This window comes from Nostoc piscinale CENA21 (assembly GCF_001298445.1).
Classification (GTDB): domain Bacteria; phylum Cyanobacteriota; class Cyanobacteriia; order Cyanobacteriales; family Nostocaceae; genus Nostoc_B; species Nostoc_B piscinale_A.
Genome location: NZ_CP012036.1, coordinates 4,953,886 through 5,011,556, shown reverse-complemented (window position 1 = coordinate 5,011,556; position 57,671 = coordinate 4,953,886). Strand labels below are relative to the sequence as shown.

The following is a 57,671-nucleotide window of genomic DNA, read 5'->3' as shown; positions in this document are numbered from 1 at the left end:
ATTCCATGTTTTATTAAAGCTATTCGGCTGCTGATGAAGCAAGATCCAATAATTGCTGAACGGATAAAATTTTGTGTAGGGTTAATTTGCGGACATTTAAAAAGTATTCATTTTGCACAAATGTTTGCTTGGCAAGGTGGAATCAAACCAGGTGATCTTTTAGAGTTTGACTTCCGATATAAGCTTGCTGATAGAGGCGCTAATCAATATGGGATGAAAGCTGTTGGGTTAAAAGATGGTGAAGTGATTGAATGTATTAGTCCGGTGCGTGATTTATACGGTTGGGACTGGGGACATGGTTTTTTTAAATATAAAGCCTGTGAGTATTGTGATGATGTAATTGCGGAAGCAGCAGATATAGTTGTTGGTGATGCTTGGCTACCTGAATATGTTAATGATAGTCAAGGCACAAATGTAGTTGTTGTTCGTAATATAGTAATCCAAAAATTAATTGAACAAGGAATAACAGCAGGTAATCTACATCTTAATGCCATCACAGCAGATAAAGTCGCAAAATCGCAAGCTTCGGGATTAAACCATCGCAGGGAAGGTTTAGCCTATCGTTTATATTTGGCGGACAAACGTGGTGAATGGCGACCAAATAAGCGGGTTAAAGCGCAAATCAGCCATTTAAGTAGACAACTGCAAAAACGACAAGAACTGAGGATGAAATTAGGCGAAGAGAGCCACATTGCTTTTCAAAAAGCCATAAAAGCTGGACAGTTTTCTGTGTTCCCAAAAAGTATGAATTTTTTAGTGTTGCAATATCAACTGACTTACCCATCTACTGTTTTATGGAAGCAATTTATCCAAAAGTGTAAAAAAATTTATTAAAAGCTTATTGTTTAAGTAAAAAACATTACTAAAGATGGAGTTAAAAATCAAGTGAAAGCAGTTATTACGGGAATTACTGGATTACGTAACCGAGGTGTTGAAGCAATGGTTATTACCACCATTGAGCAGCTACGCCAACGTCAGCCAAAGCTGGCTATGAGTATCCTCACGGAAACGCTTGATTATGATGAAGTCAGGTTGCAACAGTACAACGTGGATTTGATTAGCGATGGTTCCTTAAGACCACTTCATAAACTTCATCGCTGGCGGAACAATTTATCTCAGTTTTACAAGCCTATAGCACCTGCGTACAAAGATATGTTGCGGTTGCTGGATGGGGCCTCGGTGGCGATCGCATCTGGTGGCGATATATTTAGCTCTGATTACGGTGTCAACTTTCTCAAAAGACAACTCCAACCCTTAGAATATGCTTTAGACGCTGGTGTGCCTGTAGTATTCCTGGCGCAATCTATTGGGCCTTTTAAAACTCAAACAGAAGCAGAAATTTGGCTTAATGTTGCTCGTCGCTCCAAGTTAGTGACTGTCAGAGAAGGATTTTCTTATAAGTATGTAACTAAAGATTTAGGTCTGTCTTCAGATATCGTTAAACACACATCTGATCCAGCATTTTTGCTCCCGCCAGCATCACCAGAAATTGTTGCTAACTTGCGGAAATTGTACAATATCAATCCAGACCGTCCCGTAGTTGCCCTCGGAATTAGTCAAGGTATTTGTCGCTATACTCGCACTGACTACGAGCAACACATCAAAGTTTGGTCTCAAGTAATTAAGATGATTCTTGATGAATTTGGGGCGCAAGTAATACTAATTCCCCATGTACATGATTATCGTCCTCACAATGATGATCGCATTCTCGCCGGACAATTGCAGAGATTATTCAACTTCGATCCTCGTGTGCAGTTAGCTGGTGCTGAACATACAGCCTCAGAATTTAAAGGTTTGATCAGTACTTGCGATTTAGTTGTGTCTGAGAGAATGCACGCTGCGATCGCTGGATTATCCAGTGGTGTTTGTACCTTACCCATAGGTTACTCTGTCAAAGCCGAAGGTATCATGACTGATTTACTTGGTGCAGAAATGGTTCACCAAGGATTACTGATATCTGCTCAACAGTTTCTCGATATTGATACAGCTTGCAACACAATTCGTAGTGCTTGGCAACAACGCCAGCAAGTATCTGCTCACTTAAATTCAGTTTTACCGGAAATCAAACAAAGAACAGCAACTAATTTTGACTTAATTGCACAGATATTAGCTTAATTATGCAGTAAACCTTCATCATTGCAGGAACATCAAGATGAAAGAATTGGAGCCAAACCAAGTTCCGCTTGTGGGTGTGATCATACCTTTGTACAACAAAGGTAAGTATATCGCTAGAGCGATCGACTCTGTCCTAGGGCAAACATATCAAAACTTTGAAATCATCGTTGTGAATGATGGCTCTACAGATAATGGCCCAGATATTGTTAGCAATTATCACGATTCCCGCATTCACATCATTCACCAAATGAATAGCGGCCCTGGTGCAGCGCGTAACAGAGGTATCACCGAAAGCAAGGCTCCCTTTCTCTCATTTCTTGATGCTGATGATGAGTGGCTACCAGAATTCTTAGAGAAGTCCATAGAAAATCTTCAAAAACACCCTGAGTGTTTGCTGAGTGTCAGTGGACATTTTCGGGGTGAAGAACGTACAAGCTGGCAAGAACATCTTCCCCATTTTCTGGCAACAGAAGGTGTATGGCGACTGCCTACTAATATGAAACCGCAATCAGTGAAATCTGCGATCGACTTCTTCCACTCTGGAGCAGTATTATGCTCACGGCAGATCGTCGAACAATTTGGTGGATTCTATAGTAAAGACCGCTGCACTTATGGCGAAGATTCTTATTTATGGATACAAGCAGCATTAAATTACCAAATTTATTTAGACCCCACCCCACTCATGTGGCATCACACAGAAGCGTCTGAACTTGGGCAAGGACGCAAAGAAGTACGACCACCTTGGCCCAAACTTACAGATCCAGAACCCATCAGAAATCACTGTCCCCCAGAATATCGTTCTCTTCTGGAGCATTGTTTAGCATATTACGCATTACTAGCAGCTTATCGCCATGTTTATGTCGGCGATACTCAAACTGTCAAGGCTCTTTTAGAGAGTTTTCCCATGAGCAAAACTTTCTATCCAAGTTACATTAAATTAAAAATTCGTTTAACCATCGTAGAATTATTCAACAAATTTTGGAAACTCAGGAATTGGTTAAATCAGACAAAAATAGCATCTTAAAAATCGCTAACAAGTAGAAAATTTTTGGATCAGATTTATCTTGATAATCCACATAAAAATAAATTTAAAAAATATTTATCCTATTAATTAAACATGAAATCAATATTTTTACCTCGAACCAATGATGATAATCCATACCAAAAAGAGCTGATTAATCACCTCAATAAATTAGACATTCAAGCAGATTTCCCTCATCCTTCCTCTTCAACAACTTTCTTTTTACCAGCATTATTGTTTCCCCAGAAAGCAGATATAGTACACTTACATTGGCTCCATCCATTTTTTGCAGGTTCCAATGTTTTAGAAAAAATCCTAAAGTTATCATTTTTCATTTTAGAATTGATTATCTTAAAACTTCTAAGAATAAAAATTATTTGGACTGTACACAATTTGAAAAACCATGAAAATCAAAACTTACTTTTAGATAATTTATGTAGTTATTTAGTGGCTAAATTCGCTGATGCGATTATTGCTCATTGTGAATCAGCTAAAGAAGAAGTTATTAAAAGTCTTTCCCTTAAAGATAATCAAGCTAAAGTGTTCGTAGTCCCACATGGTAACTATATCAATTGTTACGATAACAATATTGAAAAAACTCTAGCCCGCAAAAGCTTGAATTTAGATGATTCTGCGTTGGTTTTCCTGTTTCTGGGGATGATTAGACCCTATAAAGGAGTCTTGGAACTAATAGATACATTTAAACAGCTGCATAACGATGCCAGTCAACTAGTGATTGCAGGTAAAGTATATCAAAATAGTCCAGAAATGACAGATATGCTTTTACAGAAGATTGATGACGATCCAAAAATCAAATTTATACCAGGATTCATCCCTTCTGAGAAACTTCAAATTTATCTGAATGCTTGTGATGTAGTTGTGTTTCCCTATCGAGATATTCTAACGTCAGGTGCGGTAATGTTAGCTATGTCTTTTGGTAGAGCCTGTATTGCGCCCCGTAAAGGATGTATTGCAGAAGTGTTAGATAATTCTGGAGCATTTTTATATGACATTGATGATGAATATGGTTTGATTCAAGCTATGCAGTTGGCCTTAGAAAAACAAAATAAATTATCAAATATGGGTCAATACAATCGCAAAATAGCAGAAAAATATGACTGGCTAAATATAGCAAAAATAACAGGGAATGTATATCAATCTTGTCTGTGAAAAATCTAATGAAAATGCAAAGCTAATTAAATAATTCTAGAAGCTGAAAATTATGAATTCATCTCTACAAGGAAAACCAATTGTTAGTGTAATAGTTCCAACATTTAATAGAGCTAATTTACTACCACGAGCAATTTCCAGTATTCTTCAACAGACTTTATCGAATTTTGAACTGATTATTGTTGATGACGGCTCCACAGATAATACGGCTGAAGTAGTTAAAGAATTTACAGATCCACGAATTAAATTTTTACCTTTAGGTAAGAACTATGGTGGTAGCTATGCACGTAATCAAGGCATTAAAGCAGCAAGTACAGAATTAATTGCATTTTTAGATAGTGATGATGAATGGTTAGCTGAGAAGTTAGAGTTACAAGTAAAACGTTTACAAGAGAGTGATGATCCTCTGGCAACTGTTGTTTATTGCCTAGGTTATGAGTGTGTAGAGGGACAACGGAAAATACCCAGTTTACATCTTCATGAAGGAGATGTTTTTGATAATTTATTGAGAGGTTGGCTACCTCCTACTACTTCACTATTTATGGTGAAACGCTCTGCCTTACTAGAAGTTAATGGCTTTGATGAAAGTTTACCAAGTTTTCAAGACTATGATTTATGGTTGAGTCTAGCCGCAGCTAATAACCATTTTTTAGCAGTTGATCAACCACTAATTATTAGATATTTTCATGACCAACAGATTAGGGGAAACTTGGCAGCTAAATCAACAGGCTTGGAAATATTTAAAAATAAGTGGAGTTTAGCCATAAAACAGCGTGTTGGCTACATAGAATATTGGAAACTTATTTCATTAAAAATGTCAATAATTCAGTTAATTAAAGTAGGAAAATCTGTTGAAGAAGGTAAAAGACTGATGGCATTTCGTTACACTGTAGGTTTATTACAACATTTACCTTGGTCAATTAATATGATTATTAGAGGGATAGTATTATCAACTTTAGGAAATAATGGATATCGTTCAGTTTTTATGATGAAATCTAAAGTTATGCAATTAATTAATGGTTTTGATAAATTTCAATATTAACTATTTTTACACAACTATGAAATATAAAATTAAATACACAAATTAAGGCGATCGCAAGTAACAATCAAGTTATATTATGCCGTTTCATCATATTCTTAACTAATCCAAAAGTTCATGCTAGAGAAAAATCAGGATATCTCCAATCCGACTGTTGTGATATTCAGTAGCCTATTACTTCCTGCTTCTCAAACATTTGTTCGAGATTTATTAGGAGAACAACTAGAAAATTTTACTGCTTATTACGTAGGCTCGCGTTTTGTCCGAGGATTAACTTTACCTTCAGAACGTACAACAGTAGTCAATCAAGGAAACTTCCCCGGTAAATTAGTAGAGGCTGCATTTAAATTTTCAGGCTTTGCTCCAAATCTCTATCAAAAACTAAAGCAAATCAATCCTGTTTTAATCAATGCTCAATTTGGTCTGAGCGGGGTATTAGCACTTCCATTAGCCCGCAAACTTAAAATTCCTTTATTAGTACACTTTCGAGGTGCTGATGCCACAGTTAAAGAAGAATATGCTCGTTATGCTTCCGTAAATCATTGGATTTATTATCATCGTCGAGAAGTTTTAAAGCGAGAAGCCAAGATGTTTCTTGCTGTATCTAACTTTATCAAAATAAAGCTCATAGAGCAGGGATTTCCAGAAGAAAAAATTATTACACATTATGATGGAATAAACATTAAAAAAATTTCAGCCGGATGTTTCCGTAACGAGAGAACCTATAGTTCTGTTTGTGGGGCGCTTAACAGAAAAGAAAGGTTGTGAATACTTAATTAAGTCAATGGCAAGAGTACAATCTATTTTACCTAACACGAAGTTAATAATTATTGGAGATGGTACCCTAAGATCAGAGCTAGAAGCACTAGCAGCAAAATTATTGACCAACTATCAGTTTTTGGGAGTACAACCTTCAGATATAGTTAAAAGTTGGATGAATCGCGCTCAAGTGCTAGCAGCTCCAAGCGTTACTGCTGCTCAAGGAGATTCTGAAGGATTACCTACAGTTGTGGTTGAGGCACAAGCTATGGCACTCCCTGTTGTGAGTACATTTCATGCTGGCATCCCAGAAGCTATCATTAACGGACAAACTGGTTTTTTGGCAGCAGAACGAGATGTTGATGGACTAACTGAGTATATTTTGACTCTATTAAAAGATAATGAAAAATGGCAATCCTTTAGTATCAAGGCAAGAGAGCATATAAAAAGAAATTTCGATAATTCCAAGCAAATTAAAGCTTTAGAAAGTATTTATGGTAGTTGCTTATAAACAAACATATAAACTTACTTGTCTATTTTTATATAAGGCAATAATCAATGATTTTTTTCGTAAAAATGCTATGTGCTTTTGGATACATATCAAACTTTTTTAAACAAGTATCTATCTAATTGACATTAATAACCTCTTGATAATATTAAGTATGACTAACAAATCACAATTAACAATTTTAGTAAATAGCACAGATAGTTTTGAAGATTGCTGGCAGCCTTTTTTCAAGCTTTTTTCTATTTATTGGCCAAATTGTCCATACCCTATTGTTCTCAACACAGAAACAAAAACCTTCTCTTACTCAGGTCTCAATATTCAATGCTCTCAAGTTGGACTAGATGAATTAAGTACTAAATTAAGTTGGAGTGACTGCTTGATTCGCTGTTTAGATAAAATTAACACAAAATATGTACTGTACTTACAGGAAGACTATTTTATCAATGATTATGTCAATACGGCTCTGATTGATGAATTCCTTCAAATTATGGAAAATGAAGAGTGCGCTCATATTAGGTTAATGGAAATTGTCGGTAATAAAAACGAACCATACAAAAAATTGTCTAAGTATCCTTTACTTTGGGAATTACGACAAAAATGTAACTACCGCATAAGTTTACAGGCGGGTATTTGGGACAAAGACAGACTGAAGTTTTATTTAAAGCCAAATGAATCAGGATGGGAATTTGAACGCTGGGGTTCAATCAGAGCAAGTAAGGAACCAGATAAATTTTATTGCCAAAGTCTGGACTACTTTAATCGCCAAAGTAAATATATCATTCCTTATAGTTTAACTGGAATTGTCAAAGGTAAGTGGTTAGAAGAGGCTGTAGTTGAGTTGTTTCAAAAACACGATATTGATGTTGATTACTCAGTCCGTGGTTTTTACCGTTTAAATCAAAAACAACAATTGATCCAAGCAATGAGAAAAGCTGGACGTAAATTATTTGTGGAAATATTTTCTTAATAAAAAAAAGTCTAAAAACAAGAAAGTATTTGTTTTTCTCTAAAAAAATTAAAAACCAATCAGCCGCAATTTTTAACCTGGAGTAACTGATTCATGAAAGTTCTTGTATCTGCCTACGCATGTAGACCAAACATGGGTTCCGATCCTGGTATAGGCTGGAATACAATTAACGAATTAGCAAAAAAACATCAAGTTTGGGTTTTAACCCGTAAAGATAATTATCCTTTTATTGAAGCAGAAATTAAGCCAAAATCAATACCTGGATTAGAGTTTATCTATTTTGACTTACCCGGTGCTGAATACTGGAAAAAGGGTGTTGGATTAATATACTTACATTATTATCTGTGGCAGATACAAGCATATTTTGTGGGACGGAAGTTACATAATAATATTGGTTTTAATATAGTTCATCATGTATCTTATGTTACTTATAACTATCCCAGCTTTTTATCTTTCTTACCTGTGCCTTTTATTTGGGGACCAGTTGGGGGTGGAGAATCTGCACCCAGGACTTTTTGGCAAGACTTTCATTTGCGGGGAAAAATTTACGAAGTAATCAGAAACTTGATACGTTGGACTAGAGAAAAAGACCCATTTGTAAGTTTTACAGCCAAGAAAAGTTTTTTAGCTTGGGGTATGACTCAAGATACAGCAGAAAAGTTAAAAAAGCTAGGTGCAGCAAATGTAAAAGTTTTTTCTCCTGTAGGTTTATCCCAGCAAGAAATAGATTGTCTTGCTCAGTCTTCATTAACCAAAACTGCCCCAGTAATTTTCCTTAGTATTGGTAGATTATTACACTGGAAAGGTTTTTATTTAGGTTTAAAAGCTTTTGCACAAGCAAATCTTACTGATGCTGAATATTGGATTATTGGAGATGGGCCAGACCTGAAATATCTGCAAGCTCTGACAGAAAAGTTAGGTATTACACAGCAAGTAAAATTCTGGGGTAAACTGCCAAGAGAGAAAATTTTTCAATTATTAGGAGAATCTCATGTACTAGTTCATCCAAGTTTGCATGAATCAGGCGGATTTGTCTGTATGGAAGCAATGGCAGCAGGTAGACCAGTAATTTGCCTTGATTTAGGTGGCCCTGCTTTGCAGGTTGTGGAAGAAACAGGCTTTAAGATTTCTGCTCATACTCCTGAACAAACTGTGCGTGACTTAGCAACAGCGATGACTTGTTTGGCTCAAAACAATGAATTACGTTTGCGTATGGGAAGCGTAGCTCGAAAGCTTGCTAGGGAAAACTTTTCTTGGGAGGTAAAAAGCCAGGTTTTAGCTCAAACTTACGCAGAGATTTTGACTTCTCCAGAAAGTTTGACATCTTCAAGTGCCATTCAGCTTTGAATTCTTAAACTATGCACATTCTAAGCATTCATAACAATTATCAAATTCGTGGCGGTGAAGATGAATCTCGTGAGGCTGAAGAAAAACTCTTACGGGAAATGGGTCATGAAGTTGATGTTTATCAAGAGCATAATGACCGAGTGGGATCTATTGGTGCGGTACCGATGGCGTTGCGCTCTATCTGGTCTCAAGAATCTTACAACATAGTCAAACAAAAACTTCAGAGTTCAAAATGTGATATTGTCCATATTCAGAATTTTTTCCCCTTAATTTCTCCTTCTGTTCACTATGCGGCTAAGTCAGAAGGAGTACCTGTTGTGCAAACTTTGCGTAATTATCGCCTACTGTGTCCCAACGGCTTATTTTTTCGGGATGGCATCGTCTGCGAAGATTGTATGGGGAAGTTTATTCCCTATCCTGGCGTTTGGTATGGTTGCTATCGGGACAACCGCCCAGCAACGATCGCTGTAGCAACTATGTTAACAGCTCATCGCGCTATGGGTACTTGGCTGGAAATGGTAGATGTTTATATTTCCTTAACTGAGTTTGCCCGACAAAAATTTATTGCTGGAGGTTTCCCAGCCGAAAAAATTGTCGTCAAGCCTAACTTTGTGCATCCTGATCCTGGTGTGGGAAATGGTTCTGGCGGCTATGCTCTTTTTGTTGGCAGATTATCTTCCGAGAAAGGATTAGATACCTTACTAGCGGCTTGGAACTATTTAGAAGGGAAAGTTCCTTTAAAGATTATAGGGGAAGGGCCTCTAGCAGAGAAAGTGGTGGAATTAGTTAAACGAATGCCCAACGTAGAATGGCTAGGACGTAGACCAATATCTGAAGTACATAAATTGATGGGAGAAGCTATGTTTTTAGTGTTTCCTTCCAAGTGGTATGAAACTTTTGGTCGAGTTGCGGTTGAGGCTTTTGCGAAAGGTACCCCCGTAATTGCTGCTAATATTGGGGCGATCGCAGAATTGGTAGACTCCGGTCGTACTGGATTGCTGTTTTCACCTGGAAACTCCGAAGATTTAGCAACGAAAGTGCAGTGGGCGGTTGCAAATCAAGCAAGACTAGCTCAAATGCGTCAAGAAGCTAGGTATGAATTTGAATCTAAGTACACAGCACAACAGAACTATAACCGAATGATGGCAATTTATGAATTAGCTACTCATCGCAGCTTACTAAAAATTTAATTAATTTAAATTATAAAATATCACTATTATTTCAATTCCATATAGAAAGTATTTAGATTGTTTTTAACAATCTATTTTCCCTAAAAATCACATTTTAATACTTTTAATTTTCTAAAGTAAATCAATAATAACTCAATTAGCTTATGCTCGATAAAACAAGTGTTTATCTTAAAAATGAGACTGAAAAATCTTCTATAGCCGATAAATTTCTTAAGTGGTATAGTTGGGTACTTCTGGGATACGCTCTGTGTGGTCGAGGTTTTTCTTACTTCGGTGTAGCTCCTGCTTATATCGGGGAAATTACTCTTATTTTTGGATTGTTTGCTTTAAGTATCAACAAATCAATTCCAAAACTTCTCAAACTGCCCCATGCTTGGTTTTTAATCATATTTATGGTGTGGTGTTGCCTCAATACCATACCTTATTTACCAATATATGGCTTAGATGCTATACGTGATGCAGCATTATGGTACTACATATTTTTTGCCATGATAGTTGCAACCTTACTAATTAGTAAGCCACAGCGGTTTGTATTTATGGTTGCTCAGTATGAGCGGTTTTGTAAAATTTTTATTCTTCTAATCCCATTTCTCTGGTTGATATCTAGAACAATACCATTACCTAGTTTACCTGGTGCTGGAGCTAGAATTATCTCTATCAAACCAGCAGATACAATGACTCATTTATCGGGAATTACTGCTTTTTTTGTTGGATCTAGTTTGCTAGATATTCACACATTATTATTTACTTTAATGTTTTTTGTCAACTTAGGCGTAGTAGCTTTAAATTCTAATCGTTCAGGAACACTAGCTTTTTTAAATGCTTTTTTATTGCTGGGAATTGCCAAGTATAAAAGTAGTAAAGTTTGGCGCATAATAACTATTATAATTTTGATTATTTTATTGGCTTTCATTGTCAATCCAGAGTTTTTTGCACCTATATTTAACAAAGTATTAAGCATTTTTGTTGACAATAATGAAAGACAAGGTACAAAAGAATACCGATTAGAGTGGTGGACTTATCTCATCAAAAGCACTTTTTCAGATTATTTTTGGACTGGTCGAGGATTTGGTTTTAACTTGGGAGCTGGTACAGGTTTTGATCCTTTAGGTAATGGTGCTGTACGTAGTCCACATAATGGTCATATTACAGTACTTTCTCGTACTGGCATTCCTGGTTTTGTTCTTTGGCTAATAATTCAATTAGGTTGGGCTGGAAGCATACTATCAAAATATTTACAGTGCAGAAAAAAGGGACAGACAAAATGGTCTGGTATATTTTTAACTTTACTTACTTATTGGGTAGCCAGTATGACTGTTACATCATTTGAAGTAATTATTGAAGGTCCCACAGGTGGTATTTGGTTATGGACAATGTATGGTATCGGTTTAGCTGCGATGCAAATATATAAACGTTATCCCCAACTTTTTGATGCAGAAGCTGAATAAATATTCTATACAAACTAAATAATTATGAAAATTCTGATTTCTGCATACGCCTGTGAACCAGGCCAAGGTTCTGAACCAGGTGTAGGTTGGAATTTTGCTCAACAAATGAGCAAATATCATCAAGTTTGGGTTTTAACTTCTAACTGTCACCGCTTTGCTATTGAAGCAGAATTAGCACGCAAGTCTCCATCTAATCTCAATTTTATTTATTTAGACCCTTTTGGTTTGATAATAGATTGGAGCCAGAAAGGAAAATTAACCCAAAAGTGGGTCTATCTTCACTACTATTTATGGCAAATTACGGCTTACTTGGTTAGCAGAAAGCTCCATCAGAAAATTTCCTTTGATATTGTGCATCATGTCACTTACGTCAAATATAATAGTCCGTCTTTTCTTTGTTTGTTACCAATTCCTTTTATCTGGGGGCCTGTGGGTGGAGGAGAATTCACTCCCAAAGATTTTTGGTCAAGTTTAAATTTTCAAAGCAAAATATATGAGTTTTTGAGAAACACCGCTTGCTTCATTGGAGAGTGTGATCCTTTTGTCCGCTTAACAGCACGACGCAGTGTTTTAGCTTGGGCTACAACTGAAGATACAGCTAAAAAGTTACGATGTTTAGGTGCAAAAAAATGTTCAAGTATATTCTCAGCTTGGTATATCTCAAGAAGAATTAGTTAATTATCCAGAGATATCTCCATCCCATCAATCTATTGTCAGGTTTATCAGCGTGGGTAGATTATTGCATTGGAAAGGATTTCATCTAGGATTATTAGCATTTGCCAAAGCAAATATATCTAATTCTGAGTATTGGTTTGTGGGAGAAGGATCTGAGCGAAAAAACTTGGAAAAGCTCACCCAAGAACTAGGTATTGAAAAACGAATCAAATTTTGGGGTAGTTTGTCTCGTGAGCAAACTTTAAGTAAAATAAAAGACTCTCATGTACTAGTTCACCCAAGTTTGCATGACTCTGGGGGATTAGTCTGTTTAGAAGCAATGTCACTGGGTTTACCAGTAATTTGCTTAAATTTAGGAGGGCCAGCACTTCAGGTCACTGAAACAACTGGTTTTAAAATTCCAGCAAATACGCCAGAACAAGCTGTCAAAGACATTACTCAAGCAATGATGTGTTTGGTTGCAGATGCAAAATTGAGATCAAAGATGGGCAAGGCTGCCCAAAGGAGAGTTAGAGATGTGTTTAGTTGGGAATTTAAAGGATTATTTTTTGCTCAATCTTATAGAGAAATTTGCGTACAGGAAAAACTAGCAAATTTTTACTAACTTCTGTTTGTTTTATAGAATATTCATATATAAATGAAATTCAAATAAATATTTATCAGTGTATCCCTTCTCCTAAAAGCTATGACTCTTTAACTTAATAGTATTAGTTCATATCCGCCAGTTCATAAAAAAGCATGAAGCTGTTAATCTTACACAATCGCTATCGATTAACCGGTGGTGAAGATAAAGTAGTTCAGACAGAAAAAAAGTCTATTAGAGGCTAATGGGCATGATGTGATTTTACTGGAAGAAAATAACCTGAAGATAGTAAATGTTTGGGATACATTAGCAGCAGCAGGGGGAGCAATATATTCGCTTCCATCTAAACAACTAGTTCAAGCAGAGATTATACGTTTTTCTCCTGATATAGTTCATGTACATAATTTTTTTCCTTTACTATCACCTGCTGTATATGATGCTTGTTATGCTGCTGGAGTACCTGTTGTTCAAACGCTGCACAATTATCGTCTAGCTTGTCCTAAAGCAATGCCTTTTCGAGATGGCAGAATCTGTGAAGATTGTATTGGTAGATTAATACCTTGGTCTAGTGTGGTACATGGCTGTTATCGTAACTCTCATCTTCAAAGTTCTGTTGTTGCAGCAATGACTACATGGCATAGATTAACAGGTACTTGGCATAAAAAAGTAAATGCTTATATTGTTTTGACTCAATTTCAAAAAGAAAAAATGATTCAAGCTGGACTTCCAGCAGAAAAAAATTTATATTAAACCAAATTTCGTTTTTCAGTCAAATAGTTTAGAGTCAAATATTCAACGCGATAATTACTTACTATTTGTTGGCAGACTATCAGAAGAAAAAGGAGTTTCTGTTCTGATTGATGCTTATATCAAAAATCATATATCTACACCATTAAAAATTGTCGGTGATGGCCCACTGCGTCAAGTTTTGCAGAGAAAAGTTCAAACAGCAGGCTATGCAAATATAGTTGAATTTTTGGGACATCAAGATAAATTAGTAGTGATGGAATTAATGCAGAAAGCTAAACTTTTAGTTTTTCCTTCAATTTGGTATGAAGGTTTTCCACTAACTATAATTGAAGCATTTGCAGCTAGTTTACCTGTGATTGCTTCTCAGTTAGGGAGTATGGCTGAAATTGTTCAAGATCATATGAGTGGATTATACTTTGAACCTGGGAATTCAGAAGATTTAGCAGCTAAAATAAAATGGGCTATTGACCATTATGAATTAATGGTCAATTATGGCAATAATGCTAGGTTAATTTGTGAATACAAATACTCTTCAGAAGCGAACTATCAGCAATTAATGTCTATTTATCATAAGTTTATTAAAATATAATTGACTTTGAAAATTCACTATTTTTTATTTTAAAAAAAATCATCCTGAATGGCCGAATAAAATAATACAGAAATGACAAATGTTTAGGTAAAGACACAAAACTTTTGTCTGCGATAGTAGGAACAATGAGATGTTCATAGCAGTATAGTATTTTATGCCAAGGTTGTTCTATCAATTTTAGATGAAAAAGTGCAGATTTTAATTGACTTTGTGTGGCAACATCAGGAACAGGACGAGTTAATTGGAGAATAATTTCAGAGGTGAGATGCTTGACTGATGTGTTACTTTCTATTTTTTGTAAAATAATTTCTGGGAGTGAAGTATCTAAGATATGATGAGCAAGGGAAAGTCCTAACAGCAGCATTCTTTTCATTTTTAATTCAGTAGCCAACTGCCAAATTTTTTTCCCAATTTACATCAGTATAAGTACGTAATACTTCAGCTAAGTCACAAATTCTATTTAAGAATAACCAACAGTCTTTACTTCCTTGGGAACAGAGAATAATGATCAGGTTTTCCGCAGAAAAGCTGAGTATTTGTTTACCAGCAAAATTTATTGTTATTGTGTCATTCCATATCCATTCTGAACTGTACGGTAGGGAGAATTTTTTAGATAAAACCCCTTGGTGAACATCTAAAGTGACTTGCTCTTTTCGATTAATTAAATGTAACTCCCAATGAGAATGTAAATAAGCTTCTTCGTCTTGGCTATTGAGAGATTTAAGATAAGCAGCTTCTTTTTCATTACTATCTGCGTATGGCTCAAATCCTTCATTTATTAATATTTGTTTAGTTTTTAAAAAATCCTTTCGATGCACAAGCAGATCCAAATCTCCAAAAGATCGGCGCGATATATCGCCGTAAGCTATGGTAGCTAAGATTGGCCCTTTAAAGGGAATAACAGGAATGTTATGTTCAGTGAAAATATTTAATATATTGACAAGTTTACTAGCCATTAACAGGCTATGCTGTGTATTCAGGTAATAATATTTTTGTAGCGTGCTAAAGATTTTATGAGGAATAGCTTGAGAATTAAATTTACTTAGATTAATAAATAATAGTGGTAAAACTTTATGGTAAGCAGCTATTTCTAGAATATATTCCCAGTTAATTGGCTTTTGTAATAATCTTTCGATTCTAATTAAGTTTTTTTTCGTTTGATATGAGTAACAGAACAACAAATTAATAGTTCTAGTTCATGAGTCAGATTATTTTCTAATAAAGTCGCGTTCATACTATCTCAGCATTAATATGCTACCATGAATGTGAATATGTATATTGATTATATTTTATTTAGGATTTCTAGATAAAAAAATAGCTAGAATTTACTCTAGCTAAAAATTTTATAATTTAAATGGTATTTCACTACTGAAAAGTATGTGAGTGATTGACTGACTTATTTATTGAAGATAACAAATCCTATTTTGTCATTCACTGACTGCGGAGAGTAATGAGATCCAAACTGTTTACTGTGGGAATAATCACTGTTCCTTTCCGCATCAAAGCAGAGCCTATATAGACATTATTAACATTGCTGTTGGAACGATACATTTTCATCTTGATATCGCCAGCTTGGGCTAGTTCTTCGATAAATACTGTGACAGCAAATGTTTCTGCTGCACGACCAGATTGGGCATCGCTCACCAATGTACCTTCGGGATAACCCAAGCCAGCCGGAAGAGCATAGAAAAATTTGTCAGAAGTGTAATTACTGATTCCGATTCCCCAAGAACCATCAGGGTTTTTCGCACTAGCCACTGTAATTCGAGGCTTTTTGCCAGAACTCCAGGTCATATCTTTTTCTAGTGAACTATAGCTTTTTCGGAATACGGCTCCTGTATCAAAGGTGCGGGTTAGTTGTTTGAAGTAATGATATTTCTGGAAAAGTTGATATTTAAACGGGCTAATAGTGTAAGGAATTAACCTTGTAGAGTTATCTTCGGTGTGGGATGGTGCATGTCCAATAAACCAAATCCAGTGAGTTACCCGATTGTTCATATCATTGAGGAAGCGAGAAGCCGCAGACGCAGCTTTAAGTGCATCTCCGGGTTCTTCTGGGCCATTAGTACCAGCTTCTGTCATCCAATATTCTTTATCTGTTCCTTCAAGTAGAGAGCTTATCCAGGGTGCTGCGGCCATGTTGTAAGAATGGGTCGAAATTGCCGCTAGTGCTTTCCAAGCTTCGGGGTTATTTTTGATAGCTTTGATGATGCGAACAGCTATACTATCAGCATTTGCTAACTCTGGCGTAACTATTTTGACATCTTTCAAATTACGGTTATCTAATTCTTGGCGTAGTGCTGTAATCATCACAGGCCATTGAGAATCTTTGAATTTGACGGGATTATCATTAGGTTCGTTTAATATGCCTGTAGCGTGAATTTTTACTCCATATTCTTGCTTCATTCGATATATGAAGTTGGCTAAAAGCGCAGCATAGTTGAATATTTCAGCGTCTTTTATATATGTACTATCTTCAGACTTCATATAAGGTGGGAGAAAATCAGGTGCTAACAGTAATGTTGTGCATCCATTGGCTAAGGCATCAGCTATAAATCCTGATTTGACATAAGGATTTACGAACACAGGCATATTTTCAATACCAGGTTGGGGTGAGTATTTATTAGCTTGGAACCATAGCCTGACAATCTTGAATTTGGCATCATTACACACTAATTTTTGCAGTGTATTTTTTTTGTGATTGCGTGAGCTTTCTATATCCATTACTACCTGCAACCGTTGAGCTAAATCCTAATCCTTGAAATGTTTGTCTTGCTCCTGATTTAACTGTGATGTTAATGGGAGTAATTGCTAATGCACTAGAAAATGTTTGTCCCAAAAGTGCAGCAGAAGCTACTAAGGAACACAACAAAGAATTAAGTTTAGTCATGAAAAGAAATCCTGAACTCAATAGGGAACACTAAACTCGCTCTGTTTCTCGATATCCGAGAAATTGCGTAAATCAGACTCAGACCACAATGTGATTCAGGTTAACTTAATATTTGCGTAATTGGTACTAGAAAAAACGCGTAACTAGTATGAGCAAGATGAATTGTTTAGTATCATAAAAAACTCGTAATTTTACGCAACAGCTAATTTTTATAAGAAAATCCTGAATATTTATGAATTTATAAAGCCTTATATCAAAGGCTTTGCGTATCTTATGTGTGATTTTTATGTTAAATGTAACCTGTAGCACTAATCACCAATGTGATTATTTTTTTGGTATTTTTTTTAGAAAAACTCAATCGGATGATTTCGTAAGCGTTTAGACATTTGAATTGCATAAACAAGACAAGTAAAATGCCTTATACGCAAGAGTTGTTAATATTTTTTATGGGCAAACCAGAGTTGGTTAAACTAATGATTATTTTTATTTATCCGTAGAAAATAAATTGAATAATAATAAGCTTGGCGGATATATTATCAAGTTTTTTTACAATTCAACTAACATTGATCAACTCATAATCAAATTTTTGATTTTTTACTAAGATTTGCGAATAGTAGTTTCTTGATGTTTTGCTTTTGAAGTTTGCTTTATTGTTGTTAAGCGATCGCCTGACCATTGCAAGATTCTGGGTGCAAAACATAAAAAAGGCTGACTACCAAAAACTAGTAGCAGCCAGATATTTTGCAGAAAAACTGAGTTTGAAATTTGGCGATACTCAGGCTTTAGTGTTGTTGTAGCTGGCTACTGCGGCTCGGAGATTACCTTGGTGTTCTGATAGCAGTTGATCGCCTGCTTGTTTTTCTAAACCAGTCCAGTGCATTAATAAAGCCAGTTTCACCCATTTACCACTACGTTCTAGCAGTAGAGCCGCAGTTTCTCGACTTAAGCCCGTGAGGTCTTGGAGAATTCGCAAAGCGCGATCGCGGAGTTTTTGATTTGTGACGGCGACATCCACCATCCGATTACCATAAACCTTGCCCAGCTTCACCATCACCCCAGTAGACAAGATATTTAAAGTCAGCTTGGTGGCTGTACCGGCTTTTAAGCGAGTTGAACCAGCTAATACTTCTGGCCCTGTTAACAACCGAATATCAATATCAACGTCGATACTGACTTGTTCTTGCGGCACACAGGCAATAAATATAGTGACGGCTCCTCTTTGACGAGCAGCATTGAGCGCCCCATGTACAAAGGGGGTTGTTCCGCCAGCAGTAATCCCCACCACTACATCTAATTGGGTGATCTGTCTTTGAGCGATCGCAGCTTCGCCATCTTGAGCGCGGTCTTCTAAATCTTCAGAACTGCGGACTAGTGCGCCAGCACCACCAGCAATGATTCCCTGGACTAATTCTGGAGGTGTACAAAAAGTAGGAGGACATTCAGCTGCATCTAATACGCCTAATCTACCACTGGTGCCAGCACCGATATAAAATAAGCGTCCGCCTTGCTGTAACCGCTCTGCTGTCTTTTCAATGGCTTGAGCTAATTCAACTTTAGCTGCGGCTACTGCGGCTACTGCTTTTTGGTCTTCTATATTAAACAGTTCTACTAATTCTAAAGAACTCAGTTGATCTAAGTTTTGACTGAGAGGATTAATCTGCTCTGTGAGAAGATGCCCGCGTTCCTGCAAATCTGCCATTTTTTTGTTTCCTGCGTTATTTGTCATTTGTCATTAGTCATTTGTCAGTTAACAATGACCAATGACTCATCAGCAATAACTAACTACAATAATCCTTCTAGTTTGCGGCGGATACTTTCGAGTTCCGATTCAGAAAATTCTGTTTCTGCGGCGGGTGGAACTTGTTCAGATTCATAACTATCAGCGTTGGCGGCTTCTACTTGCCAGTCGGTTTCCTCGACGTTGAGTTCTGGGGGTATGATTAAATCACTATTTTCGGGAACTATTTCCCAGTCGTAACCAGCACTTTCGCAAAATTCCTTAATTTCTTCTGAATCGATCGCTTCGACTGTTGGTGTGGGGAAATCCTGAGCTTCTAACATCAGGGCAAAGCGCAGAGCATCGTCTTCTGACTCAAACATAAGAATTTTATTGCGATCGCCAACTCGCACTGTGTGAATTCCTTCGTTGTCTGTGTGAGCATTAAAAATTAAAACAAATATACGCATTGGTGTAATCATCTTTGAAAGCTGAAGTATGAAGTATGAAGTATGAAATAAATTGTTTTTAGTCTTTAACTTTCAATCCTCATCCTTTATACTTTTTTATTTAATCATCTCCTTGTTGCCATGCCCATCAAAACCAAAATCAGGGATTTTTGGCTCAATATTCGCAAAATAAGTCAAATTTTAAGTTTATTCTTGTATTTTGTCGTCAGTTTACTGTTGGTGCTGAGTTCGCCTGTATTGGCAACTTTACCTGCTCATATTTACACAGAATCTTCATTGACAAATGCAACCATTACTGACCTAGAACAAGGCAAAACTCTTTATGATGCTGGACGTTTTACGGAAGCGGTGGAAGTCTTAACAAAAGCTGCACAAGCATATAAACAGACAGGAGATAAACTTAAACTAGCTACTACCCTCAGTAATTTATCTCTGACTTACCAACAATTAGGCAAACTTACAGAAGCACAGCAAGCAATTACTGAGAGTTTGCAATTGCTGGCAGATAGGCAAAATTCGCCAGTATTCGCCCAATCACTAGAAATTCAAGCTCGTCTGCAACTGTTGATGGGAAAGCCAGAAGCAGCTTTAATCGGCTGGCAGCAAACTGAGCAAATTTATCAGCAAACCAATAATTATAGTGGTGTCGTGCGATCGCAAATCAATCAAGCACAAGCTTGGCGGACGCAAGGCTTTTACCGTCGTGCAATTAAAATGCTAGAGGCAGTTAATCAACAGTTGCAATCACAGCCAGATTCGCTGGAAAAAGCTGTGGGGTTGCGATCGCTGGGTAATGCCTTGTTAATATCCGGTAGTCTGGAAAAATCCCAAGAAGTTTTAGAGCAAAGTTTAGAGATCGCTCAAGGCTTAAAATCTGATTATGATATGGCAGCTATTGTGTTGAGTTTAGGCAACAACGCCCGCAAACGGGAAAAAAAACCAGATGCGATCGCCTACTATCAACAAGCTATCAAACTATCTGTTTCGCCTTTAACCAAAGTTTCTGCACAACTGAATTACCTGAGTTTTTTAATTGAAGATCAAAAATTAACTGAGGCAGTATCAATATTACCTGAGATTCAATCTCAACTTAATCAACTCCCCCCTAGCCGCAATGCTATTTACTCCCAAATTAATTACGCCCAAAGCTTAATTAAACTAGGAACTGCAAATCGCCAAAAACAATCTAATCTGGACTCTCAACTTCCAGATATGTCCAAAATTGCTCAAATTTTAGCTAATGCGGTCAAACAGTCTCAGATTTTAGGTGATCGCCGTGCCGAAGCCAATGCACTTTTGAGTTTAGGTAATTTGTACGAACAAACTCAACAATGGCCAGAGGCACAAAGTCTAACTCAGCAGGGGTTAATCATGGTGCAGGGTAGTATTATCCCAGATATTGCTTATCGCTTGCAGTGGCAATTAGGCAGAGTACTCTGGCAAAAAAAAGATTTTACAGGTGCGATCGCTGCTTATGATGCCGCAGTAGACACTATCAAATCTATACGCAGTGATTTAGCAACCATCAATCAAGACATACAATTTAATTTTCGAGATAGCGTTGAACCACTTTATCGCCAATCAGTCGAGTTACTCTTGCAATCTCAAGCAGGGCAACAAAATGATGAAATCTTAGACAAGGCACGTGAGCGCATAGAAGCTTTGCAATTAGCAGAAATAGATAACTTTTTCCAAGAAGCTTGTTTAGACGGTAAAAAGGTTCTTCTGGATCAAGTTGTAGATGTCGAAAATCCCACGACTGCGATTTTTTATCCGATTATTCTCCCTCACCAACTCCAAGTAATTGTCAAACTACCCAACCAAACCCTAAAACTTGAGAGCATTAATATTACTCAAGCAGAAGTAGAAACAATTGTTACTCATCTGCGAAAACTATTAGTGAATCCCACAGCCATTAATGCCGTTAAAAACCAATCCCATATTATTTACGACTGGCTGATTAAACCAGTCGAATCCGAATTATCAGCCAGGAAAGTTGATACTCTCGTATTTGTGCTGGATGGTATCTTGCGTAACATCCCAATGGCATCACTTTACGATGGGGAAAAATTCTTAATTGAGAAATATGCGATCGCTTTAAGTGTTGGTTTACAACTGCAAAATCCTCAGCCCATAGTACAACAACAACTAAAAGCTTTAGCCGCTGGGTTAACGCAACCTCCACCAGACTTTCCTAACTTTGCACCATTACCGGCAATTAAATCAGAGATTAATTATATTTCTCGTACTGGAATTACCACAACTAATCTGATAGATGAGCAATTTACCAGCAAAGCTCTCGAAAAAGAAGTCAATTCAGTTCCTTTTAATATCGTACATTTAGCCACTCACGGCCAGTTTAGTTCTAGTGCTGACAAGACCTTTATCTTAGCTGCCGATGGGCCAATTAATGTCAAAGAATTTGACAGCTTACTCCGCAATCGAGATGAAACTCAAACACAAGCAGTCGAACTATTAGTGTTAAGCGCCTGTCAAACCGCAACCGGAGACAAACGCGCCGCTTTGGGACTCGCAGGTACAGCCATCAGAGCGGGTGCGCGTAGCACTCTAGCCTCTCTGTGGCAAATTGATGATGAATCAACAGCTTTGTTTGTTGGTGAATTTTATCAAGAACTAAAAAAAGGAAACATCAGCAAAGCTCAAGCTCTCCGTAATGCTCAACTCAAAATCTTGCAACATCCTAATTACAAAGCCCCTAGTTTTTGGTCTGCTTACGTCTTGATTGGTAATTGGTTGTAAGCTAGAGGCTAGTCTAGTCTAGTTTAATTTATTGCAATTCAAACTAATCCCTATTAGGGATTGAAACACCTCGATAAATGCCGTAACAGCAATCAAGCTCATTATTGCAATTCAAAATGTTGAACCGTTCAACTTTTGATTCTACATTGCAATTTAAATTAATCCCTATTAGGAATTGAAAGCATCGCTGTTGGGGCTGCATAATCAATTCGCCGTTGTAGTAGGTGTTGCAATTTAAACCAATCCCTATTAGGGCTTAAAACAAGTTTTTGCCAGATTGAGGGTTTGAAGCGAGTATCCAAGTATTGCAATTGCCACTAATCCCTATGGCAATCCTAAATGTTTGATCAACATCTCTCCCTTGTCCACCTTGTCCCCCTTATCTCCCTTGTCCCGTCGAGGTGGTAAGTGCGTTAAGACATTTTCTTTAACCCTTGTCCCCCTTGCCTTGATTGTTCACATATCAACTCAGACTGCTATAAAAAAAGAGGCCTTTCTTGACCTCTTGGGAACTCCCTACAATAAAGTTCAATTTGTATATATGAATTATGACAGACCAGCGTTGGTGCCTTGCTTGCCAGTTGCCAGTTCCACTTTAACGATTTTGCCACCCATTTTTTGAATCCGTTGCTGTTCACGGAACCAGTTTTCGTAGGGAACCAATTTGGTGAAATAGGTATTTTGTAGTTCGCGTTGAGTACGAATCCGGGTTTGGCTAGGAACGCAAGCAGTAATTTTAAACAACCGCGCCATGTGATCAATCTCCTGTGGTGAGTGTGAAAACTTTTTTATCTCAAAGTGAAGCGGGAGTATATTTTTTAGACAAATCTTTAATTAATCTCTCCAAGGCTGGAAATCAAACATAAATACTAGACCTCTAACACTCATCATAATTTATGCAATTTGAATAAGCGACAAGACGTTCTAGCACTCACAGTTGATTTCCAGACCTTAATAAAGCTGCACCTAATGAATTAGATGCCAACTAGCTCTTAGCTCAAGCCAGAGGAGATGTAGTCTAAGTAAACGCCCATTTCTTTACCAGCGTCGGGGCCGACTAAGCTAGCGGTTACTTCTTTGATTGCTTGGATAGCTTGTACAGTAGCGCCTACGGGTACACCCAAGGAGTTGTAGGTTTCTTTCAAGCCGTTTAATACGCGCTCATCCAGGATGGAAGGATCGCCAGCTAACATAGCGTAGGTAGCATAGCGTAGGTAGTAATCCAAGTCACGGATACAAGCAGCGTAACGACGGGTGGTGTACATGTTACCACCGGGACGGGTGATATCAGAGTACAACAGAGATTTAGCAACAGCTTCTTTAACGATCGCAGCTGCATTGGCGCTGATGGTGGTAGCTGCACGAACGCGCAGTTCACCAGTTGCGAAGTAGCCTTTCAGTTTTTCTAAAGCAGCGGTGTCGAGGTATTTACCTTGAACGTCTGAAGAGTTAATAACAGAGGTAATTGCGTCTTGCATTGTTGTTATTTCCTTATTTCCAACCGTATTGCAACAGTTTGTGTCAGCAGGGAGAAAACCTCAGCCTACTGCATTGCACCAACTAGGTAGTCGAAGTAGGCGCTAGCTTCAGCAGCATCTTCAGCAGACAGCAAGGAAGCAGCAACGTTCTTCATAGCAGCAACACCACCAGCAACTGCATCGATAGGAGTGCCGAGGGATTTGTACATTTCACGAACGCCAACTACACCGATTTCTTCAATAGGTGTAACATCGCCAGAAACTACTCCGTAGGTGATGAGACGGAGGTAGTAGTCTAGGTCGCGTAAGCAGGTAGCTGTCATTTCTTGACCGTAAGCGTTACCACCAGGAGATACAACATCGGGACGCTTTTGGAACAATTGGTCGCCAGCTTGCTTAACAATGCGCTCACGGTTGTCGGTCAAAACTTGAGCGATGCGGAGGCGACGTTCGCCACCAGAAACAAAGCTCTTGATCCGATCTAATTCGCCAGGGCTGAGGTAGCGAGCTTCTGCATCAGCATTCACGATGGACTTCGTGACGATACTCATTAATGGATTCCTCCAGTACTAATGAAACCAGGGTATGAAACTGGTGCGATTTTAATTTCGGTCGAATGTAGCTACGTTCTCTCGTTGTTTTTTAGATACAACAGTTGAGTCGCTGCTGTAGCTAATACTTTACGAGTTTGCTGGTGTTAATTTCAACTACACAAGCTGTAAAACTCAGCTACCTTCCGCAAAATATTCTCCGGCATTATGTTGAGCATTTATGACTGCTCTTAATACTTTGTAATATTCCTTTTCAGATTTACACTTGAACTCGCAATCTGAGAACAATATTACGAAATGTAAAGTATCAATAGTCAGCAGGTAATAGCCAAGAGTATGAACCTCTTGACTATTGACCTTGGACTATTAACTACGTATTAGCGATCGCCTGGACGACCAGTTAATACAGCAGGAGACAGGCTAGACCAAGATTGTTTCACCAGGTCAGCCGCTGCTTGTACACTACCGAGGTAGTTACCAGCAGGTAGAGATGGGAAGCGTGGGTATGGAACCACATCTTCACCGAAGTAGCGAGCATATTCTGGGCTATCCACAATGGCTTCTACAGCCGCTCTCAAACCACTATCAGCCAATAGTTTGTTATATTGACGGATTTCGCCTTGAGTAGCTGGTGCGCGACCCAACAGGTGACGGAATAAGTATTCAATTACCTTGGTGTTGGGATAAGGGGTATAGAAGCGTTTGCGATAGATTTCTGAGCTTGCGAGTTCGCGGACAAACTCACGGACAGAGATTTCCCCATTCCGCAGTCTGCTGTCGAGTTCGCTACGACGGTAATAATCAGGAACCTGACCGCTAAATACATCCAATACCTGACAGTAAGCAGCGTTAATTACTAACTGTCTTTCGGTTTGGCTACTACCATCTGTTAAGCGGAAAATCCGTGCAGGTTTACGGCGGCTGGTACCCACACCAACTTCTACAGACTGACCACGACCATCGTTATAAGAACGACCCAACTCAATAAACAACGGCTTGGTCTTGTCGATTTGCCGTGCTTGATAAGCTAAATCTGCGATCGCTTTTGCCAAAATTGGTGTATTGGCAGACTCCATCCGCGCTTTGACTGGCTTAAAGCTAGGTACAACTACATCATCATTTTGCTTGGTGAGTTGGTTGTAAAGCTTCTCGGTATTCGGGAAGTTAGCCGCAGGTAAAGTCGGGAAGCGACGGTAAGGAACTGTATCTTCACCAAATACTTGGCGATACTCTGCACTATTCAACAAAGCAGCAATAAACGCCTTCAGACCTTGGGTAGCCAAAATCTGGTTATACTTGCGGATTTCTGCTTGATCAATAGGTGCGCGTCCTAAGAAGTGCTTGGTTCCCAACTCAATTACTTTGGTGTTGGGATAAGGTGTATAGAATTCCTTCAGGTAGAGGTTAGAGTAACCCAAACCTTCAATAAATTCTTTAACAGTGATTTCACCATTACCCAGCTTACTTTCTAGGACTGTGAATTCGTTTTTAGAGATGTAAGGTGCAATGTCGCGCTCAAAAATCTGGCGGTAAGCAGCACTAATTACAGTTTTCACTGCAACTTTGTCAACTGTATTTGCTACCAGCTTGAAGACTTTTGTTTGTTCACGCTGCTTGCTAACACCTTGATTAACGCGGAACTGAATATCAGGTTCTGTCCGATTTTGGGATACTGCACCCAGTTCCACAAAGCGGGGTGTTTCTTGCTTGTCAACTTTGGTAGCGACAACATCTTCTCTGAGAGTACCCACACGCAGTTGTCGCAGCGACACACCACCTGGAGTCAAATAGCGTTCGTAAGGAACAGTATCTTCACCAAATGCTTCGCTGTACTCTGGGGTATCAAGAATGGCATCAACAACGCCATAGAAGCCTTTCTTAGAGGCAATGTCGAAGTATTTGTTGTTTTCTTGACGACCGTAGGTAGGACGACCTAACAAGCGACGGTGAATATATTCGATCGCTTTACAAACATACAACGGTGTCCAGTACAAACCACGGAACAAGTCTGACTTAGCCAAAGCTCTGACAAATTCCCGTACAGAAATTTCGCCGTTTTCCAGCTTAATTTCTTGGACTTTTAGCCGTTGACCTTCGTAAACATCACGACCGATGACTTGCAAGTAAATTGCTCTAATTACTGCCTGTGTGGAACTTTCAGAGAATTTAACACTTGCACCCTTGGCGGCTTTCTTACCGATAGTGCCAGGAAGTTGATCCAACTTGAATACTTTTGGCCCCAGAGTTCCAGGCGCTACGCCCCGCGCTTTGGGATTACTCAGTTGGTTATTAATTCCAGGCCCTTGGTGAATCAAGATCCGTCTTGTATCTTTACCAAATGGAGCCGGACGGGTGCTGGGGTTGCGAGTTTCTTTCGGGAAAATCGCCCCAAACTGAATTTCTAATGGGTCGTTACCAGAACCGTAGGGGTGTTGATCTGGTAATGGTTGTTCGTATGCTGCGAATGTAGTGATGAACTGCGGTACTTTGCGGAAAGGCGCACTGTAGTTAAACAGGTCTTGTTGCGGCCCCCAGTTCCGACATTCTTGGGCTTCTTGACCCAAACCGCGAATGTAGGGTACTGTCTCTTCACCAAAGTAATCAGCGTATTCGTCAGAATCTACCAGCGCATCCACTAATTTAGCTAGACCACCACTAGAAATGATAGAGAAGTATTTTTGTACTTCTTCCCGGCTACTTGGCCCACGTCCCAAAATGTGACGGAAAGCAAGTTCAATGACGCGGCTGTTAATAAAAGGCTGATAAAACTGTTTTTGGTAAAGCGGAGATTTTGCCAAACGGCGAACAAACTCTTTCATGGAGATGTCGCCATTTTTCACCTTAGATTCTAAGTCAGAAATCGACAAGCTGTAAGCACGGGTAATATCGCGCTCAAAGATTTGCCGATACGCTGCTTTCACTACCTCAGTTTTTTCGCTGGCTGACAACCCAGGCTTCATCACAAATTTGGGACGACGCTCTGCGGCATTAAAGTAAATCTGCGGCAGTTGTAGACCTTGTTGGTCGCCAGAAGGACGTTGACGTAGTTTGGTCGAAGGTGTGGGTGCTTTGAACTCTGTCAGCAACACATCCATGTACTGAGTCACAATATCTGTGGCTTCAGGATCTCTCCGGAAATAAGACAAGGATGCTGCCTTGATTTCCTGTAAAGCCACGATTGTTGCTTCACCAGAGCAAGCATTTTCAATGATTTCGCGCAGACCCCGTGTGTTTACAGCAATGATGTTGGGGTCGCCAGCTACGATCGCATAAGTAGCATAGCGCAAGAACCAGGACAAGTCCCGCAAGCTCTTGGCCATGTTGCTTGGGCCGTAACGTGAAACGTTAATTGGTCTGAAACCCGGAGGTGTTGGGCCACTGGGTGAGGTATTAAAGATAGAACGCAAGTTTTCTAGGAAACCACCACGACTTTCAACGTAGGTGACGGTTCCTAGTCTCATGCCTTCTGTAACATCTCTACCAGTGCCTACAGCGGCAGCCAACGCCAATTCTTGTTCTTGTGGCTTTTCTAAGAAAGCCATTGGCGAACCACCGACAAATATCCGGTTAGCAGCACGAGATACGATAATCTCGGAATTTTCTGTGAGAATCTGGGCAATTTCTAAACGTTTTGCACCAGATGCAAAATAGCTTGCCAGTTCATTTAATTCACCAGTTCCTAAAAAGCGGTCTTGCTGTTCCGCTTGAGAAATGGTTGCTACAGCTAGGGTTTGATATAGTTGCGGACGCGCAACTGAGCTTCCACCACTCGCCTTAACACTCATCGGATTTGTAAAACTCCCATCATAATCGTTTATGTGTTAAGTCTGGGTCGCTTTGAGGCTTGACACATCGGTGTGTTTATGCCTTCAGAGTACCGCCTTCAAAACTGTCAGTAAAATTAACCCAGTCAGCTTTTAGATTAGAACGTTTTGCGTTTTTCCTGGTAATTTATTAAGAAGTATGTAGATTCTGTAGCCTTGTTTAAGCAAACCTAAGAATAAATACTCCTTTTGACATTAGACAAAATCTAAGTTTTGTATCAGAAAGTTAAAAACTTTACATAAAGCATTTTACTTGAGGCGCAACCCAAGTTTTATCTAGCTACGGCAAAAATACACAAATGTTTGCGTTTCGGTTGCTAGTCCACAATTCTGAGCATGACTAGTTTTTTATTTGAGAACAGCGATCGCTTCATTTTGGTTTTTGTACACAAAAATTAACACTCTCTCAGTTTCTTCCTGCAAGATGACCCCAAAATGATCATCGGCTATGCTGTATCAACCAGCATTACTACAGGGAAGTGATATGAAAAATAGTAATAAATTTAACTTCATCACCTTAGCAGCCTTGTCCTCTTTAGCAGTTGTGTTGGCGATGACACCTGCTAATGCACTCCCAGGACAAAACATTAACACGGTGATTAAATGGGCAAAAACTAAAACTCAATTACCAAGACTGACTTATAGCAGCGAAGCTCATGGTTATTCAGGTAATAAAGGTAATTTGTATTTCTATGTTGATGTTCCTGCGGAGAATGGCATAGTCACTAAAGAAGGAATTACCATTAGCGGCGACTCTAGTATCAAATTCACCAGCAAAAATGCCAAGGTGGTGAGATTAGTTCAAAGCATTTATAACGCGAATATTGCTAATGATTTCAGCCAGTCTCGCCGAGTTACTAAAGTTGGTCGAGACCATTATTATAGAGGTCAAAAATATGCTTATATTGTGGCGGAAGTGCAAGGTGGTTCAGCTTTTCAAATTATTCAATTAAATCAACTGCAAGCCGAGATTAATAGTGCAAAATATTGCCAAACTCATCAATGTGACTTGTAAATAGAAGGCAGGAGGCAGAAGGCAGGAGGAAAACTGTTAAGCAGTATTTTTTCTTAGTTTTTAAGTTTATTTCTGTCTAACACACTTATACTAAGTTGTTTTCAGAATATAGTATTCGTACTTCCTACTCCCACCCCAGGTTACTATCTTTGACTGCAACTTGGTATTAATTACCTAAATCAACTGTTTTCTATAGGCATTATCAGTAAATAAAGGCACGCCAATACCGACGTTAAAAGCTGCGGCTAATTAAAACTCCTGCTCTTCTTCATAAAACCAAATTTCTGCCAACAAAGAAAAGCCCATCAGCCAAATCAAGCAGAAAACAAAGAACCAGATAGCTCCCATCATAGTGACTACCTCCAAAAAGCTTCTTGATTCAAGTCTGAGTTAATAGATAAGTATGTTGCGCTTGTCAACTCTGAGTAAATTATTACTTGAAATTTATATTTTGAGTTGGGTTATTTATAAAACTAAATTTTATTAACTAAATTATTACAGCAGGTTTTATTTTTACGTTATAAATAACCTCTTATTGTCTAACTGAATATTTAGAACCCGCCTCAAATTATTTCAGTAAATCTTCACCCCAGTACATTCAACCTATAGCGCATAAATTTGTATCTCATTCAAGTGCATACCATTATAGATTTATACTTAAACAGTAGGGCGGCTCCAAGTGAAGTCACTTAAATCTAAGACGTAATCAACTGAGTTATCTATATAATCTTCTATTTGTTCATTCCTAATCACACATAATCTACCACCAGTAATATGTATTTTAGCTGGTTCTTGGTAGTGAGCTTTGTGTTCACTTATCCATCCTGGTTTATCCCCAGTTGTTTCTATTTGTTCTATTATAAATGTGTGAATATGTAATCTATAAACTGGAGTTTCATTATAAATTCTTGTACCGATGTAGCCTAAATTGCCAATGATATATATGTATTCTCCAACTAATGTGGCAGAATGAAAGTCAGTTGGCGCAAAAACATCTTGGGGATAACCAAAAATCTGAAAATTACCATCACCTTGATAAACTACAACATCGTTATATATGCAAAAATCAGGGTCATAGTAATCTTCATGTTCACCGGCAATTTCGACAATTCTGCCATCTGGTAATTGTGTAATGGTTCTGCCAAATCGGGCATAGCTCCATGCTTTATCTTGCCAATTTTCTCTATCATTAAAAAAAATTTTTGGCTGTATAAGCAGAACAACCCTCACAAATCATTGCCTCCCAAAAGGGTATTTCCATCAACTCTGGATTAGTTTTGCCAAAGCGCGGATGTTTGCCAGCAAAATACTGCTCTGGAGTTACTTGTGATAATGAAAATTTGTTGTTGTCAATTCCAGTGAGCGATCGCCGCATATCATCGTTAATATCGCTCACATCTTCACCCGATGCAACTAACATTCTGACGATTTCTTTCTTTGTGGCTATCTTAATGGCTTTGTCATTGCAATCATTTATTCTGCTGGGGTTTGCACCAGCTTCTAGTAAAATTCTGACGCACTCAGTAGCACCACGTTCTGCGGCGATGATTAACGCAGTGTTTCTAAATTCATCAGTGGCTTCAATATCAAATCCCTCTGCAATTAGCCACTCTAAGACTTCGTCCCTATTGTTTTCTATTGCATACATTAACGGCGTTTTTCCACAGTTTCCCACATCGTTGTGATTTGCTCCCGCCGCTCGGAGTAATTTAGCTTTAGGTAATTCACCCACCTGAAGACTTAATAACCAAGGGGTTCTATGCCAACAATCACGTACATTTTGATCTGCTCCTTGCTCTAGCAAGAATTTTACTTGCTCTAGGCTGCCAAAAACTATAGCGTGCATTAATTCTGTCCATTCCAGTTGCTCTGGGTTAGCACCTGCGTTCAATAATAATTTGACAGCATCAAATCTCCCAACATGAGCAGCTACTTTAATTGCAGATTCACCATAGCTACTCATCCCATTGACAGCAGCACCTCTAGAGATGAGTAAATTTAAAGTTGATATTAAGTTTTCATCTTGTAAAATATCTCGACCATACATAGCATGAATTAAGACATCATATCCATCTGGACTTTGATAGTTAATATCGGCTCCAGCATCTAAAATCAATTGGATTTTATCGAAATTTCCTGACTGCACAGCCAACCCAAGTACGGTATTTTGAGATTCTGGTTCAACAGCGTTGACATTCGCGCCATGTTCTAAGAGGAAGCGAATCATATCAACACCTGCATTGGGACTACTAACTGCACACATTAATGGTGTTTGTTGGGAATACTCATCTAGGCATTCAATATCAACACCATTGGCTATTTTACGTGCGACTCCTGCAATATTGCCCTGCTGTACATCAATATGAATTTTTTCCATACACTTTCTGAGTTAAGTTCTGATATAAATTACTACAAACAGAAGCGATCGCACTTCCCATCTTATCCCCATAAATATCGTCAAGTTGCTCTAACCTCCTGAATTATGCTGTAAGCGTTAGACTAGAAATATTGGAATCAAAATCTCTGGCAGTAAGTTCTACAAGTAGTCAATTTTGATCACTCTAGGGAAATGTCTCAAGAACATGAAGAGTTACTGCACATTCAGCAGATATCTAACCTTAAACCACGACACTTTGCTGATTTAGTCAGAGCTGCACAGTTAATTTTTGATCCGACTGCGGGAATTGTAGGAAGTCATGTAGTAGTAAACTGGCAAGAATTTGGTATTCCTGATGAGGTAGAGTCAAATCTCAAATTACTGGGTCAGCAATATCGATATGCTTGTCCTGATATTCCTAGTGCAATTATTTGGAGTCAATTAACGCCTGCTACACGTAATTGGTTTCTAGAAAATAAAGATGAATTGTGGAAGTTTGAGGAAGCGTTTCCACCATTGGATGAAGACTAGTACACAAAGGCTGAAGTCTGAAGTCTGAAATGAAGAAACCCTGATAGTGAGCTTGTCAGTAATTTATCATGGGTGTTTTATTTCCTCTGACCTGTACTAGTGAAAATTTGCTGTCCAACAATTTGATAGTGCGGATTTTAGATTGATTTCATAGATACATCTAGAGGTTGGATGGCTAAGGACTTCCAATTAAAAAATATTCCATTATCTAGAGACAAAGATGACAAGGGAGATAGAAGTCTTGTTGAGTAAACAAATTGGATAATTTATTTGTTGGCTGACTCTAAAATCTGAAATCATTCAACACTACAAGACATGGTAGGAAACATCTGTTTTCTACCATTTATTGTCCGAAATACCAAATATTGCTGTGGTGATGAGGCTGAAACCTATGTTTAAATTTTATTAAGATTGTTGTTATATTGTTGCCATTGTACATAGAACTTAAAAACAATCAGTCATTAGTGATCGCATTAATTCCAGAACCTAGTCAAATTTAATTTTAAAAAACTTGTATCAATGAATCAAAGCCTTAGTGTTACTCCCACTCAGGAGGAAATATTTCATCAAAATGTCCCTGGTACTCAACCACAGCTAATTGTGCCTCAAATCATGGTTCTGGCTATAGAAATGCTACTAGCGTTACCACTGAGTATAGGCTTGGTAAAGTTGCATGTTGGCGGTATTGCTTGGATATTTGGCGGTATCGCTGCTGGTACAATCGTCCTCCAAGGATGTCGAATTTTCTACCAATACACGCCTAAACCTAACAGAACTGCGAGAAAAGTCGGAATGGGACTTGTAGGGCTGACTGTTGGTTTATCTAATAGTAATAGTGACTTGATCAATTTAGCTGCTGGAATTCCGATATTTGTTGCTCTGACATTTTTTTTTATTGGTATGTGGTAGCTGTATTGGCTATATTTATTCCCGACTCAGCAAAACCAACTTATTAACAGCAATGTTGGCGACAGTCCCCGGTGGTGTGGGTGTGATGTCATCAATTGCGGCTGATTACAATAAAAACGTGACTTTGGTTGCTTTAGTGCAAGCAATTCGGGTTACTTGTGTAGTATTAGTAATTCCTTTTATTGCGAGAACCACAGTTGGTAGTTATTGGAATTCTGCAACACTTCCTATCAAACAAGCTTTAATCAGTCTGGAACCCTCACAACTCGGACTATTACTGGTAGCATTGCTGATTACCGGAGTGATAGTTTATTGCGCTATTGTTTGGAAAATTCCGGCTGGGGATTTTTTTGGGGCGTTACTACTAGGTATATTTTTTAATTATTTCTTGAATTGCTTGCCTTTTGTGAGTGGGGCTAATTTGAGTCCACAACCATTGGTGAATATAGTTGGTCAAATGCTGTTGGGGATTACCATCGGGGAATATTGGGGAGAAAAACCCACCTTTGGTAAACGAATCATCGGTTGTGCGTTGATTTCTGTAGCTTTGACTCTGATTGCAGGTGCGATCGCTGCTATGCTGGCTATGCACTTCACTTCCTGGGATTGGTTAACTTGTCTTTTGGTTACAGCCCCCGGCGGTGCTGCCGAAATGATCTTAGTTTCCTTAGCGTTAGATCATAATGTGGAAATTGTCACCACAGGCCATTTAGTCAGACTGATCGCTATCAACAGTTCCTTACCACTTTGGTTATTTTTATTTCGCCGTCTTGAAACTCGGTTGAAGTCTGAAGTCTGAAAGTTAATAAAAAGAAAAAACCTCGGCGTTGTTCAAACCGAGGTGATTAGGAGAAGTCCAAATGTCGATGGGAGATACCGATACCGAAGTCCGTTGTTCATAGCTAACTGCAAAAGACATCAAATTCTGACAATATCTTTATTTGTTAGCGGATTTGATTGTATTTGATTACCGATTTTTAAACTTATGTTAATAAGTGTAACTATATCGTTACGATAAGTCAACATAAATTGACAAAAAACAGAAAATATCGGTGATAAGAAAAAATTATGTAGTCAATAAGAAGAAGCGATCGCTAGTGAAAAAATTAGGAAGAGGGGAGTAAGGGAATTATTTATCTATATATTCCTCCACCACTTTGAGCGCATCAGGAGGAATTTCTGTTACCAAGAGAAAGGGGAATGCTGGGGTAGAAGCCGAAATCACATAATTCGGTGTTAAAAACACACTATATTGTTGAGCTTCTGGGGTGAGTTGTGCAGCCATAGCCAGGACTATTCCCTTAACAAATTTACGAACATCGGCGGCTTCTTCTCCGACCACTTCGCCACCAGTAAAAGGTGTGTTGGGTTGCCCGGCTTGATCTAAAGTAGTGCTGGGGTCTTTAACACTGAGGTGTGTACCTCCCAAGATCCCAACCAGCCATTTCGGTGCAGGAATTTTGTGAAAACCGACAATTTGTTCTGTCAAAGCTGGTGTTGTTTTGTCGGCGGAACTTGCCAAGATGAGAGTTGGGACTTCTACCTTAGTTAAACCAGAGTCGCCAAACATCAAAGAACTGGTAGGATTAAGAGCGATCGCTTGCTTAATGCGAGTATCCCGCAGTTGATAGCTGTTGTTTGGTAGTTCTTGAGCAACACACTGTGCAGTTTCACCCAAACTCAACACAGCCAAATTTTGTTTGCAACGTTGTTTGAGCTTATCTAGTTGTAACTCACCACCAGCCAATGCCAAAGCTGTACCGCCACCAAAAGAATAACCAATCACCATCACATTATTAGTTGCGAGTTTACCTACCAACGGGTCGTTAGGAGTTTGGTTAATTTTGGCGAGTTCATCCAAAACAAAACTAATATCTTTGGGACGGTCTAAAAATTCTTGCGGTTTGAGGAGTTTACCTTTACCTTGTAAACCAGCATCAACATTTGTCTGATTACTACCAGGATGTTCTACAGCCACAAATACATAACCGTGGGATGCTAAATGTTCTGCAAGATAACGTAAATCAGTCCGCACAGAACCCAAACCGTGAGAATAAACTATGACTGGTTTATTTGCAGTTGCAGCATTTGACCAATAGATATCTACAGGAATATTACGCTGACGTTGTTGGTCAAGCCAATTGAATTTCAAGACTTGGACTTCCGCCGTACCGGGTTGACTTGGGTCAAATGGTAAAGAAACTTGTAGCGATTTTTGGTTAAGTTGGGGTGCGATCGCTAACATAAATTGTTGCGTCCGCCAAAATGCGGTATTAAAATTCCCAGACAATTTGAAAATTGCGGGTAAATTAATTTCCAGATTTTGACTCGGATAAGCCGCAATAAAACTCAATAAAGACAAACCTTGAGGCGCAGTCGCACCGATAACTGCTCCCGCTCTCAGAGCTTGCACACCAGCTTTATCCTTACGCACAACCGCAGTCGAGAAATCATTAAGAATTGTTGCCCCAATCTGGGTATTGAGTAACCGATTAACAGTAACAACATTCAACGGTAGCGGCATTTTCAGCGTCTCTAACAAAAAGCGTCGTTCTTGGGAAGATAATTTACGACCATACAATTCAAAACCATTCGGGAAATCTCCCATTTCTGCTGCTTTTTGTAACTCAGCTAAAGAAACAGACTCCGCCAACAAACCATAACGAAACACAACTTTATCAGCCGCTTTTGCCGAAGTAGTTATACTTAGAAAAACTATGTAAATAAAATTACAAAAGCAACCTATTAATAAATTTAAAGCTTTCCGACTTGTTCCCATAAAAATATTCGTCAATGAATCCTGACGGGAATATAACGGATATTTTGACATTTGACGACTCTTAAGATTAGGGCAAGAAAATACGGAAATACACAGATAGGACTTATGCACAAAGATTGTCTGTTGAGACTAGGTGCGGGGGTATAAAGGTATAGGGTAGTCCTGTCAAGGTGGGCGCAAGTATCCCAAAAGCCTTGATTTTACGTTCAATTAGCAGCTACATTCACATCCAAGCTTTTTCGTCACACCAATTTCATTCTCAATAACCTTAGTTTATTGAGAATTGATGGGCTAAAAAAGCGATCACCTAAATGTCTTAATTAACCCTTACCTAAATTGATACGCCTTTTTTGAGGTTGTGAACGCTACTTTAATGCTACCTTGACAGGTCTAGGGTATAGAGCTTCGCCGTGAGCGTCATACCGTTTCACTTTGTAGCCTGCGGCAAGACGAAGTGCGCGTCTACATCTGCTTATATCTAGAGAGCTAGGAATTACTAGCTGGAAGTTTAAACTAAGTATAAGTTTGAAAGCTGTTGATAATTTTAACAAACAAGTAGCTATGACCGATTCAACTCAATACAACATCGGGTTGTTAATCTACCCAGACTTAACCCAATTAGATGTGACTGCCCCTTATCAAGTGTTCTCATCATTGCCTACTGCGCGTGTGCATTTAATCTGGAAAAATCTAGAACCTGTAAAAGATATAGGAGGATTAGTTCTTCATCCCACAACTACCTTTGCTGAATGTCCGCAACTAGATGTAATTTGTGTTCCGGGTGGTGGAATGGGTACGATTGAAGTCATGCGTGATGTAGAAGTGTTGACGTTTCTCAAACAACAGGCAAAAAACGCTCAATACGTCACCTCAGTTTGTACAGGTTCGCTGATTTTGGCGGCGGCGGGATTACTTAGTGGTTACAAAGCAAGCTGTCATTGGATGTTCCGAGAATGTCTTGCTGCTATGGGAATCACAGTCAGTAATGAACGTGTTGTTGTGGATAGAAACCGAATTACAGGCGGCGGTATTACCGCAGGTATTGATTTTGGACTTGTAGTGGTAGCGAAACTCTGTGGTGAAAGCACAGCAAAATTCATCCAATTGATTTTAGAGTATAATCCGGCTCCACCATTTAATGCAGGTTCTCCTGAAACAGCAGGTACAGTAACAGAGTTTGTTACAAAAGCGGGGGCAGAAATTTTAGCAGCAACATTGGCTGAGTCTGAACAGGTAGCAATTCGCTTAGGTGTCAAGCCAGAACAGTTACTCACGTAAGCATTATTTTTAAGGTGCGTTGAAGCAACGCGTAACGCACCCTACAATTTTCTGAATTGTTATTCAATACGGCATGAAAGTATCTAACCTGCCAAATACTGCCATATCTTCTGCATCTAATTCTACTGGTGTGCCACTGCGAATTAATTCAGCAAAGTCCTCATTGGGAACCATAATTGTTAAGGTATACAAGCGACTAGAACCTGTATTTTTAATTAAATGCGTCCCTGTGGGTGGTACTAACAAACTATCTCCGGCTTTAATGGCAACTTTTTTACCATCACAAATAGCAATACCTTCGCCTTTGAGAATAAAAAACATTTCCACTGCCCATTGATGGCGATTGGGTGGTGTTTGTCCACCGACATCAAAGATTTCTACGCAACAAGTTAAAGAGGTATTGGCGTTGTTTGAATCAAAGATAATTGCTAATCGATTGGTATCATGAGGGCTGATGCGATATGCTTGATAATCTTTGGGAGATTTAATAACAGGAATTACGCAACGAGTAGAGTGCATTTTAATCATCCTCTCCTGTTAATTTTGGGTGATTTAAAGCTGTGAAAATTGCTTGGGAATCGGTGACAAAACCAAAGCATTGTTTAACGTTGTATAACGTTGCTAACCAACAATAATCGGGTGAAGTTGTCGCGGTACAATCTTTAACTAAAATGCAGTCATATCCTAAAAAATTAGCATCACAAAGGGTAGTTAATACACATTGATCAGCATTCACACCAGCAAAAAATATTGTAGTAATTCCCAAATTCCGCAGGATACTATCTAAGGGTGTGTCCCAGAAGCCACTCATGCGGTACTTGTTGATGCGGATATCTTCGGGTAACTGTGGTAGTTCATCAACTACGGCTGCTGCCCAACTACCTGCCATTAATACCCTAGCACCGTTTTTAGGTAAGCAGTCGCCTAAGCCCACACCATCACCGGTAGGATTGTAGACGTGACGCGAAGCTGCACTGATATTGAGTAAGTCGGGACGATTACCCCAATTTACCCAAATTACCGGCACGTTAACATGACGCAGTTTGGGCAGTAAATTATTTAACGGTTCAATGGGTTGACGTGCGGGAGTCACATCCACACCAATATGCGCTAACCAGCCATCGGGATGACAAAAGTCGTTTTGCATGTCAATAACAAGAATGGCGGCTTTTGCCAAGTCAAGGCGCAGGGTTTTAGTTTCGGTTGTTAAGATAACGGGTTGTGGGGTTTTAGGAGAACGGGTAATATCTGCGATCGCATGATCTACCATCCAAGCATTTGGCGCAACTCCCAAAGTCCGCAGAGGCTGATTCATAAATTTGCAACACCCAACACCTATTTCTATTTTGTAACTTGAAAACAGGTAGAGCGTTCAATTACTTAATCAAGGTTTAAATGGTGAACTTTACTATTAAAAATGTCTTAATTTCTACTGATGATGGTTACACCACCACAGATGTGCAGGTTGTAGATGGTAAAATCGCAGCGATCGCACCTCATCTTGATATTGTGGGGACGGCAGTTAACGGCGAACATAAGCTACTACTACCCGGTTTTGTTAACGCCCACACCCATTCTTCGGAAAAGTGGCAACGCGGGATTATTCCGCCTTTGCCTTTAGAATTATGGCTGGCGCATTTGTATGATTTTGCCCCCCTCGACACGGAAAAAGTTTATCTCAGCGCCTTGGGAACGGCGGTAGAAACTTTACTTTCCGGCGGTACGAGTGTTGTAGATCATCTGGTATTAATTCCTGGCGAAGAGTTAGAAACCATCACAGCGGCGGTTCGCGCTTACCGAGAAATTGGGATTCGGGCTTTTATTGCACCGTTAATTCAAGATGAATCTTTAACCGCAGGTATTCCTTCTGGGGAGAATGAACGCAACCACGAACCTTATTTTCGCTCGACGGCGGAAACTTTAGCACTTATTGAAGAAGCAGTCAGACAATTTCATCGCCCAGATGCAGGCGTGAGTATTTTAGTTGCACCGACGGGGATTCAGTTGTGTAGTGATGCTTTATTTACTGGTTGCATTGAGTTAAGCGATCGCTATAATTTATGTCGTCATTCCCATTTGCTAGAAACCAAAGCCCAAGAAAAACTCGCCCAAGAAAAGTACGGTTGTAGTGCTGTTGAACATCTTAAACGCCTGGGGTATTTGGGCGATCGGACTTCTCTCGCTCATTGTGTGTGGTTAAATGAGTTGGATATTGAAATTCTCGCCGAAACTCAATCTACAGTTGTGCATAATCCCTTAAGTAATTTGCGTTTAGGCAGTGGGATTGCACCAATTTTAAAATATCGCCAAGCCCAAGTAAATGTCACATTTGGTTGTGACGGTGCTTCGAGTAATGATTCTCAAGATTTATTAGAAGCTATCAAGATTGGGTCAATTCTGCACAATACCACAGAACGAGATTATCAATATTGGATTACACCCCGACAAGCAACAGAAATGGCAGCTTTAGGCGGCGCTAAAGGCTTGAATATGGCAGATAAAATTGGTTCTTTAACTATTGGAAAGCAAGCTGATTTGGTACTTTATGATTTGACCAGTTTATCATTATTACCCCGCACAGATCCCATCGGTTTATTAGTCTTAGGCAGACCGACAAATGCTGTTGATAGTGTCTGGGTTAATGGCAAACAAATAGTAGCTAATGGTCAAGTTACTACGATTAATGTTGATGAATTGCGACAAGAATTATTCCAACGCAGTCAGTGGAATACTCAGCGCCAGTCGCCAACTGTCGCAGAAATTGAAGCTCATTATCGCGCTGTTATGGGTTTGTAAGACACTGTTCTATTAGTTATCCCCTGATTTTTATTAGGGGCTTTTAAATATTCATTTTTAATTACACAAAATCCAGAAAAACAACCCGCAAATAAGGCATTGATGCTATGACTAATTCTTGAATGTTATTACACAATAAATAATATTTTTAGATGATTGTATTGTATTGTATTTTATAATACTTTTTTAACAATCAATAAACATTTAAGAGGTTATTTATAAAGTAAAAATAAAATTCTCATAATGTGTGTTAGGCGCAAATTGTGAGCTAATTCATCATAAAAACTAGATACGAGCGCCTAACACACCGCCAGATTATAACAGTGTGTGCGTTAGACTGAAGCCATAACACACTCTACTTAAGATTTACATTATAAATCGTCTCTAACTAGGTGATATATCTAATGGCAAACCATCGAGAAGCAATTATTTTTATTCATGGATTCTATCTTGGTAGAGATAGAAATTTTTTATTGATAGTTTATCTACTGGTTTTACTGAAGTATTGGCAATCCCAAAAATTCAAGAAGTCGGCGAGGAGAAAATTGCAGGATATACAGGAAAAAAGTTTAAAGTCTACTTAGATGTAGACAACATTAAAGAAGTTGATATTTATGATGCCTATTGGAATGATCTAAATAGTAAACAACTAAGTAGTAGCGAACTTAAAAATCAGGTGTTTCGTGGTATATCTATATTATTTTATTGGATAGTCAGCAAAGACTTATTAGCCTTAAAAGACTCTCCTCCTTTACTTATAGGTTTAGGTATAGGTTTATTGTTATGGATTTATTGGTTCTATGGAATAGCTGCACTGGCGCTTGTAGCTCTAGGAGGACATGAAGTTAATCTTTATGGCTTGCCTATTTCTCAAAATTGGGCAGCACAAATCAAAGAAAGTTTAAAACAAATCAGCGAACTTGGAAAAAACATGAACAATTGGTTTGTTTGGCTAGGTTTAACCGCATTGTCCAGTACTTTACCAATTAACATGATAGCTGATATTGCAGATTTTTCTACACGGTATTTAGAAGATAACTCTGAGGGAAAGTCTTTAAAAGTAAAAATTCGTACAAGAGTTACAGAAACATTAAATGCAGTTTTAGAAACAGGTCTATATGACAAAATTACTGTGTTCGCTCATAGTTTTGGCGCAGTTATAGCTACTAATGTATTAGCAAATTATAAGCAAGAACATCAAGTCCGTTACATTATTGCAGGAGGTTCTTTAAAGATGTTTTCTTCAAAGTCTAAACAGATTGAACAAGATATCAAAAAAATGTTTTAACAATGACCAAATAGAAATGTGGCTTGATTTTTATTCAAATCAAGATTGGTTATGTACGAAAACGCCTGTTACTGAAGGTTGTGATCCTACAAAAATTAGTCATAGAAAACTTAAATTTACTCTTCCATTGTCAAAGCAAATTAATGGACAATCGCACGATAATTATTTTATAAATGAAGAAGTATTGAAAGCAGTTTTAAATCTTAAAGCTTCCGAATATATTTGATATCATATAATTTGTATAAAAAACACGGTATAAGCTCCTTATGCCGTGTTTCTCTCTTATTAAATTAAAAGTAATCACTTATGAACCAAGAAAATACTCAAAACCAAACAAATCAGAAGCCTGATAACGCTCAAAATAAAAATTGCAGAAATTGGTGGATTGAAATTGTCTCATTATTAGCATTAGGCTATCTGATATTTAGCTTAATTAGTCCCATCTTTTTGAAAGAAGGACAACAACCAAGAAAAATAGAACTTCCTGATATTTTAGTTATAGCTGTTATTTTATTTTTCAACTCTGATTTGCTCAATAGATTAGAGGATTTCGGTATTTCTAAAGAAGGTGGAATTACAGCCAAGTTTAGGGAACTCAAGCAAGAAGTCAATAAACAGAAAAAAGAAATCGATGAACTACAAGCACAACAACTAGAGCAATTAGAAAAGCAACAAAAAAACCTAGAAGAAATGCAAGCGTTTATGTATAACTTTTTATTAGGAGATAAAGATTATGAAAAGATTGCCCAACTTGATAAGCATTTACAAGCAAACACTAATTATAAATTTTATGTCTCAGAAAAAGTAGCTGATGAATTAAGACGTTTGCGAGATTTAAAATTAATTCAGACCAATTCTGGTTATATTAGCGATTTGGTGAAAGCAAGCGATTATGGTAGGCAACCAATCGATTTAACTAAATATCTTTGTGTTACAGATTTAGGTAAAAAGTTTTTAATAACCCGTGATACTTTACATTCTAGCAATCAGGAAGAAACAACTAATTCTCAGGAAACATCAGAATTTGAGTAGTAATGGTGTCTCTTGTTTATTTTTTGAATCTCATCTTGAAGCAAGATAGGATAATGATAGGAGGATAAAATGGATATATCCACAGGACGTACGCAAAAGTATGAAAAAAACGTAGACGCGGAAGCGGCTTCCCGCAGGGTACCGCAAAGGACACAAAGTTATAAGAGTTTGAGAGAGTTATTGCGTAAGTCCTACATCCATTATCAATATTCCAGATAAAAACGCGAAATTATTATTTATTGTGAGGCTTATTATGCTAACTTCAACTGATTTTAGAGGCTTATTTAATGAGCGATTTTTCCGTAACTTTTTGCCAATACCTGCAACTAGTTACTTCAATTTGGAAATAGGCACACCAGATTTTCAATTACCGGATATTACTAATGGTAATTTAGTAAAATTATCAGATTATCGCGGTAAGCAAGCAGTATTACTGGCTTTTACTCGCATCTTTACCGAAAAGCAATACTGTCCGTTTTGTTATCCCCATATTAAAGCTTTGAATGAAAATTATGAGGAATTTACAAACCGCGGTATTGAAGTTTTGATGATTACGAGTACTGATGAAAAGCAGAGTCAAATAGTTGTCCAAGATTTAGGCTTAAAAATGCCTTTGTTAAGTGATCCTAGTTGCCAAGTATTTCGGAGATATCGAGTCGGGCAAGCTTTGGGAGCGCCTTTACCAGCACAATTTGTGTTAGATAAAGATGGCAAATTATTGTATCGCCATTTATTTTCTTTTTTAGATCATAATGCGAGTGTGGAGACATTATTAGCACAGTTTAATGCCGCCAAACTTGATTGATAATATTGCCATCGGCGGCGATTAATTGAATTTGTAAAGGCATTTGTCCGGCGGCGTGAGTTGAACAACTTAAACAGGGGTCAAAGGCACGAATTCCGGCTTCGACACGGTTGAGCATTCCTTCAGGAATATCATTACCTTGAATGAAATGTCGAGCAATTTGAGCAACTGTGCGATTCATTGCTAGGTTATTTTGTCCTGTAGCAATGATTAAATTGACTTTTTGTAGTAACCCATTTTCATCAACGTGATAGTGATGAAACAATGTGCCGCGTGGTGCTTCGCTGACACCAACTCCTTCTAGTTGGTTAATGCCAGCTTCAGAGCGGAGTCGTTTTGATAGAATTTCTGGGTCATCAAGTAAAATTTCAATGTGTTCAATACAAGCGATGATTTCGATTAAGCGGGCATAGTGATAAAAGAAAGATGATTTGACTGTACCTTGACCGCGATCGCGGAATTCTTGTAATTCTTGATCAGCTAAAGGTGTGCCAATTCGATTACAAATATTCAACCTTGCCAACGGCCCTACCCGATACATCCCACTATCTATCCGACAATGATCATTTTGGTCAGGATAACCCAAGGGTCGATAGTAGGGAGATTTTAAGTAAGAGTCTGGTTGAACTGCTTCCCCAATAAATTCTTGATAGCGTGTGGGATCAAGTTTATCGGCAATGATGTTACCTGCACTATCTACAAAGCGGAGATGTCCATCGTAAGTTTCCCACAAACCATTGGAAGTGACTAACCCCATAAATAAGCTAGGGAAATTACCAAAGGTTTGGGCTTCTGCGGCATAATCATCAAGCAAGTTTTTAAATCTTGCCACAGCATCTAAAATCGTGGTGCGGGCTTCGGGAATACGGTTTTGGATGTGGCTGCGTTTTTCTGGTGTGAGTGGTTCGCGCACACCACCGGGAACCGCCCAAGCTGGGTGAATCTTTTGTCCTCCCAGTAACTCAATAATTTCTTGACCAAACTGACGTAAGCGAATTCCACCACGGGCAAATTCTGGTTCTGCTGCAATTAAACCAAAGACATTGCGGGTTTCGGGATTACTATCCATTCCCAATAAAAAATCGGGGGCGCTGAGATGAAAGAAACTCAGTGCATGGGATTGGAGAATTTGCCCTAAATTCATCAATCTTCGGAGTTTAGCAGCTGTGAGTGGGATAGTAACAGCTAAAATGCGATCGCCTGCTTTAGCTGAAGCTAACAAGTGACTCACCGGACAAATACCACAAACCCTAGCGGTAATTGCTGGCATTTCCCACAGCGGCCGACCTTCGCAGAACTTTTCAAACCCACGAAATTCTGTGACATGAAAATGAGCATCACTCACTTGACCCGCATCATCCAAAAAAATACTAATCTTGGCATGTCCTTCAATGCGGGTAACGGGATCGATAACGATTTTTTTAGTCATTGTCCCCTCACTTCACACTTCATACTTCACACTTTCCGAGTAATCCTCAAAAGCGGTGCTGTCAATTTTGACTGCTGTTTGATGCGCTATTTCTGATTGCATTTCATCCACTGCATCCCAAGCTGCGGCACATTCTTCGGAGTGGATACCTTTTTCTATGCAGATGGCGCGAGCTTTTTTAATTTCTTCTTGTAGTTGTTGTTCTAAAAGAATTGACCGGGGTTGTTCCAAAAAGTCGCTTAAAGCCAAAATATCAGTCAGCGAAATTATCCCGACTAGCTCACCTTGAATTACAGGCGCTCTGTGCAGATGATGTTGGGCAAACAACCGCGCGACGTATTCTAAACCCAAATCGGGATTAATAGCGATGCAAGGCTTGGTCATGACCTCGTATACCCGCGTCTTATGAGGGTCTTTACCGTAAGCAATAACTTTATAGACAATATCGCTCTCACTAATAATGCCGTAAGCATCTTGTTCGTGGCGACGGTCAACAATTAAAGCCCGCCAATCTCTAGCCCGCATTAAATGTACTGCTTCTGCAACTGTGGCAGAGCTACGAATGGTGGCTACATCTTTTGTCATAATGTCTGCGGCTTTTAACATAATTAATCTCCTGTAGTAAAGTGCTGAGTGCTGAGTTTTGAATACTCCCCCTGCCTTCTACCTTCTCTTCAACCAAATTTGATTAATTCGCGTCCTGTGAGTTGTGGTTTTTCACCTTTTAATAGGGGTTCTAGTGCTTCCCGAATGCGCGTTGCTGAGGGTGGACAACCGGGTAAGTAAATATCAACTGGGACTACGTAATGTACAGGGGTGACTTTATCTAATATTGGGGGTACTATGCCTGGTTCTTGGGGTATTTGGGGGTGAAGATCCACTAGTTCGACATAACATCGCTGGAGTACTGGTTCGGCGCTGCCTAATGGATTACGTAAGGCGGTAACATTGCCAGTCACAGCACAATCACCAAAGGAAATTAAGAGTTTAGAATGTTCTCGAACGGTGCGGATTGTGGTTAAGTGTTCTTCATTAGCGATCGCACCTTCAACTAACACCACATCTACATCGTGGGGATATTCTTTAATATCAGCGAAGGGACTGTAAACAACATCTACCTGTCCGGCTAAATCAATCAGCCATTCGTCTATATCAAGAAAGGACATGTGACAGCCAGAACAGCCGCCTAACCATACTGTTGCTAGTCGTAAGCGAGTCATAGTTGATTTTGGGTAGACAAGGTTGAGGGGGGAGACAAGGGTGAGTGGGGAGACAAGGGAGATGGGGTAGATAAGGAAGAAGTGGGAGGTTTGGAAGATGCTGAAGAAATCTTTCCCCCCTCTCTTCCCACACTTCCCACACCCCCCACACTCCCTACGCCCCATCCCGCATAACTTCCCGCCATTCTAAGACGACAGGATAAGGGACGGAAATATTGATAGACTTCTGTCCAGGTAAAGGGATGGCGAGTTGGAGGGGTTCGTTGGGTAATTGGGGCAAGATAGTTTGGAAGTCGTACTGGCCGATAGTTGGGGCTGGGGCTTCATCGAGGAATACGTCAACAGCTGTGAAAACTTGGCCGGATGCGGTGGTGATTTTAAGGGGTTGGGGATGAATTAATTCGGCTGAGTTGGGAAAACCCACAAGCCGCAAATTTACACTGGTATTTTGACCAGGATAAATTTGTTTAAACAGAACCACTTGCCATACGTGTCCTGATTGATCATCTAATTTTGTTTGTGAGCGATAAAGTATTTCGCCTGGCGCTGGTTCTAAATGTGTAACAGATGCGATCGCCGTTGGTGATGTGGGACTTCCTAAAGCCAGGAATATAGATATTGTCAAAAGACTGACTACTAGCAACCACCAAAATATGTTTCGGATGCGACGGAGTGGCATATTTACCTCCTGGCTTCGACTCAAAATCAACGGCTAAAAATTCCATTGCTGTTTTTCTCTTGCGGTAACTAAGAAATCAAGTTTTTCCCGATGATGTTTCATTTCCCCAACGCTGGAACCTTGGTAGAAAATCGCACCTGTGGGGCAAGCGTTGACACATTTACCACAAGAGGTACAAGTTTGAGATGTTCCCCAGGGCTGGCTCAAGTCAGTAATGACGTGGGAGTTTGTACCTCTGCCTGCCATATCCCAAGTGTGAGCGCCTTCGATTTCGTCACAAACACGGACGCAACGAGTACACAGCACACATCGGTTATGGTCAATACCGAAGCGATTGTGGGAAACATCTACTTTGCGATTGGGGAAGTGATAATCTAAACGTACATGATCCATACCCATTTCAATCGCTAAGTCTTGTAATTCGCAATTACCGTTTGCTACGCACACAGAGCAAATGTGATTACCTTCAGCAAACAGCATTTCAACAATTGTGCGACGGTATTTTTGCAAGCGATCGCTATTGGTGTAAACCTCCATTCCTTCGTTAACTTTTGTCACGCAAGCAGGTTGTAATTTAACACTTCCAGCAATCTCCACTAAACACAACCGACAAGCACCGACATCTCCCACACCTTCTAAATGGCACAGTGTGGGAATATGAATTCCTGCTGCTTGCGCCGCATCTAGCAAAGTTTCTTCTTCGCTGGCGCTGACCAGTTGACCATTAATTGTTAAGGTTTTTACGGTCATAATTAGGTGAGAGGTTACAGGTTACAGGTGACGGGTTGGGGGTTCTGACAAGTGTAGGTTTTTAACAGAGTGATGAGTAATGACTCTAAAAATCACGATTTAATCAGATTTCCATAACCCCCACACCCTTACAGGTAAGTCAAAAGTAAGATAATTTTTGACTTTTGACTTTTAACTTTTGACTTGATTTTGCCCCTACACCCTAGTCCTTGATCAATTCCAAATACTCTTGAATCAACTCGACGTACTCTTGGCGGAAGTAGCGTAATGTACTCAACACGGGATTGGGTGCAGATTGTCCTAAACCGCACAGGCTAGTGTTTTTGACCATATCGCACAGTTCTTCCAGGAGTGCTAAATCAGCTTGTGTTGCTTTGCCTTGCATGAGTTTGGTTAATAAACCGTGCATCTGCACAGTTCCGACACGGCAAGGAATACATTTACCGCAGGATTCATCCATGCAAAATTCCATGAAGAAGCGGGCAACGTCTACCATGTTGGTACTATCGTCCATGACAATCATGCCGCCGGAACCCATCATTGAACCCAGATTTGTCAAGGATTCATAATCTACAGGTGTATCAAAGGCGGAAGCAGGGATACATCCCCCAGAAGGGCCACCTGTTTGTACTGCTTTAGCTGTACCACCATCGGGAACACCGCCCCCCATTTCTTCGACAATTTGCCGTAAGGAGGTTCCCATTGGGACTTCGATTAAACCTGTGTTGCGGATTTTGCCGGCGAGGGCGAAAACTTTTGTCCCTTTGCTTTTTTCCGTCCCAATACTCGCAAACCAGTCAGCACCGTTACGAATAATGGGTGCGATGTTGGCGAAGGTTTCGACGTTGTTAATTAAGGTTGGATGACCCCATAAACCCGATTCCGCCGGATATGGTGGGCGGGGATGGGGTAGGCCGCGTTTACCTTCGATAGAAGCCATTAAGGCAGTTTCTTCACCGCAGACATAAGCCCCAGCACCAATGCGGATATCGATTTTGAAGTCAAAGGGAGATTCAAAGATTTGGCTACCTAATAAACCGAGGCGTTGGGCTTGGTGGATGGCAGTTTGCAGCCGACGAATTGCAACAGGATATTCTGCCCGGACATAAATATAACCTTGATTGGCTCCCACTGCATAAGCGGCGATCGCCATTCCTTCTAATACCCGATGGGGATCGCTCTCTAGGACACTCCGATCCATAAATGCGCCAGGATCACCTTCATCGGCGTTACAGATGACAAATTTGCGATCGCTTTTAGCTTTGGCAACAGTCGCCCATTTAACTCCTGTGGGATAACCTGCGCCTCCTCGCCCGCGCAAACCACTGTGGCTAATGGACTCGACTACTTCACCCGGTGTCATTTCGCGCAACACATGGTAAAGAGCTTGATAACCCTTAGCTGCAATATAAGCTTGAATTTTTTCGGGATCAATTTTGCCGCTATTTTCTAAAACAATGGGCTTTTGATAACTAAAGAATGGCTGAGATAAATCTATTTCGGAAATATGGGTTTTTCCGCCATCCAAGGCTTCAATAATTGCAAATGCGTCTTGAGTGGTGACTTTTTCGTAAAGTTTACTACCGGCTGGTGTATCAACCTGAACTAATGGCCCTTGGCAACATAAGCGCATACAGCCAACACCAGAAACTTCTACATCTTTTTCTAAACCTTCGGCTTTGATCCCGGCTTCCAGTTCATGTTTAACGCCTTCGGCGTTACCCGATAAACAGCCAGCAGCCGTACAGCAACGAATTTGTACTGGTTTAGCTTGAGAGCGTTCTTGTTTGGCAATTGCTAATAATTCATTGAGTTCCATTTTCCAGCCATCCTTGGATGCGATCGCAAACTGATTCTGGGGTTTGATTGCCTAAGACTGTGCCATCAAACACCACAGCCGGCGCAATCCCGCAAGCCCCTAAACATCTTGCTGTCAGTAGTGATAATTGACCGTTGGTTGTAGTTTCACCAGCCCGAATATGAGCCATTTTTTCTACATTTGCCAAAATTGCTTGAGCGCCTTTGACGTAACAAGCTGTTCCTGTACACAGCACACAACTATGAACTCCTTGGGGCGCTAAAGAAAATAAATGGTAAAAAGTCGCTACGCCATAAACTCGACTGGGAGGCAGTTTGAGTTTATGAGCAATATACAGTAATAAATCATTTTCCAAGTAACCGTAAAGTTCTTGGGCTTTGTGGAGAATTTCGATTAAAGCATCTTGTTGATACTGGTGACGCTTCATAGTTGCGTCTAGCATCTTCAGGCGTTTATCACCACTGGGATGCGGTAAAACTACGGTTGATGCGGTTGTCATTGTTACTGCTAGAGAATCGTGAGTTATGGCAGGGGGCAGGGAGCAGGGGGAAGGGGGAGACAAGGTAGAGGGGGGAGATAAGGGGGAAGAAATATAGTTGACTCAATTTCTACCTTGTCCACCTTGCCTACCTTGTCTACCTTGTTCCCTCTACCCTTTCAATCAAGCCTGACTAGTCACCGTCACTGCTGGTGCGTCAGCGTCTTTCTTGACAGGGGGGTGATTGACGATAAAGACTGAACATTTGGCGTGATGCAGCACGTAGTTACTCACACTACCCAAGAAAAATTCTGTTATCCCAGAACGTCCCCGATGCCCCATCACAATTAAGTCTGCATTCCATTGAGCAGCCAGTTTACAAATAGTATTGCCAGGGTTGCCTAAAAGTTGGCTAAATTCTGCTGTTACGTTGACTGTGTTGGCTTGAGCGGAGAAAGACTGCAACATCCGTACGCCTTCATCTTTAAATTTATCCCACTGTTTTTGGTATAAATCTAAACTTTGGGCGCTCAAACCTGGATAGTAATCAACATTAGATAACATGGGAATATAAGGACTACCTTCTTCCTCTGGAGAGAGAACATGCAGCAGCAATAGTTGGGCGGGCATAGCCTTGGCTAAGGTCAATGCTTGCTCAAAAACCTCTGTTCCCATTTCCGAACGATCCAATGCGACTAAAATCTTTTTCAGCATATAGACCTCTGGCTGTGATTGCGAATAACTTGGAAGTTTTTGGTGTGTAAATGCAGAATCACCATAATTGAGAAATCTGCATCTGTTTTTGGCAAAAATAGCGAAAATAATTTATTTAATAGCTGTAATCATCGAATACCCTGTATATGACATCTATCTTTAATTTATAAAGAAAGAATTTGAGGAACTTGTGAAGATGAACCCACATGGAATGACTGAATTTAGATGTTACGAATGCAAAAAATCAGCACTCAAGATGATTGTGGGAGGGAATTTTCAGCTTTTAACGGCTATGCAAATTTGGTGAAGTTTCGACTACTATCTTAATAGTTATTTCAGAATTTCAATGTGCCAGGAAAAGCCTTGAGATATGTTGTGAATTTTAGAGCTTAATTCTCTCGGCAACTATTTCTGAAGATTGATAAATGTTGACAATTGTGAATTAAACTTAACATTAGAGCATGAATACTTTACCATGCTTTAAAGCACAAATTGCCAATTTAATTTGTTTTGAATTTTAATTTTTTATTCATCATCTATTAATACTAACATTTAGGAAATCTTAAGATATGAAAATATTAGTTGTCGAGGATGACGAGTTAAATGCCTATGCGCTAACTGCTGTTCTTACCAACCAGAACTATGCAGTAGAAGTGGCACATGATGGTGAAACTGCTTGGGATTTAATTCAAACTTATAATTATGATTTAATTTTATTAGATGTAATTTTGCCAAAGTTAGATGGAATTAGTTTGTGTCGGCAAATTCGCTCTAATAATTTGCAAATGCCTATCCTGTTGTTGACAGGATGTGATAGTAGCCACGAGAAAGCAATTGGCTTAGATGCAGGGGCAGATGATTATGTCGTGAAACCATTTGCGGAAGAAGAATTAGTCGCCCGTGTACGGGCTTTATTACGTCGTGGCAGTGCATCATCGCAACCTATTTTAGAGTGGGGAAATTTGCGGCTTGATCCTAGTAGTTGTGAAGTGAGTTATGGCAATGATTTATTATCATTAACTCCAAAAGAATATGCGCTTTTGGAGTTATTTTTACGCAACAGTCGCCGCGTATTTAGCTGCGGGATGGTTTTAGAACATTTGTGGTCTTACGAAGATACACCAGGGGAAGAAGCTGTGCGGACTCATATTAAAGGGTTACGCCAGAAATTAAAAGCTGTGGGTGCGCCTGGTGATTTAATTGAGACTGTGTATGGAATTGGCTATCGGCTCAAACCCCAGGAAGAAGAGAAAATTGCAGCAAAACCAGCCAATACCAAATCTAAAAACAATAAGCCGAAAGAAGTAGCATCATCTCAGCAACAAACATTTCAAGCCATCGCCGGAGTTTGGCAAAGATTTCAAGGGCGAGTCGATGAGCAAATCAAAGTCATCGAACAAGCGGCTTTTGCTGAGTCAGGTTTAAATAATGAATTGCTCAACCAAGCCACCAAAGAAGCCCATACTTTAGCCGGCTCGTTAGGGACATTTGGCTTTCCGACTGGTTCAAAATTAGCGCGTCAAATTGAACAATTACTTAAATCTGGTCAAAAGTTAACATCCGAAGAAACAGCCAAGCTGCAAACTTGGGTGAAATCGTTGCGCCAGGAAATTCAAACTCAAGGTGAGGAGGCAAACTCAACCGCAGTTGATAATAGATTACCTTTAGTTTTGGTGGTTGACCAAGACCAGACTATCGGGGAACAACTGAGACAAACTACGGCGGGTGCAGAATTTCAAGTCAGCATTGCTACAAATCTAGAGTCTGCCAGAACTATACTTTACCGCGACCATCCCAGTGCAGTGTTACTTGACCCTAGTTTCTCTAAGCATCCAGAAGATAGTTTGAGTTTTTTAGGAGAATTAGCCCAAAGAAAACCACCTGTGCCAGTGTTAGTTTTTACCGAGCAAACAGATTTAGCCAATCGCTTGCAGTTGGCGCGGCAAGGGGGACATACCTTTTTGCAAAAGCCAATGACGGCGGGACAGGTGGCAGAGGCGATCGCGCAATTACTCCAACAATTACCCCATGGCGAAGCCAAAATTCTTGCTGTCGATGATGACCCGAAAATTCTCGTGCTGTTACAAACATTACTCACACCCTGGGGTTTACAAGTAATTGGATTAGATGATCCGCGACGTTTTTGGGAAACTTTGGAAACAGTCAAGCCAGATATGTTGATTCTGGATGTAGAAATGCCTCACAGCAACGGTATTGAGTTGTGTCAAGTTGTGCGAAATGACTCCCATTGGAGTGAGTTACCGATTTTATTTCTCACAGTCCACAGTGAGGCGGACATTGTAAATCAGGTGTATAGCGTCGGAGCTGATGATTTTGTCAGCAAACCCATTGTCGGGCCAGAACTGGTAACGCGCATTGTCAACCGTCTGGAGCGGATACAATTACTCAAGCGGATGGGACAAACTCAGCAACAACCCTCTCAAGAAACAGCGTCTCTTTCTTCTTCAATATCTAACTTTGCGGCTGATTGGCGTACCATCTTTGAAGGTGAACCGGAATGTGTGAAAGTGGTAGCGGCTGATGGCACAATTTTAGAAATTAATGCTGCGGGACTGGCTGTTATTGAAGCTAAAAGTAAAGCCAAGGTAATTGGTAAATCAGTTTACTCTTTGATTACTCCAGAATATCAAGCTGCATTTCGCCAACTCCACGAAAGTGTTTGTCAAGGTAATAAAGGTACTTTGCAGTTTGAAATTATTACTTATCAAGGTCAGCGTCGCTGGATGGAAACTCATGCTGTACCACTGCAAAATAAAACTGATGGCAAATTTGTCCAGTTGGCAATTACCCGCGATATTACCCAGTATAAACAAGTCGAAACCGAAATTCGCCGCATTAATCGGACACTCCAAACATTGAGTAGTTGCAATCAAATTATTGTCCGCACGCCAAACGAACTAGAACTACTCCAGAAAATTTGCCAAATTATCGTGGAAGTTGGCGGTTATCGACTGGCTTGGGTAGGCTTTGCAGAAAATGATAGCGAAAAAAAATATTTTGCCAGTGGCGCAAGCTGGCTATGATGATGGCTATTTACAAACACTCCAGCTTACTTGGTCAAATACTGTGCGTGGTCAAGGGCCAACAGGTACAGCCATTCGCACAGGTAAAACCTGTATTATTCAGAATATATTAACTGACCCGAAATATGAAGTTTGGCGCTGTCAGGCGGAAGAACGGGGTTATGGGGCAGCAATTGCTTTACCTTTAAAAACAGATAATCAAACTTTTGGCGCGTTGAATATTTATGCGGCGGAAGCAAACGCTTTTGATGATGATGAAGTGCAGTTGTTGAAAAAACTGGCAGAAGATTTAACTTATGGTATTGTCGCATTACGCAACCAGCGCGATCGCACTTTAGCCGAAGCCGCATTAAAACAAACTCAAGCCGCCTTACAAAAAGCCAATAATGAATTAGAATTACGAGTTGCCGAACGCACTGCCGAATTAATTACTGTCAACCGCCAATTACAATCAGAACTAGATAAACGTCAACGCATCGAAGAAGAATTGCGGGTTTCTCAAGTAAAATTAGCTCGAATTTTAGATATTGCTGATGATGCAATTATTTCTATAGATAGCAATCAAAGTATTACTTTATTTAACCAAGGAGCTGAAAAAATATTTGGTTATACGGCTCAAGAAGTGATTGGACAGAAGTTAGATATACTTTTACCATTGCGATTTACTCAAGCTCATCGTCAGCATGTATCTGACTTTGGCAAATCAACAAATTTAGCGCGAAGAATGGGAGAACGGCGGGAGTTATTTGGTAAGCGCCGAGATGGCAGTGAATTTCCGGCTGAAGCTTCTATTTCTAAGTTAAATATGGGTGAGGAAAGTTATTATACAGTGATTTTGCGGGATGTCACAGAACGCAAACAAGTTGAACGGATGAAAGATGAATTTGTATCCGTGGTGAGTCACGAACTCCGCACACCTTTAACCTCAATTCATGGTTCTTTAGGAATGCTTACCAGTGGTTTATTAAAAGCAGATTCTGAGCCAGGAAAACGACTATTACAAATTGCCATAGATAGTAGCGATCGCTTAGTCAGATTAATTAATGATATTTTAGACATTGAACGCATTGAATCCGGCAAAGTCAAGATGGCGCGGGAAATCTGCAACCTTGATGAATTAATTCAATCAGCAGTCAATACTATTCAACCATTGGCAAATAAACAAGGAGTAAAATTAGGAATTTCTAGCTTATCAGTGATGTTATGGGCTGACCCTGATCGCATTGTCCAAACATTAACAAATTTGTTGAGTAATGCCATTAAATTCTCGATGAGTGGGGCAACAGTCTGGTTAGAAATTCAGCAACAACAAAATGAAGTTTTACTTTCAATTAAAGATACTGGTCGTGGTATCCCAGAAGATAAGTTAGAAAGTATTTTTGAGCGATTTCAACAAGTAGATTCATCTGATTCGCGTAACCATGATGGCACAGGTTTGGGTTTAGCAATTTGTAAAAGTATTGTGCAGCAACATGGCGGGCGCATCTGGGTGGAAAGTACTTTAGGCGAAGGTAGTACATTTTACTTTACTCTTCCTATTTACCAAGCTCCACAAATTCCCGAAACAACTCAATCTAACCACCACTGCCCACTGCCAATTGCTTATTCTCCCTTGGTTTTAGTTTGTGATGATGATCCAGATATTTCTAATGAACTGCAAACTTTATTACAAAAAGGTGGGTATCGAGTTGTAACAGTTGCTACTGGGAAAGAAGCGATCGCCACCGCATCATCGCAACAACCAGATGTAATTTTACTTGATTTACTCATGCCAGAAATGAACGGCTGGCAAACAATGGCAATTTTAAAAGAACGTACTGATACTCAACACATTCCCATCGTAATTTGCAGTGTTTATCAATCAGATACTAATAACAAACCCATCACAGATTTTGTAGATTGGGTAAGTAAACCAGTACAAAAAAGTTATTTGTTACAATCCCTGAAACAAGTTGTTGCTAAACCATCGAAACGCGCCCGGATTTTAATTGTAGAAGATGACAACGACTTAGCACAATTACTAATTACTTTATTTGAGCGCCATGACATTGAAACTTGCTTGGCACAAACCGGCAGAGAAGCCATTCACCTCAGCCAAGAATTGCATCCTGACTTATTAATTCTTGACTTAATTTTGCCAGAAAGTGATGGCTTTATGGTAATTGATTGGTTACGACAACACAATCATTTATGTACAATGCCCGTAGTAGTTTACTCTGCCAAAGATTTAGACGAGTCTGAACGCCAGCGACTGAAATTAGGCTACACCGAATTTTTAACCAAAGGACGTGTAACCACCCAAGAATTTGAACAAAGAGTCATGGACTTACTTCAGCGCATCACTCATCATACAGTTGAGAGTGATGAGTCTTAAGTGCTGAGTGCTGAGTGCTGAGTGCTGAGTAAAAGAGAGTTTGACTATGACTTAAGTAAGTTGGTGGGAAAAACAAAACTATAATTAGAAAAAATTAATCTAAAACCCTCTTCCCTTCTGCCTCCTGCCTCCTGCCTCCTGCCTTACCTTAACGATAAACTTTCCCACCCATCTACTTATATATTGGTATGAATTATGGCAGTAAAACGGATTCTTGTTGTAGATAACGAACAATATATTCAAGAAGTTGCCAAAATTTGTTTAGAAACCGTCGCTGGTTGGGATGTAGTGACAGCGAGTTCTGGAAAAGAAGGTATTACCCAAGCCGAGACTTATCAGCCAGATGCAATTTTACTCGATGTGATGATGCCGGATATGGATGGAATCACTACCTTTGAGCAACTCCAAGCCAATGCAGCTACAAAAGAAATTCCCGTAATCTTATTAACCGCTAAAATTCAAGCCAGCGATCGCCGTCGTTATGCTCAGATGGGTATAGTAACAGCGATCGCTAAACCCTTCAACCCCCTAGAATTAGCTAGTCAAGTCGCCACAGCCCTCGGTTGGAATTAAAAGCACTCAGAGAATGTTTTAAAAGTCTTATTGTTGGTAGCCAAACATTTTAGATCCCCCTAAATCCCCCAGGGCTTTTTCATTCTAAAAAGGAAAATAGTAATGGGATGTTGTGGCAACAAAATCGTATTGCTCTAGTCAGAGAATCAAAACCATTGTAGCGAAAGAGATTAATCACAAAACTACGAATAATCGAGAAGTTAGGAGCAGCATAGCCATCAACTATTTGGGCAGAGTCTTCATCAAAGACAACATCCTTCAACGGCAGTTGCCTCAAGTCGGGAAACCCGCCCACGGCACTGCCTCCCCAATGAAGACGATGTTACTGGGATTCAATCATTTAATTGCCACAATGAATCAATTTAAACCCTGTTATGCTTCTGGATAATTTCTTTTCTGAACTACTTGCTTATTCCGGAAAGTGACAGAAGAGGGATAAGTAAACTAAACTAAAATAAACCGAAAAAAGGTTGCAAGCTGTTGAACAGGAAGAAATTACACCTCTTCCTGGTGAACAGGTATTGCAAGAATTACTTTCTAGTCATTAATTGTACAGGCTAAATCGCTATCTTCTAAAAATGTATCATCGTCAGTTGAATGTTTAATTGGTAATGTGATCGCAAATGTAGTTCCTTCACCAACCTCTGATTCACAAGTTAATTGACCTTGGTGTTTTTCCACAATAATTTGATAGCTAATTGATAAACCTAAACCTGTACCAACTCCAATGGGTTTTGTCGTAAAAAATGTTTCAAATATTTTTTGTTGATACTCTGGAGAAATCCCCGAACCATTATCGGTAATTTTAATTTCTACCCAATCTGCATTTAGTTTTTGTGTGGAAATAACAATTTCCTGATATTCTTCTTCATTATGTGACTCTTCTAAAGCATCGATAGCATTTGATAGAATATTCATAAATACTTGATATAATGCACCGCCATAGCCTTGTATATTGGGAATTTCGCCATATTTTTTCACTACAGTAATTCTTTTTTTTCAGGCGATTATTTAAGATTAATAAGGTACTTTCTATACAAGCATGAATATCTACAGCATGAAATTCATTTTCATCTAACCGCGAAAAGTTCTTCAAACTTAAAACAATTTCTTTAGCGCGGTTAGCTCCTACTTGCATAGATTGTAATAACTTTGGTAAGTCTTGTTTGACAAACTCTAAGTCAATTTCTTCAGCTAAATCATCAAGTTCATCATCTTGAACTTTGGCTTGGTAGGCTTCTAGCAGCATTAACAAATTTTGAAAGTAAGCATTGGTATGCTGAAGATTTCCATAAATAAAGTTGACGGGGTTATTGATTTCGTGGGCGACTCCCGCTAACATCTGTCCGAGGCTCGACATTTTTTCATTCTGAATTAATTGTCGAGATGCTTCGGCTTTCTGCTCTGCTAAAAGTTGATTAACTCGTTGAATGAGTTGATTAAGTGAGTTAGCTAACATTCCCACTTCATCGGCTGTGGTGACTGGTGCTTGTAAATTAAAGTTAGATTCCTGAGTTACTTTCAGCGCGACATTGTGGACAGCTTTGAGTGGACGTGCGATCGCTCGACTGGTGTAGTGCGCTAGCATAATAGCGATCGCTACCGATGACAGCATACTAATAATGATAATTCTGTCTCGGACTTTTTCTGTAGCCAGTACCGCCACTTCTTTGCGTTGAAAAGTCCCCTCAGAAACTGCGAGTAATTCTTCCAAAGCATCTGTAGTATTGTGTAATTTAAAATATATTTCGCCTTGGGAAAGAGCTAACAGTTTTTCTTTTATACTGGCTATATTTTCCGCTTTTAAATTAGATATAGAATTTTGATTTAATATCGCCATTATTTGTTGGCTATATACTGTGGGGATACTTTGATAACTTTCTAAAAAATTCGATATTTTTTTTATTAGGATGTTGATTAACATAATCTG

The 57,671-nt window shown here is 39.4% G+C and carries 55 protein-coding genes and 1 pseudogene (2 of these 56 only partly in view); 29 read left to right on the top strand and 27 right to left on the bottom strand.

Going from position 1 to position 57,671, the window contains the following annotated elements; translation table 11 throughout:
- From ACX27_RS21415 to ACX27_RS35450, 15 genes are all read left to right on the top strand, one after another.
- Positions 1–834: the 3' portion of a Coenzyme F420 hydrogenase/dehydrogenase, beta subunit C-terminal domain gene (locus ACX27_RS21415; RefSeq protein WP_062295351.1), read on the top strand. It extends 588 nt beyond the left edge of the window; only the last 834 of its 1,422 coding nucleotides appear in the window; its start codon lies off the left edge, out of view; the stop codon is at positions 832–834.
- 51 nt (positions 835–885) lie between these two features.
- Positions 886–2,115, top strand: a complete 1,230-nt coding sequence (locus ACX27_RS21410) for a polysaccharide pyruvyl transferase family protein (RefSeq protein ID WP_062295350.1) — start codon at positions 886–888, stop codon at positions 2,113–2,115.
- Positions 2,116–2,152: 37 nt separating this feature from the next.
- Positions 2,153–3,139 carry a glycosyltransferase family 2 protein gene (locus ACX27_RS21405; RefSeq protein WP_062295348.1) on the top strand — a complete coding sequence of 329 codons (987 nt, stop codon included), beginning with the start codon at positions 2,153–2,155 and terminating at the stop codon, positions 3,137–3,139.
- Between the two features lie 93 nt (positions 3,140–3,232).
- Positions 3,233–4,306 (top strand): glycosyltransferase family 4 protein, encoded by a 1,074-nt coding sequence (locus ACX27_RS21400; protein ID WP_062295346.1) that lies wholly within the window; start codon positions 3,233–3,235, stop codon positions 4,304–4,306.
- 52 nt (positions 4,307–4,358) lie between these two features.
- On the top strand, positions 4,359–5,348 hold the full coding sequence (locus tag ACX27_RS21395; RefSeq protein ID WP_062295344.1) for a glycosyltransferase family 2 protein: 990 nt from the start codon (positions 4,359–4,361) through the stop codon (positions 5,346–5,348).
- A gap of 114 nt (positions 5,349–5,462) precedes the next feature.
- A complete protein-coding gene (locus ACX27_RS34165) occupies positions 5,463–6,113 on the top strand; it encodes a glycosyltransferase (protein WP_235526308.1) in 651 nt (216 codons plus the stop codon).
- Positions 6,082–6,615: a glycosyltransferase gene (locus ACX27_RS34160; RefSeq protein WP_235526307.1), complete on the top strand. Its 534-nt coding sequence runs from the start codon at positions 6,082–6,084 to the stop codon at positions 6,613–6,615. The genes ACX27_RS34165 and ACX27_RS34160 overlap by 32 nt, the downstream gene beginning before the upstream one ends.
- Positions 6,616–6,751: 136 nt before the next feature.
- Positions 6,752–7,579, top strand: a complete 828-nt coding sequence (locus tag ACX27_RS21385) for a hypothetical protein (RefSeq protein WP_235526306.1) — start codon at positions 6,752–6,754, stop codon at positions 7,577–7,579.
- A 93-nt stretch (positions 7,580–7,672) separates the two neighbouring features.
- Entirely contained in the window at positions 7,673–8,926 is a 1,254-nt protein-coding gene (locus ACX27_RS21380) for a glycosyltransferase family 4 protein (protein ID WP_062295339.1), read from the top strand.
- 11 nt (positions 8,927–8,937) lie between these two features.
- On the top strand, positions 8,938–10,116 hold the full coding sequence (locus ACX27_RS21375) for a glycosyltransferase family 4 protein (protein WP_062295338.1): 1,179 nt from the start codon (positions 8,938–8,940) through the stop codon (positions 10,114–10,116).
- Between the two features lie 143 nt (positions 10,117–10,259).
- A complete protein-coding gene (locus ACX27_RS21370) occupies positions 10,260–11,564 on the top strand; it encodes an O-antigen ligase family protein (protein ID WP_062295336.1) in 1,305 nt (434 codons plus the stop codon).
- Positions 11,565–11,588: 24 nt separating this feature from the next.
- Entirely contained in the window at positions 11,589–12,242 is a 654-nt protein-coding gene (locus tag ACX27_RS35465) for a hypothetical protein (protein ID WP_335337728.1), read from the top strand.
- On the top strand, positions 12,184–12,843 hold the full coding sequence (locus ACX27_RS35460) for a glycosyltransferase (protein WP_335337727.1): 660 nt from the start codon (positions 12,184–12,186) through the stop codon (positions 12,841–12,843). Before ACX27_RS35465 ends, ACX27_RS35460 begins: the two co-directional genes overlap by 59 nt.
- A 234-nt stretch (positions 12,844–13,077) precedes the next feature.
- Positions 13,078–13,572, top strand: coding sequence for a glycosyltransferase (locus ACX27_RS35455; RefSeq protein ID WP_335337726.1), 495 nt, complete (start codon positions 13,078–13,080; stop codon positions 13,570–13,572).
- Positions 13,541–14,161 (top strand): glycosyltransferase, encoded by a 621-nt coding sequence (locus ACX27_RS35450; protein ID WP_335337839.1) that lies wholly within the window; start codon positions 13,541–13,543, stop codon positions 14,159–14,161. Before ACX27_RS35455 ends, ACX27_RS35450 begins: the two co-directional genes overlap by 32 nt.
- Here the strand turns inward: ACX27_RS35450 and ACX27_RS21355 are convergent.
- From ACX27_RS21355 to ACX27_RS31915, 4 genes are all read right to left on the bottom strand, one after another.
- Positions 14,151–14,552, bottom strand: coding sequence for a hypothetical protein (locus ACX27_RS21355; RefSeq protein ID WP_062295335.1), 402 nt, complete (start codon positions 14,550–14,552; stop codon positions 14,151–14,153). The two genes, ACX27_RS35450 and ACX27_RS21355, sit on opposite strands and share 11 nt — an antisense overlap.
- Positions 14,542–15,339, bottom strand: coding sequence for a nucleotidyltransferase domain-containing protein (locus ACX27_RS21350; RefSeq protein ID WP_062295334.1), 798 nt, complete (start codon positions 15,337–15,339; stop codon positions 14,542–14,544). The genes ACX27_RS21355 and ACX27_RS21350 overlap by 11 nt, the downstream gene beginning before the upstream one ends.
- Before the next feature lie 253 nt (positions 15,340–15,592).
- Positions 15,593–16,885 carry a glycoside hydrolase gene (locus tag ACX27_RS21345; RefSeq protein ID WP_062295333.1) on the bottom strand — a complete coding sequence of 431 codons (1,293 nt, stop codon included), beginning with the start codon at positions 16,883–16,885 and terminating at the stop codon, positions 15,593–15,595.
- On the bottom strand, positions 16,827–17,051 hold the full coding sequence (locus tag ACX27_RS31915; RefSeq protein ID WP_144427501.1) for a hypothetical protein: 225 nt from the start codon (positions 17,049–17,051) through the stop codon (positions 16,827–16,829). The genes ACX27_RS21345 and ACX27_RS31915 overlap by 59 nt, the downstream gene beginning before the upstream one ends.
- Before the next feature lie 635 nt (positions 17,052–17,686).
- On the opposite strand from ACX27_RS31915, the gene ACX27_RS32530 reads away from it, so the two are divergent.
- Positions 17,687–17,848, top strand: coding sequence for a hypothetical protein (locus ACX27_RS32530; RefSeq protein ID WP_158507409.1), 162 nt, complete (start codon positions 17,687–17,689; stop codon positions 17,846–17,848).
- On the opposite strand, the gene murQ is transcribed toward ACX27_RS32530, so the two are convergent.
- Both murQ and ACX27_RS21335 read right to left on the bottom strand, forming a co-directional pair.
- The gene (gene murQ / locus ACX27_RS21340; protein ID WP_062295332.1) at positions 17,827–18,750 is read right to left on the bottom strand and encodes an N-acetylmuramic acid 6-phosphate etherase; all 924 of its coding nucleotides are present in this window, start codon (positions 18,748–18,750) and stop codon (positions 17,827–17,829) included. The genes ACX27_RS32530 and murQ overlap by 22 nt on opposite strands.
- An 83-nt stretch (positions 18,751–18,833) precedes the next feature.
- Positions 18,834–19,250, bottom strand: coding sequence for a DUF3110 domain-containing protein (locus ACX27_RS21335; protein ID WP_062295331.1), 417 nt, complete (start codon positions 19,248–19,250; stop codon positions 18,834–18,836).
- A 108-nt stretch (positions 19,251–19,358) separates the two neighbouring features.
- On the opposite strand from ACX27_RS21335, the gene ACX27_RS21330 reads away from it, so the two are divergent.
- Positions 19,359–21,998, top strand: coding sequence for a CHAT domain-containing protein (locus ACX27_RS21330; RefSeq protein ID WP_062295330.1), 2,640 nt, complete (start codon positions 19,359–19,361; stop codon positions 21,996–21,998).
- A gap of 546 nt (positions 21,999–22,544) precedes the next feature.
- Here the strand turns inward: ACX27_RS21330 and ACX27_RS21325 are convergent.
- From ACX27_RS21325 to ACX27_RS21310, 4 genes are all read right to left on the bottom strand, one after another.
- Positions 22,545–22,751, bottom strand: a complete 207-nt coding sequence (locus ACX27_RS21325) for a phycobilisome linker polypeptide (protein WP_015114200.1) — start codon at positions 22,749–22,751, stop codon at positions 22,545–22,547.
- A 239-nt stretch (positions 22,752–22,990) separates the two neighbouring features.
- Complete coding sequence (apcB, locus tag ACX27_RS21320) at positions 22,991–23,476, bottom strand: allophycocyanin subunit beta (protein ID WP_062295329.1); 486 nt, start codon at positions 23,474–23,476, stop codon at positions 22,991–22,993.
- A 65-nt stretch (positions 23,477–23,541) separates the two neighbouring features.
- Positions 23,542–24,027 carry an allophycocyanin subunit alpha gene (gene apcA / locus ACX27_RS21315; protein ID WP_062295328.1) on the bottom strand — a complete coding sequence of 162 codons (486 nt, stop codon included), beginning with the start codon at positions 24,025–24,027 and terminating at the stop codon, positions 23,542–23,544.
- Positions 24,028–24,404: 377 nt separating this feature from the next.
- Entirely contained in the window at positions 24,405–27,812 is a 3,408-nt protein-coding gene (locus ACX27_RS21310) for a phycobilisome rod-core linker polypeptide (protein ID WP_062295327.1), read from the bottom strand.
- Between the two features lie 487 nt (positions 27,813–28,299).
- On the opposite strand from ACX27_RS21310, the gene ACX27_RS21305 reads away from it, so the two are divergent.
- Entirely contained in the window at positions 28,300–28,866 is a 567-nt protein-coding gene (locus tag ACX27_RS21305; protein WP_235526305.1) for a hypothetical protein, read from the top strand.
- 657 nt (positions 28,867–29,523) lie between these two features.
- Here ACX27_RS21305 and ACX27_RS34155 read toward each other — a convergent pair.
- Positions 29,524–30,096 carry a kelch repeat-containing protein gene (locus ACX27_RS34155; RefSeq protein ID WP_235526304.1) on the bottom strand — a complete coding sequence of 191 codons (573 nt, stop codon included), beginning with the start codon at positions 30,094–30,096 and terminating at the stop codon, positions 29,524–29,526.
- Positions 30,056–31,243, bottom strand: coding sequence for an ankyrin repeat domain-containing protein (locus tag ACX27_RS21300; protein WP_235526303.1), 1,188 nt, complete (start codon positions 31,241–31,243; stop codon positions 30,056–30,058). Before ACX27_RS21300 ends, ACX27_RS34155 begins: the two co-directional genes overlap by 41 nt.
- 192 nt (positions 31,244–31,435) lie before the next feature.
- On the opposite strand from ACX27_RS21300, the gene ACX27_RS21295 reads away from it, so the two are divergent.
- Both ACX27_RS21295 and ACX27_RS21290 read left to right on the top strand, forming a co-directional pair.
- A complete protein-coding gene (locus tag ACX27_RS21295; protein ID WP_062295326.1) occupies positions 31,436–31,774 on the top strand; it encodes a hypothetical protein in 339 nt (112 codons plus the stop codon).
- 519 nt (positions 31,775–32,293) lie between these two features.
- Positions 32,294–33,482 (top strand): annotated as a pseudogene (locus ACX27_RS21290) (AbrB family transcriptional regulator).
- A 330-nt stretch (positions 33,483–33,812) separates the two neighbouring features.
- Here ACX27_RS21290 and ACX27_RS21285 read toward each other — a convergent pair.
- Complete coding sequence (locus ACX27_RS21285) at positions 33,813–35,462, bottom strand: alpha/beta hydrolase (protein WP_062295325.1); 1,650 nt, start codon at positions 35,460–35,462, stop codon at positions 33,813–33,815.
- A gap of 561 nt (positions 35,463–36,023) precedes the next feature.
- Here ACX27_RS21285 and ACX27_RS21280 point away from each other — a divergent pair.
- Positions 36,024–36,740 carry a DJ-1/PfpI family protein gene (locus ACX27_RS21280; protein WP_062298481.1) on the top strand — a complete coding sequence of 239 codons (717 nt, stop codon included), beginning with the start codon at positions 36,024–36,026 and terminating at the stop codon, positions 36,738–36,740.
- Between the two features lie 63 nt (positions 36,741–36,803).
- Here the strand turns inward: ACX27_RS21280 and ACX27_RS21275 are convergent, their stop codons facing one another.
- Both ACX27_RS21275 and ACX27_RS21270 read right to left on the bottom strand, forming a co-directional pair.
- Complete coding sequence (locus ACX27_RS21275; RefSeq protein ID WP_062298479.1) at positions 36,804–37,259, bottom strand: cupin domain-containing protein; 456 nt, start codon at positions 37,257–37,259, stop codon at positions 36,804–36,806.
- Position 37,260: 1 nt separating this feature from the next.
- The gene (locus tag ACX27_RS21270; protein WP_062295324.1) at positions 37,261–38,055 is read right to left on the bottom strand and encodes a cysteine hydrolase family protein; all 795 of its coding nucleotides are present in this window, start codon (positions 38,053–38,055) and stop codon (positions 37,261–37,263) included.
- An 83-nt stretch (positions 38,056–38,138) separates the two neighbouring features.
- Here ACX27_RS21270 and ACX27_RS21265 point away from each other — a divergent pair, with 83 nt between their 5' ends.
- The 5 genes from ACX27_RS21265 to ACX27_RS21245 all read left to right on the top strand — a co-directional run bounded on the left by ACX27_RS21265 (position 38,139) and on the right by ACX27_RS21245 (position 42,661).
- Positions 38,139–39,536, top strand: coding sequence for an amidohydrolase (locus ACX27_RS21265; RefSeq protein ID WP_062298477.1), 1,398 nt, complete (start codon positions 38,139–38,141; stop codon positions 39,534–39,536).
- Between the two features lie 505 nt (positions 39,537–40,041).
- Positions 40,042–40,824 (top strand): hypothetical protein, encoded by a 783-nt coding sequence (locus ACX27_RS21260; protein ID WP_062295323.1) that lies wholly within the window; start codon positions 40,042–40,044, stop codon positions 40,822–40,824.
- 16 nt (positions 40,825–40,840) lie between these two features.
- A complete protein-coding gene (locus ACX27_RS32980; protein ID WP_200929834.1) occupies positions 40,841–41,050 on the top strand; it encodes a hypothetical protein in 210 nt (69 codons plus the stop codon).
- An 80-nt stretch (positions 41,051–41,130) separates the two neighbouring features.
- Positions 41,131–41,856: a hypothetical protein gene (locus tag ACX27_RS21250; RefSeq protein WP_062295321.1), complete on the top strand. Its 726-nt coding sequence runs from the start codon at positions 41,131–41,133 to the stop codon at positions 41,854–41,856.
- Between the two features lie 253 nt (positions 41,857–42,109).
- Positions 42,110–42,661 (top strand): peroxiredoxin family protein, encoded by a 552-nt coding sequence (locus ACX27_RS21245; RefSeq protein ID WP_062295320.1) that lies wholly within the window; start codon positions 42,110–42,112, stop codon positions 42,659–42,661.
- Here the strand turns inward: ACX27_RS21245 and ACX27_RS21240 are convergent.
- The 8 genes from ACX27_RS21240 to ACX27_RS21205 all read right to left on the bottom strand — a co-directional run bounded on the left by ACX27_RS21240 (position 42,639) and on the right by ACX27_RS21205 (position 49,750).
- Positions 42,639–44,090 (bottom strand): Ni/Fe hydrogenase subunit alpha, encoded by a 1,452-nt coding sequence (locus tag ACX27_RS21240; RefSeq protein ID WP_062295319.1) that lies wholly within the window; start codon positions 44,088–44,090, stop codon positions 42,639–42,641. The genes ACX27_RS21245 and ACX27_RS21240 overlap by 23 nt on opposite strands.
- Before the next feature lie 12 nt (positions 44,091–44,102).
- A complete protein-coding gene (locus ACX27_RS21235; protein WP_062295318.1) occupies positions 44,103–44,696 on the bottom strand; it encodes a CBS domain-containing protein in 594 nt (197 codons plus the stop codon).
- Positions 44,697–44,764: 68 nt separating this feature from the next.
- The gene (locus ACX27_RS21230) at positions 44,765–45,310 is read right to left on the bottom strand and encodes an NADH-quinone oxidoreductase subunit B family protein (RefSeq protein WP_062295317.1); all 546 of its coding nucleotides are present in this window, start codon (positions 45,308–45,310) and stop codon (positions 44,765–44,767) included.
- 154 nt (positions 45,311–45,464) lie between these two features.
- Positions 45,465–45,989, bottom strand: coding sequence for a DUF3122 domain-containing protein (locus ACX27_RS21225; protein WP_062295316.1), 525 nt, complete (start codon positions 45,987–45,989; stop codon positions 45,465–45,467).
- 33 nt (positions 45,990–46,022) lie between these two features.
- A complete protein-coding gene (gene hoxU / locus ACX27_RS21220; RefSeq protein WP_062295315.1) occupies positions 46,023–46,739 on the bottom strand; it encodes a bidirectional hydrogenase complex protein HoxU in 717 nt (238 codons plus the stop codon).
- A gap of 202 nt (positions 46,740–46,941) precedes the next feature.
- Positions 46,942–48,558 (bottom strand): NADH-quinone oxidoreductase subunit NuoF, encoded by a 1,617-nt coding sequence (gene nuoF / locus ACX27_RS21215; protein WP_062295314.1) that lies wholly within the window; start codon positions 48,556–48,558, stop codon positions 46,942–46,944.
- Positions 48,545–49,057, bottom strand: coding sequence for a bidirectional hydrogenase complex protein HoxE (hoxE, locus tag ACX27_RS21210; protein ID WP_062295313.1), 513 nt, complete (start codon positions 49,055–49,057; stop codon positions 48,545–48,547). Before hoxE ends, nuoF begins: the two co-directional genes overlap by 14 nt.
- A gap of 162 nt (positions 49,058–49,219) precedes the next feature.
- The gene (locus ACX27_RS21205) at positions 49,220–49,750 is read right to left on the bottom strand and encodes a universal stress protein (protein ID WP_062295312.1); all 531 of its coding nucleotides are present in this window, start codon (positions 49,748–49,750) and stop codon (positions 49,220–49,222) included.
- A 569-nt stretch (positions 49,751–50,319) separates the two neighbouring features.
- Between ACX27_RS21205 and ACX27_RS34150 the strand changes: the two genes are divergently transcribed.
- The 3 genes from ACX27_RS34150 (at position 50,320) to ACX27_RS21195 (ending at position 55,741) form a co-directional block, all read left to right on the top strand.
- Positions 50,320–52,794, top strand: a complete 2,475-nt coding sequence (locus ACX27_RS34150) for a response regulator (protein ID WP_235526302.1) — start codon at positions 50,320–50,322, stop codon at positions 52,792–52,794.
- Complete coding sequence (locus tag ACX27_RS34145) at positions 52,748–55,168, top strand: response regulator (protein ID WP_235526301.1); 2,421 nt, start codon at positions 52,748–52,750, stop codon at positions 55,166–55,168. Before ACX27_RS34150 ends, ACX27_RS34145 begins: the two co-directional genes overlap by 47 nt.
- A gap of 195 nt (positions 55,169–55,363) precedes the next feature.
- Positions 55,364–55,741: a response regulator gene (locus ACX27_RS21195; RefSeq protein WP_062295311.1), complete on the top strand. Its 378-nt coding sequence runs from the start codon at positions 55,364–55,366 to the stop codon at positions 55,739–55,741.
- A 79-nt stretch (positions 55,742–55,820) separates the two neighbouring features.
- Here the strand turns inward: ACX27_RS21195 and ACX27_RS31910 are convergent, their stop codons facing one another.
- From ACX27_RS31910 to ACX27_RS31905, 4 genes are all read right to left on the bottom strand, one after another.
- Positions 55,821–56,036: a hypothetical protein gene (locus ACX27_RS31910; protein WP_144427500.1), complete on the bottom strand. Its 216-nt coding sequence runs from the start codon at positions 56,034–56,036 to the stop codon at positions 55,821–55,823.
- Between the two features lie 242 nt (positions 56,037–56,278).
- Positions 56,279–56,659 carry a sensor histidine kinase gene (locus ACX27_RS34140; protein ID WP_062295310.1) on the bottom strand — a complete coding sequence of 127 codons (381 nt, stop codon included), beginning with the start codon at positions 56,657–56,659 and terminating at the stop codon, positions 56,279–56,281.
- Positions 56,613–57,581 carry a sensor histidine kinase gene (locus ACX27_RS31120; protein WP_062295309.1) on the bottom strand — a complete coding sequence of 323 codons (969 nt, stop codon included), beginning with the start codon at positions 57,579–57,581 and terminating at the stop codon, positions 56,613–56,615. The genes ACX27_RS34140 and ACX27_RS31120 overlap by 47 nt, the downstream gene beginning before the upstream one ends.
- A gap of 10 nt (positions 57,582–57,591) precedes the next feature.
- On the bottom strand, positions 57,592–57,671 hold the final stretch of the coding sequence (locus tag ACX27_RS31905; protein ID WP_062295308.1) for a hypothetical protein. It continues 415 nt past the right edge of the window; the window shows 80 of its 495 coding nt (coding positions 416–495); the start codon falls outside the window, past its right edge; the stop codon is at positions 57,592–57,594.

What these genes read in the sequence shown, in the direction of transcription:
- ACX27_RS21230 (WP_062295317.1), bottom strand. Translation starts at nt 45,310, where the DNA reads ATGACTCGCTTACGACTAGCAACAGTATGGTTAGGCGGCTGTTCTGGC.
- apcA (WP_062295328.1), bottom strand. Translation starts at nt 24,027, where the DNA reads ATGAGTATCGTCACGAAGTCCATCGTGAATGCTGATGCAGAAGCTCGC.
- ACX27_RS21275 (WP_062298479.1), bottom strand. Translation starts at nt 37,259, where the DNA reads ATGCACTCTACTCGTTGCGTAATTCCTGTTATTAAATCTCCCAAAGAT.
- ACX27_RS21375 (WP_062295338.1), top strand. Translation starts at nt 8,938, where the DNA reads ATGCACATTCTAAGCATTCATAACAATTATCAAATTCGTGGCGGTGAA.
- ACX27_RS34145 (WP_235526301.1), top strand. Translation starts at nt 52,748, where the DNA reads ATGATAGCGAAAAAAAATATTTTGCCAGTGGCGCAAGCTGGCTATGAT.
- ACX27_RS21250 (WP_062295321.1), top strand. Translation starts at nt 41,131, where the DNA reads ATGAACCAAGAAAATACTCAAAACCAAACAAATCAGAAGCCTGATAAC.
- ACX27_RS21370 (WP_062295336.1), top strand. Translation starts at nt 10,260, where the DNA reads ATGCTCGATAAAACAAGTGTTTATCTTAAAAATGAGACTGAAAAATCT.
- ACX27_RS21295 (WP_062295326.1), top strand. Translation starts at nt 31,436, where the DNA reads ATGTCTCAAGAACATGAAGAGTTACTGCACATTCAGCAGATATCTAAC.
- hoxU (WP_062295315.1), bottom strand. Translation starts at nt 46,739, where the DNA reads ATGACCGTAAAAACCTTAACAATTAATGGTCAACTGGTCAGCGCCAGC.
- ACX27_RS35465 (WP_335337728.1), top strand. Translation starts at nt 11,589, where the DNA reads ATGAAAATTCTGATTTCTGCATACGCCTGTGAACCAGGCCAAGGTTCT.
- hoxE (WP_062295313.1), bottom strand. Translation starts at nt 49,057, where the DNA reads ATGACAACCGCATCAACCGTAGTTTTACCGCATCCCAGTGGTGATAAA.
- ACX27_RS21380 (WP_062295339.1), top strand. Translation starts at nt 7,673, where the DNA reads ATGAAAGTTCTTGTATCTGCCTACGCATGTAGACCAAACATGGGTTCC.
- apcB (WP_062295329.1), bottom strand. Translation starts at nt 23,476, where the DNA reads ATGCAAGACGCAATTACCTCTGTTATTAACTCTTCAGACGTTCAAGGT.
- ACX27_RS21240 (WP_062295319.1), bottom strand. Translation starts at nt 44,090, where the DNA reads ATGACTAAAAAAATCGTTATCGATCCCGTTACCCGCATTGAAGGACAT.
- ACX27_RS21225 (WP_062295316.1), bottom strand. Translation starts at nt 45,989, where the DNA reads ATGCCACTCCGTCGCATCCGAAACATATTTTGGTGGTTGCTAGTAGTC.
- ACX27_RS21335 (WP_062295331.1), bottom strand. Translation starts at nt 19,250, where the DNA reads ATGATTACACCAATGCGTATATTTGTTTTAATTTTTAATGCTCACACA.
- ACX27_RS21285 (WP_062295325.1), bottom strand. Translation starts at nt 35,462, where the DNA reads ATGGGAACAAGTCGGAAAGCTTTAAATTTATTAATAGGTTGCTTTTGT.
- ACX27_RS34165 (WP_235526308.1), top strand. Translation starts at nt 5,463, where the DNA reads ATGCTAGAGAAAAATCAGGATATCTCCAATCCGACTGTTGTGATATTC.
- murQ (WP_062295332.1), bottom strand. Translation starts at nt 18,750, where the DNA reads ATGGCAGATTTGCAGGAACGCGGGCATCTTCTCACAGAGCAGATTAAT.
- ACX27_RS31915 (WP_144427501.1), bottom strand. Translation starts at nt 17,051, where the DNA reads ATGACTAAACTTAATTCTTTGTTGTGTTCCTTAGTAGCTTCTGCTGCA.
- ACX27_RS21300 (WP_235526303.1), bottom strand. Translation starts at nt 31,243, where the DNA reads ATGGAAAAAATTCATATTGATGTACAGCAGGGCAATATTGCAGGAGTC.
- ACX27_RS21245 (WP_062295320.1), top strand. Translation starts at nt 42,110, where the DNA reads ATGCTAACTTCAACTGATTTTAGAGGCTTATTTAATGAGCGATTTTTC.
- ACX27_RS21305 (WP_235526305.1), top strand. Translation starts at nt 28,300, where the DNA reads ATGCTGTATCAACCAGCATTACTACAGGGAAGTGATATGAAAAATAGT.
- ACX27_RS21280 (WP_062298481.1), top strand. Translation starts at nt 36,024, where the DNA reads ATGACCGATTCAACTCAATACAACATCGGGTTGTTAATCTACCCAGAC.
- ACX27_RS21325 (WP_015114200.1), bottom strand. Translation starts at nt 22,751, where the DNA reads ATGGCGCGGTTGTTTAAAATTACTGCTTGCGTTCCTAGCCAAACCCGG.
- ACX27_RS21400 (WP_062295346.1), top strand. Translation starts at nt 3,233, where the DNA reads ATGAAATCAATATTTTTACCTCGAACCAATGATGATAATCCATACCAA.
- ACX27_RS32980 (WP_200929834.1), top strand. Translation starts at nt 40,841, where the DNA reads ATGTGGCTTGATTTTTATTCAAATCAAGATTGGTTATGTACGAAAACG.
- ACX27_RS21235 (WP_062295318.1), bottom strand. Translation starts at nt 44,696, where the DNA reads ATGTTAAAAGCCGCAGACATTATGACAAAAGATGTAGCCACCATTCGT.
- ACX27_RS34150 (WP_235526302.1), top strand. Translation starts at nt 50,320, where the DNA reads ATGAAAATATTAGTTGTCGAGGATGACGAGTTAAATGCCTATGCGCTA.
- ACX27_RS21205 (WP_062295312.1), bottom strand. Translation starts at nt 49,750, where the DNA reads ATGCTGAAAAAGATTTTAGTCGCATTGGATCGTTCGGAAATGGGAACA.
- ACX27_RS21270 (WP_062295324.1), bottom strand. Translation starts at nt 38,055, where the DNA reads ATGAATCAGCCTCTGCGGACTTTGGGAGTTGCGCCAAATGCTTGGATG.
- ACX27_RS31120 (WP_062295309.1), bottom strand. Translation starts at nt 57,581, where the DNA reads ATGGCGATATTAAATCAAAATTCTATATCTAATTTAAAAGCGGAAAAT.
- ACX27_RS21310 (WP_062295327.1), bottom strand. Translation starts at nt 27,812, where the DNA reads ATGAGTGTTAAGGCGAGTGGTGGAAGCTCAGTTGCGCGTCCGCAACTA.
- ACX27_RS21395 (WP_062295344.1), top strand. Translation starts at nt 4,359, where the DNA reads ATGAATTCATCTCTACAAGGAAAACCAATTGTTAGTGTAATAGTTCCA.
- ACX27_RS34140 (WP_062295310.1), bottom strand. Translation starts at nt 56,659, where the DNA reads ATGAATATTCTATCAAATGCTATCGATGCTTTAGAAGAGTCACATAAT.
- ACX27_RS21405 (WP_062295348.1), top strand. Translation starts at nt 2,153, where the DNA reads ATGAAAGAATTGGAGCCAAACCAAGTTCCGCTTGTGGGTGTGATCATA.
- ACX27_RS21330 (WP_062295330.1), top strand. Translation starts at nt 19,359, where the DNA reads ATGCCCATCAAAACCAAAATCAGGGATTTTTGGCTCAATATTCGCAAA.
- ACX27_RS21195 (WP_062295311.1), top strand. Translation starts at nt 55,364, where the DNA reads ATGGCAGTAAAACGGATTCTTGTTGTAGATAACGAACAATATATTCAA.
- ACX27_RS21345 (WP_062295333.1), bottom strand. Translation starts at nt 16,885, where the DNA reads ATGGATATAGAAAGCTCACGCAATCACAAAAAAAATACACTGCAAAAA.
- nuoF (WP_062295314.1), bottom strand. Translation starts at nt 48,558, where the DNA reads ATGGAACTCAATGAATTATTAGCAATTGCCAAACAAGAACGCTCTCAA.